This window comes from Tessaracoccus bendigoensis DSM 12906 (assembly GCF_900141915.1).
Classification (GTDB): domain Bacteria; phylum Actinomycetota; class Actinomycetes; order Propionibacteriales; family Propionibacteriaceae; genus Arachnia; species Arachnia bendigoensis.
Genome location: NZ_FQZG01000014.1, coordinates 1 through 56,289 on the forward strand (window position 1 = coordinate 1; position 56,289 = coordinate 56,289).

Annotated in this window: 52 protein-coding genes, 4 tRNA genes and 1 pseudogene (1 of these 57 only partly in view); 14 read left to right on the forward strand and 43 right to left on the reverse strand. The window is 66.8% G+C overall.

What is annotated here, in order from left to right:
- Positions 1-198: 198 nt before the first annotated feature.
- The 6 genes from BUC15_RS04910 to BUC15_RS04935 all read right to left on the reverse strand — a co-directional run bounded on the left by BUC15_RS04910 (position 199) and on the right by BUC15_RS04935 (position 3,730).
- The gene (locus tag BUC15_RS04910) at positions 199-834 is read right to left on the reverse strand and encodes a pyroglutamyl-peptidase I (protein ID WP_073186428.1); all 636 of its coding nucleotides are present in this window, start codon (positions 832-834) and stop codon (positions 199-201) included.
- Between the two features lie 99 nt (positions 835-933).
- Complete coding sequence (gene rplA / locus BUC15_RS04915) at positions 934-1,632, reverse strand: 50S ribosomal protein L1 (RefSeq protein WP_073186429.1); 699 nt, start codon at positions 1,630-1,632, stop codon at positions 934-936.
- 91 nt (positions 1,633-1,723) lie between these two features.
- A complete protein-coding gene (gene rplK / locus BUC15_RS04920; protein WP_073186430.1) occupies positions 1,724-2,152 on the reverse strand; it encodes a 50S ribosomal protein L11 in 429 nt (142 codons plus the stop codon).
- Positions 2,153-2,214: 62 nt separating this feature from the next.
- Positions 2,215-3,012: a transcription termination/antitermination protein NusG gene (nusG, locus tag BUC15_RS04925; protein ID WP_073186431.1), complete on the reverse strand. Its 798-nt coding sequence runs from the start codon at positions 3,010-3,012 to the stop codon at positions 2,215-2,217.
- On the reverse strand, positions 3,012-3,569 hold the full coding sequence (gene secE / locus BUC15_RS20705; protein WP_245787893.1) for a preprotein translocase subunit SecE: 558 nt from the start codon (positions 3,567-3,569) through the stop codon (positions 3,012-3,014). Before secE ends, nusG begins: the two co-directional genes overlap by 1 nt.
- An 88-nt stretch (positions 3,570-3,657) precedes the next feature.
- Positions 3,658-3,730, reverse strand: a tRNA-Trp gene (locus BUC15_RS04935).
- 153 nt (positions 3,731-3,883) lie between these two features.
- On the opposite strand from BUC15_RS04935, the gene BUC15_RS04940 reads away from it, so the two are divergent.
- Positions 3,884-4,486: a protein-L-isoaspartate O-methyltransferase family protein gene (locus tag BUC15_RS04940; RefSeq protein WP_175558245.1), complete on the forward strand. Its 603-nt coding sequence runs from the start codon at positions 3,884-3,886 to the stop codon at positions 4,484-4,486.
- 10 nt (positions 4,487-4,496) lie between these two features.
- Positions 4,497-5,660 carry a M20 metallopeptidase family protein gene (locus tag BUC15_RS04945; RefSeq protein ID WP_073186433.1) on the forward strand — a complete coding sequence of 388 codons (1,164 nt, stop codon included), beginning with the start codon at positions 4,497-4,499 and terminating at the stop codon, positions 5,658-5,660.
- Here the strand turns inward: BUC15_RS04945 and BUC15_RS04950 are convergent.
- The 7 genes and pseudogenes from BUC15_RS04950 to BUC15_RS04980 all read right to left on the reverse strand — a co-directional run bounded on the left by BUC15_RS04950 (position 5,657) and on the right by BUC15_RS04980 (position 9,219).
- Entirely contained in the window at positions 5,657-6,733 is a 1,077-nt protein-coding gene (locus BUC15_RS04950) for a peptidoglycan-binding protein (RefSeq protein ID WP_073186434.1), read from the reverse strand. The genes BUC15_RS04945 and BUC15_RS04950 overlap by 4 nt on opposite strands.
- Positions 6,734-6,809: 76 nt before the next feature.
- Complete coding sequence (locus BUC15_RS04955) at positions 6,810-7,907, reverse strand: UDP-N-acetylmuramate dehydrogenase (RefSeq protein ID WP_425443332.1); 1,098 nt, start codon at positions 7,905-7,907, stop codon at positions 6,810-6,812.
- 141 nt (positions 7,908-8,048) lie between these two features.
- Positions 8,049-8,378 (reverse strand): annotated as a pseudogene (locus BUC15_RS19820) (MaoC/PaaZ C-terminal domain-containing protein); the annotation flags it as partial.
- On the reverse strand, positions 8,317-8,742 hold the full coding sequence (locus tag BUC15_RS04965) for an FAS1-like dehydratase domain-containing protein (protein ID WP_073186435.1): 426 nt from the start codon (positions 8,740-8,742) through the stop codon (positions 8,317-8,319). The gene BUC15_RS04965 and the pseudogene BUC15_RS19820, both read right to left, overlap by 62 nt.
- 77 nt (positions 8,743-8,819) lie before the next feature.
- Positions 8,820-8,990: a 50S ribosomal protein L33 gene (rpmG, locus tag BUC15_RS04970; RefSeq protein ID WP_073186436.1), complete on the reverse strand. Its 171-nt coding sequence runs from the start codon at positions 8,988-8,990 to the stop codon at positions 8,820-8,822.
- Between the two features lie 41 nt (positions 8,991-9,031).
- Positions 9,032-9,107 (reverse strand) — tRNA-Met (locus BUC15_RS04975).
- A gap of 39 nt (positions 9,108-9,146) precedes the next feature.
- A tRNA-Thr gene (locus tag BUC15_RS04980) sits at positions 9,147-9,219 on the reverse strand.
- Between the two features lie 220 nt (positions 9,220-9,439).
- On the opposite strand from BUC15_RS04980, the gene BUC15_RS04985 reads away from it, so the two are divergent.
- Positions 9,440-10,309 (forward strand): DUF559 domain-containing protein, encoded by an 870-nt coding sequence (locus tag BUC15_RS04985; protein ID WP_073186437.1) that lies wholly within the window; start codon positions 9,440-9,442, stop codon positions 10,307-10,309.
- A 3-nt stretch (positions 10,310-10,312) separates the two neighbouring features.
- Here the strand turns inward: BUC15_RS04985 and deoD are convergent, their stop codons facing one another.
- Both deoD and BUC15_RS04995 read right to left on the reverse strand, forming a co-directional pair.
- Entirely contained in the window at positions 10,313-11,023 is a 711-nt protein-coding gene (gene deoD / locus BUC15_RS04990) for a purine-nucleoside phosphorylase (protein ID WP_073186438.1), read from the reverse strand.
- A 66-nt stretch (positions 11,024-11,089) separates the two neighbouring features.
- Positions 11,090-11,170, reverse strand: a tRNA-Tyr gene (locus tag BUC15_RS04995).
- Positions 11,171-11,399: 229 nt separating this feature from the next.
- Between BUC15_RS04995 and BUC15_RS05000 the strand changes: the two genes are divergently transcribed.
- From BUC15_RS05000 to BUC15_RS05010, 3 genes are read left to right on the forward strand one after another with little or no spacing between them, the layout of a single operon-like run.
- Positions 11,400-11,891 carry a YajQ family cyclic di-GMP-binding protein gene (locus tag BUC15_RS05000; protein ID WP_073186439.1) on the forward strand — a complete coding sequence of 164 codons (492 nt, stop codon included), beginning with the start codon at positions 11,400-11,402 and terminating at the stop codon, positions 11,889-11,891.
- A 28-nt stretch (positions 11,892-11,919) separates the two neighbouring features.
- Positions 11,920-12,429 carry a GNAT family N-acetyltransferase gene (locus tag BUC15_RS05005; protein ID WP_073186440.1) on the forward strand — a complete coding sequence of 170 codons (510 nt, stop codon included), beginning with the start codon at positions 11,920-11,922 and terminating at the stop codon, positions 12,427-12,429.
- Positions 12,426-13,325 (forward strand): exodeoxyribonuclease III, encoded by a 900-nt coding sequence (locus BUC15_RS05010; RefSeq protein ID WP_073186441.1) that lies wholly within the window; start codon positions 12,426-12,428, stop codon positions 13,323-13,325. Before BUC15_RS05005 ends, BUC15_RS05010 begins: the two co-directional genes overlap by 4 nt.
- 1 nt (position 13,326) lies before the next feature.
- Here BUC15_RS05010 and mptB read toward each other — a convergent pair whose 3' ends face one another.
- Genes mptB through BUC15_RS05030 form a run of 4 tightly spaced genes read right to left on the reverse strand, consistent with a single transcriptional unit; the run spans position 13,327 to position 16,030 of the window.
- Positions 13,327-14,817 (reverse strand): polyprenol phosphomannose-dependent alpha 1,6 mannosyltransferase MptB, encoded by a 1,491-nt coding sequence (gene mptB, locus BUC15_RS05015; RefSeq protein WP_073186442.1) that lies wholly within the window; start codon positions 14,815-14,817, stop codon positions 13,327-13,329.
- Positions 14,810-15,127, reverse strand: a complete 318-nt coding sequence (locus BUC15_RS05020) for a 4Fe-4S binding protein (protein WP_073186443.1) — start codon at positions 15,125-15,127, stop codon at positions 14,810-14,812. The genes mptB and BUC15_RS05020 overlap by 8 nt, the downstream gene beginning before the upstream one ends.
- Positions 15,124-15,633 carry an NADH-quinone oxidoreductase subunit C gene (locus tag BUC15_RS05025; RefSeq protein WP_073186444.1) on the reverse strand — a complete coding sequence of 170 codons (510 nt, stop codon included), beginning with the start codon at positions 15,631-15,633 and terminating at the stop codon, positions 15,124-15,126. The genes BUC15_RS05020 and BUC15_RS05025 overlap by 4 nt, the downstream gene beginning before the upstream one ends.
- Entirely contained in the window at positions 15,620-16,030 is a 411-nt protein-coding gene (locus tag BUC15_RS05030; protein WP_073186445.1) for an NADH-quinone oxidoreductase subunit B, read from the reverse strand. Before BUC15_RS05030 ends, BUC15_RS05025 begins: the two co-directional genes overlap by 14 nt.
- Positions 16,031-16,103: 73 nt before the next feature.
- Here BUC15_RS05030 and BUC15_RS05035 point away from each other — a divergent pair, with 73 nt between their 5' ends.
- The 5 genes from BUC15_RS05035 to BUC15_RS05055 all read left to right on the forward strand — a co-directional run bounded on the left by BUC15_RS05035 (position 16,104) and on the right by BUC15_RS05055 (position 25,541).
- Entirely contained in the window at positions 16,104-19,256 is a 3,153-nt protein-coding gene (locus tag BUC15_RS05035) for a DEAD/DEAH box helicase (RefSeq protein ID WP_175558246.1), read from the forward strand.
- 96 nt (positions 19,257-19,352) lie between these two features.
- The gene (locus tag BUC15_RS05040; RefSeq protein ID WP_073186446.1) at positions 19,353-21,230 is read left to right on the forward strand and encodes a 2-oxoacid:acceptor oxidoreductase subunit alpha; all 1,878 of its coding nucleotides are present in this window, start codon (positions 19,353-19,355) and stop codon (positions 21,228-21,230) included.
- Positions 21,227-22,270 (forward strand): 2-oxoacid:ferredoxin oxidoreductase subunit beta, encoded by a 1,044-nt coding sequence (locus BUC15_RS05045; RefSeq protein ID WP_073186447.1) that lies wholly within the window; start codon positions 21,227-21,229, stop codon positions 22,268-22,270. The genes BUC15_RS05040 and BUC15_RS05045 overlap by 4 nt, the downstream gene beginning before the upstream one ends.
- Positions 22,267-23,514 carry a hypothetical protein gene (locus tag BUC15_RS05050; protein ID WP_139280092.1) on the forward strand — a complete coding sequence of 416 codons (1,248 nt, stop codon included), beginning with the start codon at positions 22,267-22,269 and terminating at the stop codon, positions 23,512-23,514. Before BUC15_RS05045 ends, BUC15_RS05050 begins: the two co-directional genes overlap by 4 nt.
- Positions 23,515-23,594: 80 nt before the next feature.
- Entirely contained in the window at positions 23,595-25,541 is a 1,947-nt protein-coding gene (locus BUC15_RS05055; RefSeq protein ID WP_073186449.1) for a M13 family metallopeptidase, read from the forward strand.
- 7 nt (positions 25,542-25,548) lie between these two features.
- Here BUC15_RS05055 and BUC15_RS05060 read toward each other — a convergent pair whose 3' ends face one another.
- Both BUC15_RS05060 and BUC15_RS05065 read right to left on the reverse strand, forming a co-directional pair.
- Positions 25,549-27,105: an SLC13 family permease gene (locus BUC15_RS05060; RefSeq protein ID WP_073186450.1), complete on the reverse strand. Its 1,557-nt coding sequence runs from the start codon at positions 27,103-27,105 to the stop codon at positions 25,549-25,551.
- 37 nt (positions 27,106-27,142) lie between these two features.
- On the reverse strand, positions 27,143-27,625 hold the full coding sequence (locus tag BUC15_RS05065) for a DUF1269 domain-containing protein (protein ID WP_073186451.1): 483 nt from the start codon (positions 27,623-27,625) through the stop codon (positions 27,143-27,145).
- Between the two features lie 171 nt (positions 27,626-27,796).
- Between BUC15_RS05065 and BUC15_RS05070 the strand changes: the two genes are divergently transcribed.
- A complete protein-coding gene (locus tag BUC15_RS05070; protein ID WP_073186452.1) occupies positions 27,797-28,225 on the forward strand; it encodes a hypothetical protein in 429 nt (142 codons plus the stop codon).
- Entirely contained in the window at positions 28,215-30,932 is a 2,718-nt protein-coding gene (locus BUC15_RS05075) for a winged helix-turn-helix domain-containing protein (protein WP_139280093.1), read from the forward strand. Before BUC15_RS05070 ends, BUC15_RS05075 begins: the two co-directional genes overlap by 11 nt.
- A gap of 12 nt (positions 30,933-30,944) precedes the next feature.
- Here the strand turns inward: BUC15_RS05075 and BUC15_RS05080 are convergent, their stop codons facing one another.
- The 17 genes from BUC15_RS05080 to BUC15_RS05160 all read right to left on the reverse strand — a co-directional run bounded on the left by BUC15_RS05080 (position 30,945) and on the right by BUC15_RS05160 (position 49,518).
- Positions 30,945-31,709: an META domain-containing protein gene (locus BUC15_RS05080; RefSeq protein ID WP_073186454.1), complete on the reverse strand. Its 765-nt coding sequence runs from the start codon at positions 31,707-31,709 to the stop codon at positions 30,945-30,947.
- Between the two features lie 74 nt (positions 31,710-31,783).
- A complete protein-coding gene (locus tag BUC15_RS05085) occupies positions 31,784-32,749 on the reverse strand; it encodes a polyprenyl synthetase family protein (RefSeq protein WP_073186455.1) in 966 nt (321 codons plus the stop codon).
- A 19-nt stretch (positions 32,750-32,768) separates the two neighbouring features.
- On the reverse strand, positions 32,769-34,352 hold the full coding sequence (nuoN, locus tag BUC15_RS05090; protein ID WP_073186456.1) for an NADH-quinone oxidoreductase subunit NuoN: 1,584 nt from the start codon (positions 34,350-34,352) through the stop codon (positions 32,769-32,771).
- The gene (locus BUC15_RS05095; protein ID WP_073186457.1) at positions 34,352-35,863 is read right to left on the reverse strand and encodes an NADH-quinone oxidoreductase subunit M; all 1,512 of its coding nucleotides are present in this window, start codon (positions 35,861-35,863) and stop codon (positions 34,352-34,354) included. Before BUC15_RS05095 ends, nuoN begins: the two co-directional genes overlap by 1 nt.
- Before the next feature lie 13 nt (positions 35,864-35,876).
- Positions 35,877-37,733 (reverse strand): NADH-quinone oxidoreductase subunit L, encoded by a 1,857-nt coding sequence (nuoL, locus tag BUC15_RS05100; RefSeq protein ID WP_073186492.1) that lies wholly within the window; start codon positions 37,731-37,733, stop codon positions 35,877-35,879.
- A 58-nt stretch (positions 37,734-37,791) separates the two neighbouring features.
- Positions 37,792-38,091 (reverse strand): NADH-quinone oxidoreductase subunit NuoK, encoded by a 300-nt coding sequence (gene nuoK, locus BUC15_RS05105; RefSeq protein WP_073186458.1) that lies wholly within the window; start codon positions 38,089-38,091, stop codon positions 37,792-37,794.
- Positions 38,088-38,909, reverse strand: coding sequence for an NADH-quinone oxidoreductase subunit J (locus BUC15_RS05110; protein ID WP_073186459.1), 822 nt, complete (start codon positions 38,907-38,909; stop codon positions 38,088-38,090). The genes nuoK and BUC15_RS05110 overlap by 4 nt, the downstream gene beginning before the upstream one ends.
- Positions 38,906-39,460, reverse strand: a complete 555-nt coding sequence (gene nuoI, locus BUC15_RS05115) for an NADH-quinone oxidoreductase subunit NuoI (RefSeq protein ID WP_073186460.1) — start codon at positions 39,458-39,460, stop codon at positions 38,906-38,908. Before nuoI ends, BUC15_RS05110 begins: the two co-directional genes overlap by 4 nt.
- Positions 39,460-40,794 (reverse strand): NADH-quinone oxidoreductase subunit NuoH, encoded by a 1,335-nt coding sequence (gene nuoH / locus BUC15_RS05120; protein ID WP_073186461.1) that lies wholly within the window; start codon positions 40,792-40,794, stop codon positions 39,460-39,462. The genes nuoI and nuoH overlap by 1 nt, the downstream gene beginning before the upstream one ends.
- 3 nt (positions 40,795-40,797) lie before the next feature.
- On the reverse strand, positions 40,798-43,197 hold the full coding sequence (locus tag BUC15_RS05125) for an NADH-quinone oxidoreductase subunit G (protein ID WP_073186462.1): 2,400 nt from the start codon (positions 43,195-43,197) through the stop codon (positions 40,798-40,800).
- A complete protein-coding gene (gene nuoF, locus BUC15_RS05130; RefSeq protein ID WP_073186463.1) occupies positions 43,194-44,507 on the reverse strand; it encodes an NADH-quinone oxidoreductase subunit NuoF in 1,314 nt (437 codons plus the stop codon). The genes BUC15_RS05125 and nuoF overlap by 4 nt, the downstream gene beginning before the upstream one ends.
- Complete coding sequence (nuoE, locus tag BUC15_RS05135; RefSeq protein ID WP_073186464.1) at positions 44,504-45,247, reverse strand: NADH-quinone oxidoreductase subunit NuoE; 744 nt, start codon at positions 45,245-45,247, stop codon at positions 44,504-44,506. The genes nuoF and nuoE overlap by 4 nt, the downstream gene beginning before the upstream one ends.
- The gene (locus tag BUC15_RS05140; protein WP_084189369.1) at positions 45,244-46,593 is read right to left on the reverse strand and encodes an NADH-quinone oxidoreductase subunit D; all 1,350 of its coding nucleotides are present in this window, start codon (positions 46,591-46,593) and stop codon (positions 45,244-45,246) included. The genes nuoE and BUC15_RS05140 overlap by 4 nt, the downstream gene beginning before the upstream one ends.
- Positions 46,593-47,288, reverse strand: a complete 696-nt coding sequence (locus BUC15_RS05145) for an NADH-quinone oxidoreductase subunit C (RefSeq protein ID WP_073186465.1) — start codon at positions 47,286-47,288, stop codon at positions 46,593-46,595. The genes BUC15_RS05140 and BUC15_RS05145 overlap by 1 nt, the downstream gene beginning before the upstream one ends.
- On the reverse strand, positions 47,285-47,839 hold the full coding sequence (locus tag BUC15_RS05150) for an NADH-quinone oxidoreductase subunit B (RefSeq protein WP_073186466.1): 555 nt from the start codon (positions 47,837-47,839) through the stop codon (positions 47,285-47,287). Before BUC15_RS05150 ends, BUC15_RS05145 begins: the two co-directional genes overlap by 4 nt.
- Positions 47,840-47,855: 16 nt before the next feature.
- Positions 47,856-48,215 (reverse strand): NADH-quinone oxidoreductase subunit A, encoded by a 360-nt coding sequence (locus BUC15_RS05155; RefSeq protein WP_073186467.1) that lies wholly within the window; start codon positions 48,213-48,215, stop codon positions 47,856-47,858.
- 19 nt (positions 48,216-48,234) lie between these two features.
- The gene (locus BUC15_RS05160; RefSeq protein ID WP_073186468.1) at positions 48,235-49,518 is read right to left on the reverse strand and encodes a geranylgeranyl reductase family protein; all 1,284 of its coding nucleotides are present in this window, start codon (positions 49,516-49,518) and stop codon (positions 48,235-48,237) included.
- Between the two features lie 247 nt (positions 49,519-49,765).
- Here BUC15_RS05160 and BUC15_RS05165 point away from each other — a divergent pair, with 247 nt between their 5' ends.
- The gene (locus tag BUC15_RS05165) at positions 49,766-51,019 is read left to right on the forward strand and encodes an isochorismate synthase (RefSeq protein WP_084189374.1); all 1,254 of its coding nucleotides are present in this window, start codon (positions 49,766-49,768) and stop codon (positions 51,017-51,019) included.
- Positions 51,020-51,288: 269 nt separating this feature from the next.
- Here the strand turns inward: BUC15_RS05165 and BUC15_RS05170 are convergent, their stop codons facing one another.
- The 5 genes from BUC15_RS05170 to BUC15_RS05190 form a co-directional block, all read right to left on the reverse strand.
- Positions 51,289-53,157 (reverse strand): carbohydrate-binding domain-containing protein, encoded by a 1,869-nt coding sequence (locus BUC15_RS05170; protein ID WP_073186470.1) that lies wholly within the window; start codon positions 53,155-53,157, stop codon positions 51,289-51,291.
- The gene (locus BUC15_RS05175; protein WP_073186471.1) at positions 53,142-53,930 is read right to left on the reverse strand and encodes a polyphosphate polymerase domain-containing protein; all 789 of its coding nucleotides are present in this window, start codon (positions 53,928-53,930) and stop codon (positions 53,142-53,144) included. Before BUC15_RS05175 ends, BUC15_RS05170 begins: the two co-directional genes overlap by 16 nt.
- Positions 53,927-54,523: a DUF4956 domain-containing protein gene (locus BUC15_RS05180; RefSeq protein WP_073186472.1), complete on the reverse strand. Its 597-nt coding sequence runs from the start codon at positions 54,521-54,523 to the stop codon at positions 53,927-53,929. The genes BUC15_RS05175 and BUC15_RS05180 overlap by 4 nt, the downstream gene beginning before the upstream one ends.
- 95 nt (positions 54,524-54,618) lie before the next feature.
- Positions 54,619-56,250, reverse strand: coding sequence for a DUF6297 family protein (locus tag BUC15_RS05185; protein WP_245787894.1), 1,632 nt, complete (start codon positions 56,248-56,250; stop codon positions 54,619-54,621).
- A protein-coding gene (locus tag BUC15_RS05190; RefSeq protein ID WP_139280094.1) for an ABC transporter ATP-binding protein crosses the window boundary here: on the reverse strand, positions 56,250-56,289 show its end. 605 nt of this gene lie beyond the right edge of the window; only the last 40 of its 645 coding nucleotides appear in the window; the start codon falls outside the window, past its right edge; the stop codon is at positions 56,250-56,252. Before BUC15_RS05190 ends, BUC15_RS05185 begins: the two co-directional genes overlap by 1 nt.

Below are 56,289 nucleotides of genomic sequence, written 5' to 3' on the forward strand. Positions count from 1 at the left end.
TCTCCAGGCAGCACGCCAACCCCAACCACCACCCAGACACTAGGCAGTGGCCGATACTCGACCCCAGACACACCAGAATCGACCACTGGCCGATTTTCCAGGCAGCACGCCGACCCCAACCACCACCCAGACACTAGGCAATGGCCGATACTCGACCCCAGACACACCAGAATCGACCACTGGCCGATTTTCCCAGTGTCAGCGGTGCTCGAGTCCAACAGCCACGCACCTCACCACGGCGTCTAGGGCCAGGGCTAGGTCCTCGAACGTCATCTCCAGACTCCGACGCCCGGCCGCAGCGTCGGTCTCGGCTCCCACCGTTGCCTCCCCAACATCGCGCACGGCAGGCACATGGATGAACCCGGCCGGGCCGTCGAAGAGCGTCAACACAGAGCGGAAGACGGTGTTGCACACGAACCTGCCCGCGTCCTCCGACCCCTCGGCCGGAACCCCGAGGGAGCGTACGGCGGCGACAATTCCAGCGACGTCGAGCCGCGTCTCCAAGACGTCCGGGCCGCCGTCGATGGGGCCGTCGAGCATCGCCCCGTCATTGTCGGCGATCCGGGCGACACGCTCGTTCACCGCATGCCTCTCCGGCGTGACGGCGACCCGGCCGCCCGCCTCACCGATGCACACCACGGCATCGGGCCTGTGCCCGCGGATGGCGTCGGCGAGCGCCAGAGGGGCGCGTTCGAACGACACGGGCAGAATCTCTTTGACCAGTTCGACGGTCGGGTCGGCCCAACTAGCAGCCAGGCGGGCAACCGCTTCCCCGCTCGCGTTGACGGCGTCGCCCCCGAAAGGCTCGAACGCGGTCACCAGCACTCGCGTCATGCCAACCACCACCCGTCCTTGACGTCCAATGGCCCGGCCGAGAAAAACAGTGGGCGGGCACCCGAAGGTACCCGCCCACCATAGACCTTGCTCAGTCGATCACTCAGCAGGCTTGGAGACGCCGGTGTCGACCAGGACGCTGGGGCTCATGGTCCCGGAGACCGCGATCTTGCGGAGGTAGCGACCCTTCGAGGACGACGGCTTGAGACGCAGGATCTCGTCGAGGACGGCGTAGTAGTTGTCGATCAACTGCTGCTGACCAAACGACGCCTTGCCGATGATGAACTGCAGGTTGGCGTGGCGGTCGATGCGGAACTCGATCTTGCCGCCCTTGATCTCGGAGACGGCCTTGGCCGTGTCCATCGTGACGGTGCCGGTCTTCGGGTTCGGCATCAGGCCGCGGGGGCCGAGGACGCGGCCGAGGCGACCGACCTTGCCCATCATGTCCGGGGTGGCGACGACGGCGTCGAAGTCGAGGTAGCCGCCGGCAACCTTCTCGATCAGTTCGTCGGTGCCGATCTCGTCGGCTCCCGCCTCACGCGCGGCCTCGGCCTTGTCGCCGGAGGCGAAGACGAGGACCCTTGCCGTCTTGCCGGTGCCGTGCGGAAGGTTGACCGTGCCGCGGACCATCTGGTCGGCCTTACGCGGGTCGACACCGAGGCGGACCGCGACGTCGATGGTCTCGTCGAACTTCGCCGAGGTCATTTCCTTGATGAGGCGCAATGCCTCTTCGGGGGTGTACTGCTGGTCCGCGTCGCGCTTCTCGGCGTTCGAGCGGAAGACCTTGCTGTGCTTCATGCTGGTTCCTTGTGTTCGGCCGGGCTCTCGGGCCCGGTCACCAGTTGTGGTGTGGGGAGCACTCCCCTGCCACGTGAGATTCTTCAGGTGGTCAGTCGACCGTGACGCCCATCGAGCGCGCGGTGCCCTCGATGATCTTCATTGCGGCCTCGACGTCGTTTGCGTTGAGGTCGGGCAGCTTGGTGGTGGCGATCTCGCGGACCTGATCCTTGCTGATCTTGCCGACCTTGGTGGTCAGCGGGTTGGCCGCACCGGAGCTGATCCCGGCGGCCTTCTTGATCAGTTCGGCGGCAGGAGGGGTCTTCGTGATGAAGGTGAACGTGCGGTCCTCGTAGATGGTGATCTCGACGGGGATGACGTTGCCGCGCTGGGATTCGGTCTGGGCGTTGTACGCCTTCACGAACTCCATGATGTTGACACCGTGCGGACCGAGGGCGGTACCGACCGGGGGTGCAGGCGTGGCAGCGCCGGCCTGCAGAGCGACCTTGACGAGGGCCGCTACCTTCTTCTTGGGAGGCATGGGTTTGGGTCCTTTACCTGTATGGGTGGATGCGTCGGCGGAAACCGACGCAACGCACAATCTTAGACGACCTTTTCGACCTGCTTGAACTCGAGGTCGACGGGCGTCTCACGGCCGAGGATCTCGACGAGCGCACGGAGCCGCTGATTGTTGGCGTTGATTTCGGTGATCGTGGCGTGCACGCCTGTGAAGGGGCCGTCTGTCACCATGACGGAGTCGCCGACGGCGAAGTCGACGACCTCTACCTTCCTCTTCCGCACCACGGCACCAGCCTGGGCGGCGTTCACCTTTGCGATGACGGAAGGGGTGAGCATGTGCACGACTTCGTCGATCGACAGCGGGACCGGCTGCTGGCCGTGTCCGACGATGCCGGTCACCGACGGCGTCTGGCGCACAAGGCTCCACGAATCGTCGGTCAGTTCCATGCGGATCAGCACGTAGCCGGGAGTCACACTGCGCGTGACGGTCTTTCGCGCGTTGTTTCGGACCTCCACGACCTCTTCGGTCGGGACGATCGTCTCGAAGATGTAATCCTCCATGTTGAGGCTCTGCGCGCGGGAGTCCACGTTCTGCTTGACACGGTTCTCCATGCCCGAATAGGTGTGGATGACGTACCAGTCGCCCCACTTGCCCTCGAGTTCCTCACGGAGCGCGTCGAGCGCCTTGGCTACGGCGTCGTCGTTGTCGAGGTCTTCTTCCTCGTCAGGCTCGTCCTCGACCAGCGGCGAAAGTTCGACGGCGTCGCCGTCGCCCTCTTCCTCGCCGAGGGCGCCCAGATCAATCTCGATGTCGTCCGACGGAGCCTCGGATTCGATGGCTCCGAGGTCGATCTCGAAATCCGTGTTGTCGGATTCAGTCATCAGTAACTCCCGAGCAGCTTGAGCAGACCCCAGCCGAAACCGAAGTCCAGCAGGCCGACGATGGCGATCATGATGAGCACGAAGATCAGCACTGCGCTGAACATGGAGGCGGTCTCCGGCCACGTCGGCCACACGACCCGCTTCAACTCCGCGGCGGACTGTGCGGCGAATTGCGCTGGATTGTGCGCCTTGTAGTGGTCCTCGTGGTCCTGGGTAGCCTCGCTACGCCTGCGCGTGCGGGTCTCCTTCTTGCGGACGGGGGCCTTGGACGTCTTCCGGACGATCGCAGCGGCGGCGGCTTCCCGCTCCTCGGCGGTGAACCCCTCTTCGAGTTCGGCGATGGTCTCATCGTCGGTGTCGGGGCCGATGGCAGGTGGGATCACCTCAAGTGCGTCCTCATCGCCAGCGACGGCAGATGAGGCAGCCTCCAGCGCCTCGGGATCTTCGATGTCGGCGGCGCTGAGCGTGTCCTCATCCGACTCGACGGCCGACTCGGCAGCGTCCGTCCCACCCTGCACGAGATCCTCGTGCTCGGCGTCGCGCGACTTGTCGCTCACGCTGCTTCCCTTCGCTTGACAAACAAAATGCCTCGCCGGCAGGCCGACAGGCGTGGCGAGGTAACCGACGAAAGCGCCGACCACCTAGCAGGGCAGGAGGGACTCGAACCCCCAACCTGCGGTTTTGGAGACCGCTGCTCTGCCAGTTGAGCTACTACCCTTTTACCGACCATGCCCCCTTGTCCAGCGCCCATTTGAGCACGCTTCGACCTTGGCGACGTTTGCCGGTGCTCCCCAACTATAGGCGGTTTCCCGGCATGAGTCGAACCAGCGCTCAGGCACCGCGCAGCGCGTCGTCGGGTCACACTGGGTGCATGCAGGTTTCCGATCGTGTAAGGGCGGCCATGGCCGCCACGCCGAGAGCCGCGCATCTTCCCGACTCCCAGCGCCACCTCGCGTCTCTCGACATGGCATTGCCGCTGTTCAGGGGCGCGACGAACTCCCAGCCTTCGACGGTTGCCCGGATGCTGGACAGCTTGGACGTTCCGATCGGCGGCAGGGTCCTCGACGTCGGTGCCGGTTCCGGCTGGACGACCGCGCTTCTGGCCTGGCTCGTAGGGCCCACCGGTTCGGTGCTCGGCCTCGAGATCGATGGGGAGGTCGCCGCCTGGGGTGCCGAGCGGCTCGGCCACACCGGCCGCGTCTGGGCCCGGTTGGAGGTCGCCGATCCGACGGTGCTGGGTTGCCCCGGCGAGGCGCCCTTCGACCGGATTCTGGTCTCTGCGATGGCCTCACACCTCCCGGAGCAACTCACCGCCCAATTATCGGACGAGGGGGTGCTGGTGATCCCGGTCGACGGGCAGCTGTGGACGGTGCGTCGATCGGGCTCTGGCCTGGACGTCACCCGGTCGGGTGCCTACGTGTTCGTCCCGCTGATCGAACCGGGCGACCCTACCGGCGCCGTCCGGGAACAGTAGGCTCTCGGACATGACCACCGAGCTGCTACGAGGGCTGCTCTCCGGGATCACGGATGTCCTCCCCGACGCCGCCGCACTGCGCCGCGTGCTTCATGCCGAACCACGGCTCAGCGGCCAGGAGGGCGACACCCGTGATGCCATGACCTCGTCGCTCGGTTGGCTGGACTGGACCCCGGTTGCGGCCACCGGCGCCTGGGGACGGCTCGGGCCGGAGGGCCCGGCGGTCGGCCTTCGAGCCGAGCTGGATGCGTTGCCGGTCGCTGAGTCGACCGGGGTACCCTTCGAGTCCCGCATCCCGGGCGTGATGCACGCCTGTGGACATGACGTGCACCTGGCCGCATTGTGGTCCGTCCTGACGGCGGCGCGGAGGCTCACGCTCCCCGCTGCGATGGTGCCGATCCTGCAGCCACGCGAGGAGATCACGCCACCGGGTGCCGCCGATGTCGTGGCCTCGGGGCTCCTCGACCACCAATCCATCGAGGCCATGATCGGCGTGCACGTCCAGCCGGCGATCGACGCCGGAGTCGTGTCGACGGGCGCCGGCGCCGTCAACGCCGCCTACGACTCGTTCGAGATCGTCGTGTCGGGCACCCCTGCGCATGGCGCCTATCCGCACCTGGGCGTCGATCCGATCACCACGCTCGCCGCGATCATCGGGGAGGTTTCATCCCTGCCTTCCCGTCTCATCAACCCCACGCACGCGACGGTGGTCTCATTCGGCCAGATCCAGGGCGGCACGGCCCCGAACGTGATTCCCGACTCCGCCGTCTGCCGGGGCTCCATCCGCGCCTTCCACGAGTCCGACAGGTCACTGTTGCAGGAGGCCATCGCCAGGACCGCGGAGGGCGTGGCAACGGGCCGCGGTGCCGCTGCGAGCGTGCAGATCATCACCGGGGGGCCGGCGCTGATCAACGACCCCGGTCTGGCACGGCGGACCGATCATCACCTGACTTCGGTGGGGCTGACCGTGGCAGAGACACCTTTCCGATCATGCGGGTCGGACGACTTCTCCGAGTACGGCGCCTCGGCGGCCTCCCTGATGTGCTTCGTGGGTACCGGCCGGGTCAACGGTGTCGGCCTGCACCACGGGGCCTATCTGCCCGGGCGCGACGCCTTGGAGTTGGCCGCACGCGCCTTTGCCTGCGGTTACGCGGCCGCCGTCGACGCACTCTAGCCGATGAGCCTGGCCCACGTGAGACTGTCGACCCGGCCGGTCTCCTTGATCCGGTTGGCCTTCTGGAAGGCGCCTACAGCCTTGGTGGTGGCCTCGCCGAAAGAGCCCACGACGTCGACGTCGTGTCCCGCCTCGTTCAACTCGCCCTGCAGCGCCGTCACCGCCGGCCCGCTGGAGCCCGCCTTGAGCGAGGGGAGGAGCTTCTCCCAGGTCTGGTCGTCCATGGTGCCGGTCGAGGTGATGCCCTGCTTCTTCTGGAAGCTCGACACGGCGGCAGCCGTCAGCTTCCCGTAGCTGCCGTCCGCCTCAAGGCCCGCCGCGTCGGCGGCGTTGAGCAGGAGTTGCAGGGTCTTCACGCCTTGGCCGCTGCTGCCAGACTGGTAAGCGGGGAAGTCGCCGCCGACCGCAAACCCGGTGCCTGCGTCGGAACCACCGCTCGTTCCCCCGTCTCCCATGCCTGACGGAAACCCGGAGCCGGCCCCGCTGAGGTTGTACCGATACAGGTCGTAGGACCTCATGATCGAGATCACCTGCGTGGCGTAGCTCGGATCCGTCGCATAGCCTCCCGAACGGACCTCGGTCACGAACTGGTCCGGATGGGCCTTGTATTCGAACGCCTTCGCGTAGCGCGACGCCGAGGTGAGCAGCCGACCGTAGTCCAGGATCGAGTCACCCCAACTGGCGTAGGTGCGGAACTCGTCGACGATGAAGTACTGGGCGCCGTCCGGTTTGTACTCGGCGGTCCTGACAGGGACGCAGCCGGTCTGGTAGGGAGACTTCGTCGAGGTGCACTTGATGTTGAACAAGGTGTTGACCTTGTATACCGTCTCGGTCGGCAGGCCCTTGTCGACGGTGTAATCACCTGCCATCTTCGAGCGCCCCCACCCGGTCTCCAGCGCCGCCATCCCGATCGCCACGGAACTGGGGATGCCGGTTTTGCGCTCATTCTCCTGCGCCGGTTTGACCAGCTTTTCGATGAACTCCGACTGCACGGAGGCGGTGGCTTGATTGGGCACGATGGCGGCGATGCCGAGCACGAGCGCGGCAGCGACCGCGACCTTGATCCAACGCATTTGGACGTCCTCCCGGGGTCGGTGGGGGTGGGCCGAGGTTAGCGGGGTTCGGGGCTTGACTGTAAGTTTCTCAAGCTCAGCTTGAGGCTTCGGGAAGCTCAAGGCCGATCAGGTTCACCTCCGGCACCAGCGTCACCCCGAACCGCTCTGCGACACCTGCGCGGACCTGACCTGCCACCTCGACCAGATCGGCGGCGGAGGCCCCACCCCGGTTTGTCAACGCCAGCACATGCTTGCCCGAAAGGGCCGCCCGCGCATTCCCGTAGCCCCTGGAGAAGCCGGCGTGCTGGATGAGCCAGGCGGCGCTGGTCTTGACCCGGCCGCCACCGGCGGGGAACCGTGGCGCGTCGTCGGGAAGCGCACCCGCGGCGTCGGCGTCGAGGATGGGGTTGGTGAAGAATGATCCCGCGCTCCACGTGTCGTGATCGGACGGGTCGAGCACCATGCCTTTGCCCCGGCGGATCTCGAGGACCTTTTCGCGGACGAGCCGCGAATCGACCCTTGCGCCGACCTCGACACCGAGTCGGCCGGCGAGCTCGGAATAGGCGATGGGTCGACTGAGGTTCCCCAGGGTGAACTGGTATGAGACCTCAAGCACGACGTAGCGTCCCGGCTCCCGCTTGAAGCGCGACGTGCGGTACCCGAAGCCGCAGTCGACAACCGGGAACGTCTTCTGGGCCCGGTCACGCCGGTCCCAGGTGCGCACCGAGGAGATGGTCTGTGCCACCTCCGCCCCGTAGGCCCCGACGTTCTGGATCGGCGTAGCACCGACGCTGCCTGGGATACCCGAGAGCGTCTCGATCCCACACCATTCCTGCGCGACGGCGTGAGCGACGAAGTCGTCCCAGTCGACGCCCGCAGCCACCCGCACCGCGGCTCCGCCGCAGGCCGACACGTCCGCCTCGATCCCGGTGTTCGCTACCCGCACCACCGTCCCGGGGAACCCGGCGTCGGCTACAAGCAGGTTGGAGCCGCCGCCGAGGATGAGGACGGGGACGCCACGTTCGTCGCAGTCGGTCACGATCGAGATCAGTTCCGCCTCCGAACCGGCCACCACGAAACGGTCAGCCGCGCCGCCGACGCGGAGCGTGGTGTGGTCGCGCAGCAGCGGAGACGGGTCGATCGGCCTTCCGGTGGACGCCACCTCGAAGCGGTCGGCGCTACAGCTGGACAATGCTAACCTCCGCGCGGGGCTAACCTCCGCGCGGGCGGCCCCCAGGACGGCGTCGTCGCCGCAGGTCGCGGTGAGCGCGATCTTCGCGATCCCGTCTGCCACCTCGGTGACCTTGCCCGAGTAGACGACCTCGGTGCCGTCGTCGGTGTCGGGAACGACGACGGGGCGGGTGAAGCGGACGAAGTAGCTGAGCACGCGGCCGGGGTCGCCAACGGCGTCCGTGACGAGCTTCAGGCCGGCGCCCATCGTCCACATGCCGTGGGCGACGACGCCCGGCAGCCCGATCGCGCGGGCATGCCGATCCGAGAAGTGAATCTCGTTGAAATCCGTCGACGCACCCGAATACCGCACGACGGTCGACCGGGTGACCTTGACCCTGAGTTCCGGTAGGACCTGTCCGACTGTGAACTCAGGCATCGGCCTCTCCTGTCGTGTGCATGAGCGTGGACCGGGCCTCGCAGACGGTCTCATCGTCGACGGTGAGGTCCACGAGGATGGTGACCATGTCGAGGTTGCCCCGGTTGCGGACCTTCTCGATGCTCAGCGTCGCCACCACCGCGTCGCCTGGGCGCAGCGGCCCGCGGAACACGAACCCCTGATCGCCGTGCATGGTCCGGTTCAGGGCCAGACCGAGTTCCTCGTCCCCGAACAACGCGTCCCAGGCCTGGGCCGCGATCACGGCGGCGAAGGTCGGCGGCGCGATCGGCGTCGAACCGAAGTAGGCCGGATTGTCGTCGCAGATCGCGCGCGCAAACTCCGCGATCTTTGCGTGGCTGACGACGTAGGGCGGCGCGGGTGGGTACCGGCGACCAACGTGCTCGGGCGTGATGGGCATGGCGCTCAGCCTATCGCGGGAATGCGAAACGGCCGCCCCCCTTTGGGGACGGCCGTCTCTCGGGCTCTCGTCCGGGATCAGCGGGTCTCGCGGTGCACCTGGTGCACACGGCAACGCGGGCAGAACTTCTTGAGTTCGAGACGATCGGGATCGTTGCGGCGGTTCTTCTTGGTGATGTAGTTGCGCTCCTTGCACTCAGTGCAGGCGAGCGTGATCTTCGGACGGACGTCCTGAGACTTCTTAGCCATTTCGCATTTCCTTCGAGCTTGTGAGTGCTACGCGTCTGTTGTGGTGACGAGGGCGGGACTTGAACCCGCGACACAGCGATTATGAGCCGCTTGCTCTACCGACTGAGCTACCCCGTCAGGTAGTCCGTCCCGAGGGTGGTGCCACGGGACGAACAGAGCCCCCATGCGGAATCGAACCGCAGACCTTCTCCTTACCATGGAGACGCTCTGCCTACTGAGCTATAGGGGCCAGCCGACGACCAACCATATACGACTTCCCGCCGGCACCACAAATCGGGGTTCCCGGGTGCTCGGTGAAGGTCTGGCGTTGAGCACTATCCGGGGTTCGTCAGGCAGAACGACGCCCAGTTGCGGCGTGTCGCGGATCGAGTCCTGGATAGTGCTCAAGACTTATCCACAGCCCGCGCGATTCCCCTCCCCACCCGACCCTCACGAGGCAGGCTCGGACCATGAACCCGGAACTTGTCGCTCTCCTGACCGACGGTGTCGCCTCCGCCCGCGAACACCCCCACCTTGCCCGCGCCCTCAACTCTTGCGCCTTCCGAGGCGAACTGATCCGGCTGCTCCCCGGCATCTACGCGGCCCCCGACCACGACGACCGCGCGACCCGACTGCAGGCCGTCTGCGCCTACCGGCAGCCGCTCGTCATCACCCGACGTGACGCCGCAGCCCTCACCTGGTGGCCCGAGATCGAGTGCGGCGAAGACATCGACGTCGCCAGCCCAGCTGAGATCAAGACCGGGAAAGGATTCAGATTCGAGCAGCGCCTCATCCGCCCCGACCTCACGACACGCCGCTTCGGCCTCAACGTCACCTCACCGGAGCTGACGGTGCTCGACCTCATCGTCGACCTTGGCGCGAGCGCGATCGATGAGTCCCTCCGCCGCCGGGCGGTCACGCTACCCCGTCTGCGTCGCGCGCTGCTGCTCACCCCCGGACGGCGAGGGAACCGTCTGCGACGCGAGCTCCTGGAGGACTCGCGCGATGCCCCCTGGTCGACCCTTGAGCGCGAGGCGCACCGCCTGCTGCGTGCCGCCGGCCTCACGGGCTGGTCCACCAACTACAGGGTCGACCTGGGCACCGACACGTTCTTCCTCGACATCGCCATCCCAGCTGTGCGTCTCGGCATCGAACTCGACGGGGCCAGCTACCACGACACTGACGACGCATTCCACCTCGACCGGCGGAGGGACCGCGCCTTGAGCCGCGCCGGCTGGCAGATCATCAGGTTCACCGCCAAGAGCCTCGACGAACTGGTCGAGACCATCGAGTCGCTGATCCATCAGCGACGACGGCTCCTCGGGAAGCGCAGCGCCTGAGGGTCAGGCCCTCAGGCCCGCGATTCCAGTCTCGAGCGCCTCCGCGAAAAGCGTCTCGCGCTCGTCGGCAGTCAGGTCGCCCGAGCCGTCGAACAGGTGGTCGGACACCGTCAGCACCGCCAGCGCCTCCCGCCCGGCCCGCAACGCGCAGGCATACAGACCGGCAGCTTCCATCTCGACACCTAGCGTGCCGAGCTTGTCCAGCGCCGGGATTATGTCGGTTCGGGTGCTGTAGAAGAAGTCGCTGGTGAAGACCGGCCCGATGTGGACGCTCCTACCTGACGACCTGGCATGGTCGACCGCCCCGCGGAGCATGTCGAATGAGGGCGCGAGCGAGAGTGTGACCCCGGGAAGATCGATGGTCGACACCTTCGAGCTGGTGTGCGCCGACGACGCCACGACAACGTCACGGACGGCGACCTTAGGGGAGATGCCACCGCACGTGCCGACGCGGCAGATCCTGTCGACCCCGTACTGCTCGTACAACTCGGTCGCGTAGATGGACAGGCTCGGGACGCCCATCCCGGAGGCCATCGCCGTCACCGGGATGCCGTCGATCGTCCCGGTCCAGGCGCCGATGCCGCGCACGTCCGAGACGAGGCGGGCACCGTCCATCCGGGTGCGTGCGATCCGTTCGGCCCTCTTCGGGTCCCCTGGCATGAGTACCAGGGAAGCGATGTCGCCGGGCTCACATGCGATGTGCGGAGTGGCCATCGTCGGCCTCCTTCGGTGGTGCCGGAATACGAACAAGGCCCCGAACCAATCCGATTCGGGGCCTTGTGGCAGGTGTTGGATTCGAACCAACGTAGCTTGCGCGACGGTTTTACAGACCGTTCCCTTTGGCCGCTCGGGCAACCTGCCGTGCCGGTAACCCGGCGCCGCACGAGCATAGCAGGGTGTCGACGGGCTCGGCAAAGCAGCGACGGTGGTGTCGACACGCCGGGCTCTGTAGGCATTCGATCGCTGGCACAATGGCTTGAAGATGAGCACTATTCCGGGGTCGATCACGGTATTAGCGATCAAACCGTGCCGTTCGGCGATCCAACCCGGAATAGTGCTCAACGCCCCACCCAGCCCACGGAGGACAGCCATGGCATCGGACAGCTCATTCGACATCGTCAGCAAGGTCGATCGGCAGGAGGTCGACAACGCCCTGAACCAGGCCGCGAAGGAGGTGTCGCAGCGGTTCGACTTCAAGAACACCGACGCAAAGATCGCCTGGTCGGGCGAGTCCATCGAGATGCAGGCCGTCTCCGAGGAGCGCGTCAAGGCGGTCCTCGACGTGTTCCAATCGAAGCTCGCTCGTCGCGGGGTCAGCCTCAAGGCACTCGACGCCGACGAGCCCCGGGCCTCTGGCAAACTCTGGAAGATCACCGCCACTACCAAGGAGGGGATCAAACAGGAGGACGCCAAGAAGATCTCGAAGCTGATCCGCGACGAGGGACCGAAGGGCGTCAAGGCGCAGATCCAAGGCGACGAACTGCGCGTCTCCTCGAAGAGCCGGGACGACCTTCAGGAGGTCCAGAAACTCATCAAGGACCAGGACTACGACTTCGCCGTACAGTACGTGAACTACCGCTGACCAACCGAACCGACCCCAGGAGGCTGCTGTGCTCGCGCTCAGACCATTGCGCCAAGGCGACGCACCGGACGTGCTCGCCGCGTTCCAGTCCGACCCCGGCATGTCTCGGCAAGGCACCGTCACGACCATGGCGGAGGCAGAGGGGTATGTCGCAGGCCTCCTGGGCGACGGGTACTCCTTCGCCATCACCGACGACGACCGGCTCGTCGGGCTGGTCGGGGTCACGCTCGACCCCACCAACAAGGTTGGCTGGTTCTGGTACTGGATGAACCAGTCGCATCGCGGCCGGGGCTGGGCGTCGAAGGCCGCGACCGCGGTCGCGAACTGGGCTCTGGCGACCGGCGACTGCGAGCGTCTCGAACTCGGTCACAGGGCCGACAACCCGCTCTCGGGCAACGTGGCGGGCGCGGCCGGTTTCGTCCGAGAGGGTCGCGAGCGAGGAAAGTTCCTGATCGACGGCGCCCGCGTCGACGTGCTCACCTACGGCCGCCTCACCACCGACCCATGGCCCCAGGCCGTGCTGGACATCGCCCGATGAGGCGGATCGGCACCCACAACGTAAACGGCATCCGGGCAGCGCTGAGACGCGGTTTCCGCCCCTTCTGGGACTCGGCCGAGGCAGATGTGATCGCGCTGCAGGAGGTGCGCTGCCGGGTCGCCGACCTCCCACTCGATGCGTTCGACGGCTACCACGTCACGCTCGACACCGGCCAGCTCGCCGGGCGCAACGGGGTGGCGATCCTCACCCGCACGCCCCCGACCCGCATCCGTTCCCTGACCACCACCGTGACGTCGATCGCACAGGGCGATGAGCCCCGATCGATCGACTCGGAGCGCGTCGTCGGACGAGACCTCGCCGCGTTCGCTGATGAGGGCCGCTACCTGGAGGTCGACCTGGCCGACGCCCCCGTCCGGGTCGCCTCGCTCTACCTGCCGAAGGGAGCGGCCTGGCCCCACGAATTGGGCACCGAGGAGAAGTACCGGCGCAAGATGCGTTTCATGCGGGGCCTCGCCCGCACCCTGGTCGCCTCGCGCCGCGACGCCGCGGCCGACGGCCGGGAGTTACTGGTGATGGGAGATTTCAACATCGCACACACCAGGCAGGACCTGCGCAACTGGCGCAGCAACCAGAAATCCGAAGGGTTCCTCCCCGAGGAGCGCGAATGGTTCGGTTCGGTGACCGGCCCACGAACCATGGTCGACGTCGTGCGTTCCCTGAACCCGGACGCCGACGGCCCCTACAGCTGGTGGTCGTGGCGGGGGCAGGCCTTCACCAACGATGCGGGGTGGCGGATCGACTACCACCTCGCCACGCCTAGGCTCGCGAAGGCTGCCACCTCGGCGTTCGTCGGGCGCGAGTCGACCTACGACGAGCGCATCAGTGACCACTCCCCCGTCGTAGTCGACTACGACACCTCGACGCTGGCGGCCTGATTCAGGCCCCCGCCTCCGTCTCCACGTCTGGCCCTTCCATCGGCTGGCTGAGCTCGTGCGAGTGAACCGTCCAGTAGGTGGCTGCGAACAGGATCAGCACCAGCATCCAGAGTCCGTTGCGGATGCCGAAGTTCATGGCGTTGAAGCCCAGCAGCACCACGGTCGCCACGATCGCGGCCCGCAGCGCCCGCGAACTCGGCCTCGTCATCGGCAGCAGCACCGCCCCCCAGAGCAGATACCAGGAATGGATGGCGGGGGCGCACAGCGCGAACCAGATGAACGAATAGCTGATGAAGTGAAGCGGTCGTCGGCCCAGATGTCTCCAGGCGAACCAGGCGATCCCGAGGACCCCGACCACGGAGCCGATGCCTCGGAACACCGTGATCGCCGTCCGGCCGCCGCCGGGGTCCAGACCGAGCAGATTGATCGGGAACTGCACGATGTGGCCAAGCACCGTAAATGGTGAGACCGTGTCCACCATCCCGGGCACGTTGATGGCGTTGACCCAGCCGAACCCGAGCCCGGAGGCGAAGGAGAAGCTCGCGAACACCGCGACCGAGAGGGCAAGCGAGGTCAGCGCCCTGATTGCAGCCCACGCCACGCTCTTCGGGCGCCAGGAGGTCCAGGGCACGACCAGGAACGGTAGTGCGACCGCGGTCAGGAACGCAGGCTGCTTCACCGCGGCTGCGACACCGACGACCAGGGCGCCCAGCCACCAGCGCCGGTAGCGCATCGTCAGCCAGATCCCCAGCAGCATCAGGCCAGTCATCAGTGAGTCGTTGTGGGCGCCGCCGATGAAGTCGATCACCAGGATCGGGTTGAGCACGGAGAACCAGCTCGCAGCCGCCCGGTCGACCCCGACCAACCTCGCGATCCTCGGCACCATGGTCCCGATCAGCGCGACCCCGACCAGTGCCGGTACCCGCATCAGGACCGCGGATAGGAACGGATCCAGCCCTGCAAGGAGGACGATGCCGTGGCTCATCCACAACGCCAACGGTCCGTATGGCGCGGTCGTGTCGCGCCACACCCAGGCGACCTGGTCGGCGTAGTAGCCGGGCAGGATCCCGGGTCCGACGGCGTACGGATTGAGGTTGTTGTGGATCAGCCAGCCATGCGCCGCATACGAGTAGGCGTCGTGTGAGAAGATCGGCGGCCCGAACAGAAGCGGGAACGAGATGATGCCCAGCACCGCCCAATGCCTCAACTGCGGCCGACCTTGGGCCCGCCGTTTCGCCGGACGCAGCCTGAACCACGATTCGAGCAGCAGCATCAACCCGAGCAGCGTCGCCACCGTGCCGACCCACTTGGTCGTGGGCCCATCGATGCCGAGCCCACGCAGCACATCCCACATCGGCGAGGCCTGCGGCAGGTATGCGGGGCTGAGCGACCCGATCAGGATGCCGAGACTGCCCGCGAAACCTGCCCACACCGCGCGCGACGATGCCGCCCGCTGCAGGTCACCGATCGCCCGGACGATCCGGTCAGGCACCGTCGCGCCTGACCAACCGTCCCCTGTCATACAACAGGTCGACCAGCCGGTCGGCCGACGGCACGTGTGCCCCGTCCCACACCAGTGCATCGGTCGGGCACTGCTCGATGCAGACCCCGCAGTACATGCACAGCGCCCAGTCGATCGTGAACGTGTCCAGCACGTTGTGGGTCCGTGGACGCGAGCCGGGGGCCGGCACGGTCTGCTCCTGGTGCGAGGTGAGCGTGATGCACCACGTGGGGCACTCCCGTGCGCAGATCATGCACGAAGTGCAGGCCTCCTCGATCAAGGCGATCGAACCGTGGATCATCTCGGCCTCCGCACGCGGGCACCGGTCGCCGACAGCGCGATGTCCGCGGCCGCCGCCCCAGGGTCGGCGAGCACGGCAGGGTCGGGCACCCCGGGTGGCACCAGCTTTCGCCTGCCTGGTGAGGACCCCGACTCGCCAGGTTCCAGCGCCCCAGGCCAACCTGTCAGCTGGCGCTGTTCGAGCAGCACATCCTTACGCATCGGGGCACCCCCGCCATGGTGGATCAGTGGACGGTTGTCGCCGCCCTCGAAGCGGACACCGAAGAAGTCGTGGGCCTGCCGTTGCAGGAAGGAGGCACCGGGGAACAACGGGGCCAGATCGGGTAGCCGCGGGTCGTCTCTGTCGGTGCGCGCCTCGACCACCACATCCTGCCCGGTGTCGGGGTCGAGGAGCCGGACGGCGACCCGGATCTCGTCGGAGATCCCGACCTCGTCGACCGCCGTCAACCCGAGCAGGAAGCGGTAACCATCCGCTTTCGCGGCCGCAACATCCTCATACAGGCTCATGCTCGGCTCCTGCCCGCTCGGTTGCGAGGAAATCGTCCAGCGCTGACGGTGGCGGTGGGCAACCCGCGATGAAGTGGTCGACCGGCACAACCGCGCCTGCGCCTCTCACTACCGCATACGAATCCCAGTACGGCCCCCCGGCACAGGCGCAGGCCCCGAACGCGACGACCCGGGAGCGCTCCGGGACGGCGCCGAGCACCGCAGAGATGGAGGGCAGCATCGGCCCCGTGATGGTTCCAGACAAGGTGACGACCACGCCGGCCCCCTCGGGGATGTCTTCCAGCGGCACCCCGGTGCGCTCTCCCGTGGCGGCCTGCGTCTCGAGCGCGCAGCAGGCAAGCGGCACGTCGACGACGTAGAGGGACCCGTCGCCGAACCAGTCCCGAGCTGCAACCATGCGGGCAGTCTACGCGGCCTCATGGCTTCCCCATTCGCTCCTGGCCAGAGCCTCGCCTAGACTCTCGTACCCGATGATGAACTTCCCTGCCTGGACCCACGAGGCCGACGATGCGACGCTCAACCGCCGCTTCGGAGCCAGCACCGTCGCCCGGGGCAGGCAGTACGCCAATCTGGGCAGGGTCGGGGCAATCCAGGTTTCGGGGCACCTGGCCACGGCCCCCGTCCGGGGCAGCGGCTACCGCAGTTACGTCACTTCGGTGAGCGCCGCCTCAGGGATCGGATCGCTGCGCGGCACGTGCAGTTGCCCGGTGCGCCAAGACTGCAAGCACTGCGTCGCCCTCATCCTGACCATGCGCTCACCCGAGAACCACCACACGGCACCCACCTGGCAGCAGGTGCTGGCGCCGTTCAACGGCACCGGCACCGGCTCGGGTCACAGCCTCGGGCTACAGGTCGACGACGAGGAGTCGTCCCCGACCCTCAGGGCAGTGCGGCGTGGCACGCGCGGGAACTGGGTGCGGGGCGGCGCCTCCTGGGACGACCTGGCCCGATCTTCCTCCGATTTCGCCCCGGACCAGCGCGATGCGCTGCTCGCCCTGCTCGCCACGCGCCCGCACCAACCTGGCCGAAGCCGCACCGACGCCCTCCCCCTCGGTGAACTACCACCTAGCGCCTGGCTGGCCCTGCGTCGGGCGGTCGGGGCCGGTGTCGTCCTGCTCCCAGGCACGTCACTCACCGGTCGGGACTTGCCCGATCCGGTCCTGGTCGGTGAGAGCTACGTCCCCATCGTCAGGGTGGCGTCAGGGCAGGACGGCGCGCTCCGGATCGATCCGATGGTGGAGACAGCGGAGTTCGGGGAACTCTGTCTCCCAGCGAAGGCCTACCTGGGTCGACCGGCTCACGGAGTGGCGTTCACCAGGGACGGAACCCTCTACCTCGCTCCCCTCTCACGCCCCCTCGACACCGCCGAGCAGCCGCTGTTCCAGCAGGGCGGCGTGGAGGTGCCGTCCAGCGACGTCGCCGAGTTCGCGCTGCGCTTCCTACCCCGTCTCCGCACCCGGCTGAGGGTGGACGTCGATGCAGGTCTCGACCTGCCCGAGCCGAGCCCACCGCACCTGCTCTGCCGGGTCGAGTTCCGCAGCACCTCCGCGTCGGTGCACTGGGGATACCGTTACCGCCTGGGAGGAAAGACCATCGATGTCGGCCTCGCGGCGAACGAGGGGCAGCCTGCCAGGGATCACCTCGCCGAGCAGGCGTTGCACTCCATTGCCCCGGACGGGCCGTGGAAGTCCGCAGGCGAACTGTTGCCCGCCTTCCTCACCGGCCGCAGCCTCATCGAGTTCGTGTCTGTCGCGTTGCCTGCGCTGCACTCCGACGAGCGGGTCGACGTCGAAACCAACACCGAGGCCCCCAGCTACCGGAAAGCCGAGGACGCCCCGGAGGTCCGACTCAGCGTCGGCGAGTCCCCGATGGCCGGTGACTGGTTCGATCTGCACATCGACATCACGATCGACGGCGAGGCGGTACCGCTCGGCGACCTGATGCGGGCCCTCGCCTCAGGCGATGACCACCTGCTGCTGGAGTCGGGAACCTGGTTCGATCTCGACACCCCTCAACTCGCCGAGCTCAGGCAATTGATCGCCGAGGCGCGGCTGCTCGCCGACCCCGACGGAGAGGAAGACGCCCTCGGACTCCGCCCGGAACACGCAGGCCTCTGGGACGATCTGGCCAGGCTGGGCATCGTGACCAGCCAGGCCGACTCCTGGCGAGAGTCGGTCGACGCCCTCCTCGACCCGGCAACGCTCCCGGACGAACCGGTCCCTGCGGGCCTGGCTGCGAAGCTGCGGCCCTACCAGGAGACCGGATTTCGCTGGCTGAGGTTCCTGTGGCGCGCGCGGCTCGGCGGCATCCTGGCCGACGAAATGGGCCTCGGCAAAACCGTGCAGGCGTTGGCCGCGGCACAGGCCGCCTTCGAGGCCGGCGAGTTGAACGAGCCGATGCTGGTGGTCGCCCCCACCTCCGTGATCGGGACCTGGGCCAGCGAGGCTGCCCGCTTCGCTCCAGGCCTGAAGGTCGTCGCCGTCTCCGCGACTGAGGCCAAGCGTGGCGAACCGCTGGACGCGACCGTCGGGGACGCGCAGATCGTCATCACCTCCTACACGCTGCTGAGGCTCGAGGCGGACGCCTACCACGACCTGACGTGGTCGGCGGTGCTCCTCGACGAGGCCCAGTTCGTGAAGAACCACACCGCAAAGGCGCACCACGCGGTCCGGGTGCTGAACGCACGGGTGAAGGTGGCGCTGACAGGTACCCCGCTGGAGAACAACGTCATGGATCTCTGGTCCCTGTTGTCGATCACGGCGCCTGGGCTGTTCCCCGATCCACGGGCCTTCACCGCCGACTACCGGCGCCCGATCGAGTCCGGCGATGAGGAGACCCTTTCGAGGCTGCGTCGTCGCATCCGGCCGCTGATCCTGCGTCGGACCAAGGCCGCGGTGGCCGCCGAGTTGCCCGAGAAGCAGGAACAGCTCGTGCCGGTCGAGTTGTCGCCCGGGCACCGCCGCATGTACGACCGGTACCTGACCCGGGAACGGCAGAAGGTGCTGGGGCTGCTGGGCGACCTGCAGCGCAACCGGATCACGATCCTGAGTTCGCTGACGATGCTGCGTCAGCTGAGCCTTGCCCCCAACCTGGTCGATGCGCAGGCCGCCCACGGGTCGGCCAAGATCGACGCGCTCATCGAGATGCTCGGGGAGGTGGTGGCCGAAGGACACCGGGCCCTCGTCTTCTCGCAGTTCACCGGATTCCTAGCCCTCGTGCGGGAACGATTCGCGAAGGAGGAGATAGCCTACGAGTACCTCGACGGCCGCACACGCGACCGGGCGGCCCGGATCGAGGCCTTCCGGGAGGGCGACGCGCCCGTCTTCCTGATCAGCTTGAAGGCGGGCGGGTTCGGGCTGACGCTCACCGAAGCCGACTACGTCTTCATCCTCGACCCCTGGTGGAACCCGGCCACCGAAAACCAGGCCATCGACCGGGCGCACCGGATCGGCCAGGACAAGCCGGTCAACGTCTACCGGCTCGTTTCCTCCGACACGGTCGAAGACAAGGTGGTTGCGCTGCAGCAACGCAAGCGCGACCTGTTCGACTCCGTCGTAGGAACCGGTTCTGACGCGGGCGCACCGCTCAGCGCTGACGACATCATGGGCCTGCTCGGCCCGTGACCCCCACCCGTTCACTCATGGAGGAACGGGCAGATCCAAGGTGCCCAGCCCCGGGTCATAGAATGGGCCGGACGCCCACGAGAATCCAAGGAAACCATCCAAGTGCCTGAAACGCTGCCACTTAGGCGAGTCGTCATCCGATTCGCCGGCGACTCCGGCGATGGAATGCAGCTGACCGGCGACCGCTTCACAGCGGAGACCGCGCTCTTCGGCAACGACATCGCGACCCTACCCAACTTCCCCGCCGAGATCCGGGCCCCACAGGGCACTCTGCCAGGGGTGTCGAGCTTCCAGCTCCACTTCGCCAGCTTCGGGATCGTGACCCCCGGAGACGTTCCGGACGTGCTGGTCGCGATGAATCCAGCCGCGTTGAAAGCGAACCTCCGGGATCTGCCGCGCGGCGGGGTGATCGTGGTCGACACCGCCGACTTCACCAAGCGCAATCTCGCCAAGATCGGTTGGGCGTCGAACCCGCTCGAAGACGGCAGCCTGACCAACTACTCGGTGCACGCGATCGACCTGACCGGCCTCGCCACCGCGGCGGTCTCCGAGTTCGGGCTCAGCCGCAAGGACGCGTCACGCACCAAGAACATGTTTGCGCTCGGGCTGCTGAGCTGGCTCTACTCGCGCCCGACGGACGCCACCTTCCGGTTCCTGGGAGAGAAGTTCGCCAAACTCCCTGTGATCCGTGACGCGAACATCGCCGCCTTCAAGGCCGGCTACGCCTACGGTGAGACGACCGAGGTGTTCGAGGTCCAGTACCAGGTACCGCCCGCCCCGATGCCCAAGGGCCGTTACCGGCAGATCACCGGTAACCTGGCCACCGCCTACGGTCTGATCGTCGGGGCGCAGAAGGCGGGGATGCGGCTGTTCCTCGGGACCTACCCGATCACACCCGCCTCCGACATCCTGCACGAGCTTTCGAAACGCAAGGACGTCGGCGTCATGACGTTCCAGGCCGAAGATGAGATCGCCGCTGTGGGCGCGGCGATCGGTGCTTCCTTCGCGGGCTCGCTCGGCGTGACGTCGACCTCCGGCCCCGGTGTGGCGCTGAAATCCGAGGCGATCGGGCTCGGGGTCATGACCGAACTACCGCTGGTCGTCGTCAACGTCCAGCGCTCCGGCCCATCAACGGGCATGCCGACCAAGACCGAACAGGCCGACCTCCTGCAGGCGCTCTTCGGCCGCAACGGTGAATCCCCGGTGCCGGTGCTTGCCGCCAAGTCGTCGACCGACTGCTTCGACACGGCGGTGGAGGCGTGCCGGATCGCGGTGAAGTACCGCACCCCAGTGATCATGCTCTCCGACGGCTACCTCGCCAACGGGGCCGAGCCGTGGAAGATCCCGAACCTGGACGACATCGAGCAGATCGAACCCGGTTTCGCCACCGAGATCAACGGCGAGATCAACGGCAAGCCCCATTTCATGCCCTACGATCGCGACCCCGAGACGCTGGCGCGCTCGTGGGCGATCCCCGGAACCCCGGGTCTCGAGCACCGCATCGGCGGCATCGAGAAGGCGGCGCTGACCGGAAATGTGTCCTACGACCCGGACAACCACGAGCTGATGACCCGCACCCGGCAGGCGAAGATCGACGGCATCGTCCGCGACATCCCCGATCTGGAGGTCGACGATCCCAGTGGCGAGGCGAGGGTCCTGGTGCTCGGCTGGGGGTCGACGTACGGCCCGATCGACGCCTCTGCCCGCCTGGTCCGCAAGACCGGCAGAAACGTGGCGACCGCACACCTGCGTCACCTGAACCCGATGCCGGCCAACCTCGGTCAGGTGCTGACCGCCTACGACCGCGTCCTGGTGCCCGAGATGAACCTCGGACAACTGGCGACGGTGTTGCAGGCCCGCTACCTGGTGCCCGTTTCCAGCTATTCACGGGTCCGTGGCCTGCCGATCTCGATCACCGAACTTGAGTCAGACCTGATCTCCACGATCGACGCCCTCCAGGAGGAGAACCGATGACCGCCCCGACCGGCCTCGCCGGAGTCCCGCTGAGCATTGAGCCACTCACCAAGAAGGACTACACCAGCGACCAGGAGGTGCGTTGGTGCCCCGGCTGCGGTGACTACTCGATCCTGGCAACCTTCCAGTCGATGGTCGCCACGCTCGGGATCAAGCGTGAGAACACCGTCATCGTCTCCGGTATCGGCTGCTCCTCCCGCTTCCCGTACTACGTGGACGCCTACGGCATGCACTCCATCCACGGGCGCGCCCCCGCGATCGCCACGGGAGTAGCCATGACCCGGCCCGACCTGAACGTCTGGGTCGTCACCGGTGACGGGGACGCGCTGTCCATCGGCGGGAATCACCTGATGCACGCGCTCAGGCGCAACGTGAACATGACCATCATGCTGTTCAACAACCGCATCTACGGGTTGACGAAGGGTCAGTACTCACCCACATCCGAAGTGGGCAAGATCACGAAGTCGACACCGTTCGGTTCCCTGGACACCCCGTTCAACCCGATCTCTTTGGCGATCGGCGCCGAAGCGTCGTTCGTGGCGCGCAGCATCGACTCCGACCGCAAGCACCTGACCGAGGTCCTGACCGCCGCCACAAGGCACCGCGGCACCTCACTGGTAGAGATCTACCAGAACTGCCCGATCTTCAACGACGACGCCTTCGAGACCCTGAAGGGCCCGGAAGGTGCCCTCATCTCGCTGCGCGATGGGGAGCCGGTTCTGTTCGCCGGTGGTGAGTACTGCGTCATCCGCACGGATTCGGGCGAATTGAAGGTGTCGGTGACGGCCGACGTGGATCCCGCCTCGATCGTGGTCCACGATGAGACACGCGCGGACCCTTCGCAGGCTTTCGCCCTGTCGCGGTTGACCGAGCCGGGCATCCTGCAGCAGGCCCCCATCGGCATCTTCCGCAACGTCACACGACCGGCCTACGACGACCTCGTCCGGGACCAGATCACAGATGTCCGTGCGGATGACCCCACCTCGGCGCTAGCCTCTGTCATCGCCGGGGGCGACACGTGGGAGGCAGACGAGAAATGACCGGAGGGCAGCGGGACTGGCCACCAGCCATGCCCGGCGCCCAAGGTTCCGATCCCCGGGTCGCGGGGGACGACGACCCGCGATCCACGGCGACCCCTGTCCGCCCTCCCCCGCACGATGTGGTCCCGGAGGCGCCGAGATTCGACGCCGCCGGGATGCGTTCGGTGTTGACGCGGGCCAGCGACCAGAGCCGCTTCACGGCGCCAGAGATCGAGGAGGAGCGGGCCGCCAGGCCGGTTCCGTTCCGGGCGCTGACATTTGCGTTCATTGCGATCGCACTGACCGGCATCCTGATCGGCTTCGGCTACGTCACCTTCCTGCGCCCACGGCAGATCGACCCGAATGTGATCGCGAAACCAACCTCGACCGCATCGAACCAGGTGAGGGCAGAGACGCCTCAGCAGATCGTCTCCCAGTACTTCGCCGCCCTCGAAGAGGGTGACATCGAGCGGGCGTTGGCGATGGGGCCGCGGGGTGGCAACGGCTCCGAGCGGCTACTCACCCGGGCCGATTTCACGGCCACCCGTGAGCGCTCGAACCTCAATGGTGTCGAGATCCTGACGCGGGAGACGGACGCAACCCGGGTCCATGTTCGCTACCGGCTCGGCGAGCGGTCGTTCGACACGATGATCAGCCTCAACCTTCTCGACACCGGCGAGTACCAGCTGGAACGCACCACCGTGCCGATCCAGTTCGACGTGCCCGGCGGGGAGGACCTTCCGCTGATCGTCAACGGGGTGAGCCTCGACCAGGGCAAGCCCTACGAGGCGGTTCCCGGGGTCTACGAACTGACGACCGGGCTCCCGTTCATCGGCTATCCGGACACCTCCACCATCACGGTCATCAGCCTGGATGACGAGCAGAAGGCCAGCCCGGTCCCTCAGCTGACCGCTGCGGGTCTCGACGCGTTCCTCGGCGCCGCCGGCCACTCCTTGGATGCCTGCCTCGCGGCGCCCCTCAAGGCACCGCCGAACTGCCCGGTCGGCATGGACCGGGACGCGGCCATCGACGAGTCGAGCATCAGGCGGGTCCTGGACAACGACCCGTGGGCGGCGGCGCGACCGAGCCTGACCGCGAGCCACCAGACGATCGTGGAGGTCACCGTCACAATCCGGTACAAGCTGTCCTACGCGTGGCTGGCTGGCGGTGTGCAGACCCCAGGCCTCGAAGAGAAGGTCGCGACGGTCAGCGCCAACCTCCTCGTGGCCCGGGCGGATCAGGTGACGGTGACCTGGGAGCGTTGACACTTCGTGGGCGAGGTCGACCCGCATTACCCGGGGAGACCGGCGTCGGGGCCCGATGCCGTGCCACTACGCTGGCAACCATGACTGAAGCCATCGAGTTCGCCAACCAGGACGCCGCCGTCCGCCCGCAGGACGACCTTTTCCGTCACGTGAACGGCAACTGGCTCGCCACCGCACAGATCGACCCCGACAGGTCATCGGCCGGAGGCTTCGTCGACCTCACCGACACCGCGGAACGGGACGTGCATTCCCTCATCGAGGCCATCGTGGCGAAGGGTGATGGCTCCGACGACGACCGGATCGCCCGGCTCTACGCATCCTTCATGGATGAGCAGACGGTGGAGGAGCTCGGTGCGACACCGCTCATTCCCATCTTCGACGCGATCGCCGCGATCGACTCCCCTTCTGCGCTTGCCCGTCACCTCGGCTGGTCCCTGCGGCACGGGCTCAGCCCGCTGGTGGCGCTGTACGAGGAATCCGACCCCGGCAACCCGGAGCGCTACGCGGTGTTCACGGCGCAGGCGGGCCTCGGGCTACCCGACGAGGCCTACTACCGACTCGACGAGCACGCGGCCATCCGCGAGGCCTATCTCACGCACCTGCAACGCGTCTTCTCGATCGCTGGCTTCGCTGATGCAGACGAGCAGGCCTCGTCAGTCCTGGAGTTGGAGACGGCGATCGCCGCGCACCACTGGGACCGCGTGCGGTTGCGCGACCTCAGGGCGATGTACAACCCGATGACCCTCGAAGCGCTGGTGGCACTCTCACCCGGCTTCGACTGGGACTCCTACCGCGAAGGCGCAGGTATCGACGCCGCCCTGTTGGCCGAGGTGATCGTCTCGCAACCCTCCTTCCTGGAGGGCATAGCCCCGCTGGTCGCGTCACACCCGCTGGAGGCGTGGCGTTCCTGGGCCCGCTGGAAGGCCATCTCCGGGCTGTCCGGCTATCTTTCGAGCGACTTCGTCGACGCCCGATTCGACTTCTACGAAAAGACCCTCTCCGGGAACGAGGAACAGCGGCCCCGCTGGAAGCGCGGCGTCGCCCTGGTCGAGGGGGTGCTCGGCGAGGCCGTGGGTCGCAGTTACGTCGCGCTGCACTTCAAGCCCGAGCAGAAGGCCGCGATGGACGAGCTTGTCGCCAACCTGCTGCGCGCCTACCAGTCCTCTATCGAGCGGCTCGACTGGATGACCGACGAGACCCGGCAGGAGGCACTGCACAAGCTTTCGAAGTTCACCCCGAAGATCGGCTACCCGGCCAAGTGGCGCGACTACTCGTCGCTTGAACTCGGGGACGGCCTGATCGCCAACGTGCTTGCGGCCAACTCGTTCGAGCTCGACTGGACGCTCAGCCGGATCGGGCGACCGGTCGACCGGGACGAGTGGCAGATGTACCCACAGACCGTCAATGCTTATTACCATCCGCTGCGAAACGAGATCGTCTTTCCAGCGGCCATCCTGCAGCCCCCGTTCTTCAACGCCGACGCGGACGACGCCGTCAACTACGGCGCGATCGGCGCGGTCATCGGCCACGAGATCGGACATGGGTTCGACGATAAGGGCTCGACCTGCGACGGTGATGGGCGGCTGCGGGACTGGTGGCAGGCGGCCGACCGCGAGGCCTTCGAGTCGCTGGCCGACAGGCTGGTGGGCCAGTACGACGGTCTGGTCCCCGAGGGGGTCGACGGTGGCAGCGTCAACGGGAAGCTGACGGTTGGGGAGAACATCGGCGACCTCGGTGGCCTCGGCATCGCCTACCGGGCCTGGCTGCTCGCAGGAGGGGACCCCGAGGGGGAGCCGGTGGACGGGCTGACGCCTGCGCAACGGTTCTTCACAGGCTGGGCCCAGGCGTGGCGCGGCAAGCGTCGCCCTGAGGCGATGAAGGTGCTTCTGGCGACCGACCCACACTCCCCGAACGAGTTCAGGTGCAATCAGATCGTGCGCAACTTGGACGCCTTCTACGAAGCGTTCGGCATCGATGAGGAGGACGCGCTGTGGCTCGATCCCACCGAGCGGGTCACCATCTGGTGAGCCAGGTTCAGAACGGCCAGAAGACCGGCACCAGGAAGATGCCTGCCGCACCGTAGATCAGCAGGAGCGGGAGGCCGAGCTTCCAGTAGTCGCCGAAGCGGTACCCGGCGGCCTCCATCACCATGAGGTTCGCGGGGGTGGCGACGGGGGTGAGCAGCGCCCCCGCGGCGAAGACCGCGATGGCGATGAGCACCGGGGCCGGTGAGATACCCAGTTCGACTGCGGCCGCCAGACCGATCGGGATCACGATCAACGCGGTCGCCATGTTGCTGATCAGCTGACCGAGGACCGCGGTGATCAGGAAGAGGCCCGCCAGCAGGGCAGACGGCCCGAGGTCGCCCAACAGGCTGACGAGGCCGTCGGCGAGCATCTCCGCCGCGCCGCTCTTGACCATGGCGGCCGATAGCGACATCATGCCGGCCACGAGGATGACCGTGGTCCAGGAGATGCCCTTGTATGCCTCCTCGACCGTCAGGACGCGCAGCAGCACCAGCGCAAGGGCGGCACCTATTCCGACGACGGCAGAGGGCAACAGGCCGGTCGCCAGCAGCACCACCATTGCCGCAAGGATTGCGATGGCCCGCTTCGCCCCGGTACCGAGCGGCACCGCTTGGCGGCGCACTGCACCGGGGTCGTCGACGGCGATCAGGCCCTCGTCCGTTGCCGCCCGGTCGAGCGCCTCCCAGGAACCCGCCAACAGGATCGTGTCGCCGACCATCAGCTTGATCGAGTCCCGCACGTCTTGCCCCTTGCGGTGGACGGCGGTGACGACGAGTTCCCCGCTATCGGTCACCAGGCCGCGATGGACCAGGTCGCCGAGGTGGGGCGAGCGGGGCGGCACCATGAACTCGGCGGCGCCCGCGCCGCGGTGCAGCAGGTCCTGGGCTCCGACGCCGTAGTGTTCGGACAACAGTTTGCCGTGCGCCCCGAAGTCGCGCAGCTTCGTCGCCGGGGTGCGCTTCGGCACCAGCCGCGACCCGAACAGCACCGCGAACCCGATGGTTGCCAGCACAAGTGGGACACCGATCGCGCCGATGGCGAACAGTCCCAACCGGCCCCCACCTGCCTCTTCGAGGTATTCGGCGACGACCACCGTCACGGGTGATCCTGTCAGCATCAGCAGTGAACCGGCGTGGGCTGCGAATGCGGCGGGCATGAGGAGTTCGGACGGTGAGCGCTTCCCCCGGATCGCGATCACCACGATCACGGGGGTCAGCGCGGCGATCGATCCGTTCGGGCTGATCAGGGTGGTCAGCAGGGCCACGACCAGCATGATGATGGTCAGGAGCCGGGTGCGGCTGTCGCCACCGTGTTGCATCACGAGGGACCCGACCCAGGAGGTGACCCCCGTGGCGTCGAGGGCCTCGCTGATGACGAACAGGGCCGCGATGAACAGGACCGTCGGGTCGCCGAACCCGGCCATGGCCTCACCGAGGTCCAGCACCCCGCCGGCCCACAGGCTGAGCGGCACCAGGAGAGCCACCACCGCCACCGGAAGTCGGTCGATGATGAACAGGACCACCGTGGCCGCAAGGATCAACAAGGTGATGGTCGTGTCTGACACGGCGACTTTCCTTCCGGAAGCTGTGGGGTTTCGGCGCTTACTCGGCGAGTTCCTCGGCCAGCGCCTTCTCATCCTCATCTGAGAGCGACGTCTTCAGCACGGTGCCGCCGAGAGGGGCGAGCGCGGCCGAGAACTTGTCCTCGGTGAGCTTGGTGGTCATCACCACGAGGGCGGCCTTGCCAGGCACCAGCAACCCGTCGACGCGGGAGCGGAGGTCCCGGTTCACGCCGGCCTTTCCTGCGACCCCCGCCAGGGCACCCCAAGCGCCACCGATGAGCAGGCCGAGGCCTGGGACGAGGAACAGCAGACCGATGATCGCGCCCCACAGGGCACCGCCCGCGGCCGAGGCGCCGACGATGCTGCTGGGTGTGTCGATGTGCTTCTTGCCGTCCTCGTCGACGCGGACGACCGCGATTCCTGACAGCTTCACCACGAAGTCCCGCTGCAGGCCGAGCACCGTCTCCTGCGCCTTCTCGGCCGTGGCATGGTCGTCGTATCCGATGATGATGAGTTCACTCACGTTGGTTCTCCCGTTTTCGAGGCTCGCCCACGCACCATGCGTGGGTCTAACCGGTTATGGTGGCTGTCCGTGCCCGGTACGGGCATCACCCGTCATGGGTAGTTCCTACGGGACACGTGAGCAGGCACAATGGAAGCGGTCGCCCCGGCGGCGCGGCTGGGAAGGACAGCAATGGCCGGCATCGAAGTGCGCATCCTCACCGAGGGCGAACTGGACCCACAGGTGCAGGTCGATCTCGGTTCGCTGCGCCGGAAGCCCGTCCCCGGCGGCACGGCCATCACGGGCACCTGCCGCGACACTGCCGAACTTTGGGGGATGCTGGGCAGGCTCCGCCGCGCCGGGATCCGGCTCAGGTCTCTTCAGCGCCTCGCCTGCCCCCTGACGGAGCCCTCCGACGCGCACCTCGAGGTCAAGATCGAGGTCGAGGGATATGCCGCCGACGCCGTCGCCGGGTTGTCGGAGGAGATCGAGGTTTTCGAATCACCGCCGTCGACGACGCTCATCATGCAGGTCCCGGGGGAAGCGGGCCTTGTGGAGGTGCTTGAGCACCTCGAATCCCTGGCGCTGGATCTGCGCGAGATCCGGGTAGATGCCTGCTGAGGGAGCAGCCTCGGACCCACCTACGCACCCGCGCTACGATGAGCGCAACGCCGCGAGAGGGGGACGGCAGGTGGATGGGTACCGGGCGCCGCGTTCGTTCAATGAGATGCGCTTCCGTGCCCCCAACGTCGCGGAGAGGTTCGTTCCGCGTCCGCGGGTGACGGCGCTGCTGCAGCAGGCCGCCGGTCGTCCGACCATCCTCGTGACGGGCCCCGCAGGCACCGGAAAGACGTTGGCCGTCGCCGACTGGGACCGTGCCACGCGACGCGCTCGCACCGCCTGGCTGTGCCTCGACCGCTCCGATGCCACCACCGAGCGGTTCTGGGTTTCGCTGGTGTCGGCGCTCACCGTGGCCGCTCCCGATGCCATGGCATCGGTCGCGCCACCAGCCGAGCCGGAGGTTGATTTCCTGCAACGGGTGGTCGCCTTGAACGGTGGCCGGTTGCGGATCATCATCGACGACCTGCACAGGATCGACGGGGGAAGCGCCCTCGACTGGCTGGAGGACCTGGTCAACTGGCCACCGGTGGGCCTCCAACTGGTCCTGCTGACGCGCCACGAACCACCATTTCCCCTGCAGAGGTTGCAGCTGGCCGAGAAGATCAGCGATGTCCGCTCATCCCACCTGGCATTCGACGAGCAGGAGGCGGACCAGCTCCTTCGAAGCGGAGGGGTCAGCCTTGGCCGCGACGCGCTCTCCGAGTTGACCCGGTCCACCGGGGGGTGGGCCGCTGCCCTCCGCCTGGCCTGCCTGACGCTGGAGATCTCCGGCGACCCTGATCAGGTGATCGACACGTTCGGAGGCCTGGGCTTCAACATTTCGCAGTACCTGTGGGACGAGGTGCTGGAGCTTCTTCCCCCTGACTTCGGCGAGTTCCTGCTCCGCACCAGCGTCTCTGAACGGCTCTGCGCCCCCCTGGCCAGCGCCATCAGCGGAAAACCGGATGCGGACCTGATGCTTGAGGCACTCGCGCAGGCGCAACTCCTGGCCCACGAGGTCACCGATTCCGGGTGGTTCCACACCCATCCGCTGCTCACGCGGGTCCTGCGGGCACGGCTGCACACCACCAGCCCCGACACCGCCTCCCAGGCCCATCGAGGTGCCGCGCAATGGTTCGAGGCGAACGGGAGCCCCATTCAGGCGCTGGAGCACGCGATCGCCTCGGCGGATGCTGATCTGATCGGGGCGGTCGCGCTCCGAACCGGGGTGAAGACCGTCCTCAGCTCCGATCGGGATCATTTCGCGGACCTCCTGGCTACGCTGCCCGTCGCGGCGACAGGATCGCCTGAGCTCATCGTCGCCCAAGCCTTGTCCGCCTCTTTCGGGAGAGCCACTGTGCAGCCCACCGCGGCCATCGAGTTGGCCGAGGCCGCCGTCGCGAAGTTGCCGGAGCCGCGGCAGGCGGTGAGCGGGGGTGTGCTGGAACTGCTTCGGGCGCGACGGTCGTTCAGCGATTGTGACGGTCCCGCGCTGTTGGGCCATGCCGTTGCGGCCCGGGAGCGCCTTGGCACGGTCGGAGACACCGACTTCCCGACCTGGGAACTGCTGCAGACGGCCGCCCTGATTTCGCAGGGGCTCGGGGAACTCTGGGCGGGGCCGCCGCGTGCGGCTGCCGAGGTGCTCGACGTCGCGTTGAGACGCCCGGGGTACTCCACCACTTCCAAGTCCCACGCGTTGAGCGCGTCCGGCGCGATGGCCGTGGCGCTCTCACACGAAGGCAGGATCGCCCTTGCCGCATCGGCCGCGGACAAGGCCCTTGGCGTCCCTGAGGCGCCGGGAGCGGCTGTCCGCCATCACCTGCAGTGGGCGTGGCTGGCGCGCTCCGAAGCTGAGCTCGAATCTGCATCATTGGAACAGAGCAGGCGGTCCCAGGGAAGGTGCCGAAGCGTGGCGGGCGACCGTCTGCACCCATTCGTCGACATCGCGCTGGGCATCTCCACCGGGCGTCGGCTGCTGCGCACCGGGGAGTTGGACGGCGCCGAACGAGCCCTCGGTCAGGCCACGGACGCCCTCGCCGCACATCCCGGCCTTCCGGCCCTGCGTCCGTCATTGGTGGCCGCCCAGGTGGATCTCTGGTTGGCCCGCGATGAAGCGGGCCGTTGCGTCCCATTCCTCAGCCCCCACGGAGAAGACACGCTCATCGGGGAGGCCCCACCGGTCGTCAACGCGCGCGCCAGGGTGCAACTCGCGGTCGGTTGCGGCGAGCAGGTCCGAGCCACCGTCGCGCCCCTCCTGAATGGCCACGGGGTGCCGACGGTCGAAGCCTGGCTGGCTGTGGCCGCCGCCGAAGATCACCAACGCCACGACACGAGGGCCGCGGAAGCTACGGCGAAAGCCCTCGCAGTAGCCGCGCAGGACGGTGTGCGGCTGCCCTTCCTCCGCCCCGGAAACCAGTTGGCTTCCTCCCTTCGGCGTCATCTCGAGGTGCGGGGAACGAATCGCGAACTGGCCGAGTGGTCGCTGTCCACCGGTCGCTCGGCACGGGTCCCGGGGCCCAGACCGGCTGCGTTGACGGATCGTGAGTGCGCGGTCCTGCTGTACCTCCAGACCATGGCGTCGAACGCGGAGATCGCGTGTTCCCTCAACGTTTCCGAGAACACGGTCAAACAGCACCTGAAGTCGATTTACCGGAAGTTGTCGGTCAACACCAGGCGCGACGCCGTCCGAACAGCCCGGGCATCCGGGCTGTTGGACGGCCTCGACTGAGGGTCGGAATCCTCAGGCCTTGGTCAAGGTAACCGTGGTAGCACCGTCAGCTGCCGTGAGCTGCAACGTGTCGCCCTCCACCAGGTAGTTGCTGGTGCTCTCGAGCGCGGCGATGAAGGCCGCTTCCTGCACCATCGCGGCCTCTTCACAGGCCATCTGGGTGCTGCCGACGGAGTCGAACCCGATGGTGCCGTCGTCGCCCGCGGTGAACTTGCCGATGAGTCGGTTGCAGCCACCGGTTCCGGAGATGCTCCCATCCGCGGCAAACGCGAGCTCGGCGTCGGCTTCGGGGCTGACGATCCCATCACCGACGAGGTAGCCGGTCACCTTCCACGAAGTGTCGGCCAGGTCCTGCGACTGCGCCTTGAAGGTCGCCAGCGGCTCCGTCCCCGTTAGGGTCAGCGAACCATCCCCAACCTCGAAGCCGGTCGCCTCGGGCAACGCCTTCAGCAACGCCGCCTCGACAGCCATCACGTCGTCCTGGCAGGCCATCATGTTCGAAGCGATGTCCTCAGCGATGCTGAGCGATCCGGGCTCCGCGTCGTAGGTGCCGCTGAACCGGTTGCACCCGCCGGACCCGCTGACCGTCCCGTCCTCGCCGAAGCGGACCGAGACGGGTGCACCTTCGACGGGTTCAGCGCCCCCGACCTCGGTGAGCAGCCAGGTCACCCCAACGAGATCCGCGGGGTCGGACTGCGCGGAGGGCGTGGCGCTCCCGGCGCAGCCACCTAGCAGCAGGACGGCCGACAGCGCGGCCAGTGGTTTTGAAATGCGCATCACTTCTACCTTCCAATCTGCGACACATCATCGTGCCTTTCCATGATGGACGCATCCCCCGCGAGGGGTAACAGTCAGATGGTGCGCTCCACCAGGTCGGTACACACCTTCAGCAGCGCTTCCTTGGCGTCCCCTGCCGGCAGGGGTGCCAGATGGGCACGGGCCAGTTCGGCGCGGCGCTTGACCTCCTCCAACGCCCGCCCCATGACAGGATGGGCCCGAAGCGCGGAAAGCGCGCTCGCAAGCGACTCGTCCGAACTCAGGTCTCCCCCGATCAGGGCGAGCAGGTCGGCATCGGCTGGGTCTGCGTCGGCACGAAGCATCAGCACCGGCAACGTGGGGACCCCTTCACGCAGGTCGGTCCCCGGGGTCTTGCCAGTGCTTTCGGAGGTGATGTCGATCAGGTCATCCGAGAGTTGGAACACTAGCCCGACCTCCTCACCAAAGGCGGTCAGGGCGTCCAACACCTCCGGCGACGCCCCAGAAACCATGCCACCAAATCGGGCGGAGGCCGCGATCAGCGACCCGGTCTTGTCCGCTATCACATCGAGGTAATGCCGCAGCGGATCGTCGTGTTCACCGGGGCCCTTGGTTTCTGCGATCTGCCCCTGAACCAGGCGTGCGAAGGTCTCGGCCTGCAGATGTACGTATTCGACGCCGAGTTCCGCCACGGTCGTGGAGGCTCGGGCGAACAGGAAGTCGCCGACCAGGATCGCCACCGAGTTACCCCACAGCCGGTTGGCTGACGGCGCGCCACGCCGGAGGTCTGCGACGTCCATGACGTCGTCGTGGTACAGGCTGGCGACGTGGGTGAGCTCCATCACCATCGCGGCCCGCATCAGATCGTCGCGCTCGACGTGGCCGCCGAACCGCGAGGCCAGGAACACGAGCAGCGGCCGGAACCGCTTTCCGCCCGCCGAGATGATGTGGCGGGCGGCCTCTGTCACGAAGGGTGAGTTCGCGACGGCGACGTCGACCAGGCGCTCCTCGAACGTTTCGAGGAGCCCGGTCAACTGATCCTCAAGCGGGGACTCCGCCACTGCGCACTCTCCTGATCGGTCAGCGGATGAACTGGGCCGCGTCGGCGAACAGGCTCAGCAGGCTGCCCGGCACGAGGCCGAGGACAAGAGTAGCGACCGCGGTGACCAGGAGCACAACCCACGTCCACAGCGAGGGCGACTCGACGTCTCCGACGGTGTCCTCGTCCGCGTCTTGGAACCACATGGCCACGACGACCTTCAGGTAGAAGAACGCGGCAACGGCCGAGGTCAGAAGGGCCACCAGGACGAGCCAGCCGTAGCCGCCCACCCAGGCCGCGGAGAACACCGTCAGCTTCCCGATGAAACCGGCCGTCGGCGGGATGCCGGCGAAGCTGAGCATGAACAGCGTCATGAGGACCGCCAGCAGCGGGTTCCGCTTCCCCAACCCCTTCCACGCGTCGAGCGCGTTCGCCTCGCCGCCGGAGCGACGCACCATGGTGACGATCGCGAAGGCGCCGAGGGTCGCTAGGCCGTAGGTCAGGAGGTAGAAGGCGATTGAGCTGACCGACGAGACGGCCACGCCCTCGCCGCCACCCACCGCTCCGACGACGCCAACCAGGATGAAGCCGGCGTGCGCGATCGACGAGTACGCCAGCAGCCGCTTCATATCGGTCTGCGCGAGGGCGACGGTCGAGCCGAGCACCATGGTCGCTACGGCGACTACCGAGAACAGCAACTGCCAGTCCCACTGCGCCCCACCGAGACCGACATAGAACACCCGGAGCAGCCCTGCGACCGCGGCGGTCTTGGTGGCCACAGCCATGAACGCCGTGACCGGCGTGGGGGCTCCCATGTAGACGTCGGGGGTCCAGGCGTGGAACGGTACCGCGCCGATCTTGAACAGCAACCCGACCGAGGTGAGGAGCAACCCGGCGAGGAGCAGGCCCTGGCTCGCGGTGCCTGCGGTGATCGCGGCGTCGATGTCTGCCAACTGCAGGCCACCGGAGTAGCCGTACAGCAGCGCGATGCCGTAGAGCATGATCGCAGACGCCAGCGAACCGAGCAGGAAGTACTTCAGCGCTGCCTCCTGGCTGAGGAGTCGGCGACGACGTGCCATGCCGGTGAGCAGGTAGAGCGGCAGCGAAAAGATCTCCACGGCCACGAACAGCACGAGCAGGTTGTTCGCGGATGCGAACAGCATCATGCCGAACAGCGAGAACAACAGCAGCGGGAAGATCTCGGTGTGTTCCCGGCGCAGCCGGTCCGCCTCCCGCTCCAGCGGCGACCCGGGCACGGTCGAGGCGGCCGATGCGAACGCCGAGCGGCCGTCGAAGCCACGCTCGGCGAACAGAGCCACCGCGCCGAGGCCGACCACCAGCAGCAGCGACCAGAACACGTTGGTCGGGCCGTCGACGGCGACCAGGCCCTCGGCGACGATGCTTGGGGGCATGGTTGCCCAGTTCGTGACCGTCAGCGTCAGAGCAGCGACGATCGCGAGCACCGAAAGGGCGGTCTGGGCCAGGTAGCGATACGACCTCGGCACGACGGCCTCGAGCACGATCGCGAGGCACCCGACGCCGAGCAGGACCAGCAGCGGCGACAGCGCCATCCACTCGAGCTCGACCGCCGGAATATCAGGGAGGGTCTCCAACAGGTTGATCATCAGTTGCCTTCCTCGACCTGCGGGGCGGGATCGGTCACGCCGACGCTCACCATCGTGCCGCGCGCCGATTCATCGGCCACGGAGAGCAGCGGCTTGGGGAAGAAGCCGAACAGCAACAGGAGAGCGATCAACGGGGCGACGACCGCCTTCTCGCGGAGCGAGAGGTCTGTCGTGACGTGGGTTTCGACCTGGTCGGTGACGGGACCGGTCATTGTGCGGAGATACATCCGGAGCACGTAGACGGCCGCCAGCACGGTCCCGAGCGTGATCACCGCCGTGTGGATCGGGTAGCGCTGCCACGAACCGGCCATCACCAGGAACTCGGAAACGAAGCTGCCCATGCCGGGAAGCGCGAGCGCCGAGAGTCCGGAGAACAGCAGGACACCGGCAAGCACCGGCGCGACCTTCTGGACGCCGCCGAACGCGTCGATGTCGGCCGACCCGCGGCGTCGAATCATGAATCCGACCACCAGGAACATTGCTGCGGTGGACAGTCCGTGGTTCAGCATGTAGAAGATCGAACCGCTCAGCGACTGCGTCGTCAGGGCGAAGATTCCAAACACCATGAAACCGAAGTGGCTGATCGAGGTGTAGGACACGAGCCGCAGCAGGTCCTTGGATTGGATGGCGAGCAGGGCACCGTAGATGACCGAGACGATCGCCCAGATCAGGATCACGGGGGTCGCCCATCGCGAAGCCTCCGGGAACACCCACAGGCACACCTTGATCATGCCGAAGGTGCCGATCTTGTCGAGGATGCCCACCAGGAGAGTGGACGTTCCGGGGGTGGCCTGCTCAGCCGAGTCCGGCAGCCAGGTGTGGAGCCCAGCCATCGGGGCCTTCACCGCGAAGGCGAAGAAGAACCCGGCGAAGAGCCAACGCCCGAGCGAATTGTCCAGGTCGAGTTCCATCAGGTCACCGAGCAGGAAGCTCGGCTCCCCCGCAGACGCCGACACCGCATACAGGCCCGCGACGGCGACCAGCATGACGAGCCCGCCGACCAACGAATAGATCAGGAACTTCACAGCCGCCTGCCGACGGGCCGGGCCGCCGTAGCCGGCGATCAGGAAGTATGTCGGGATCAGCGTGGCCTCGAACGCGAGGTAGAACAACAGCAGGTCATCGGCCATGAAGACCAGAAGAGCGAAGCCCTGCAGGAGCAGCGCGAGCGCGAAGAAGACGTTGCTCCCCCACCGCGCGGTCGCATCCTCCCCGACGTGCCACTCGGCGAGCAGCACCACGGGTACGAGGATCACGGTCATCAGGACCAGGGTGGCGCTGATTCCGTCGAGCCCGAGCGCGTAGTACGCGCCGAGCGCGGGGATCCAGCTGACCCGCTCAGTGACGTCAGCGCCCTGGATGCTGAGCACGAAGGCGAGCACTCCGATGACGGCGGTGGTCAAGGCGAGGCCGTAACCGACGAGTCGTCCGACCTGGGGTTTGAGGAAGAAGACCACCACGGCACCGATGATCGGCACCAAGGCGAGGATGGTCAGAAGTGGCAATGGCATATCTCAGTTCTCCTTAGCCCAGCTGCCCGAGCCACATGACGACCCCGAGCACCAGCAGGCCGGCCGCGAGGACCAGGCCGTAGGTGCGCGAGTAGCCGTTCTCAGCCTTGCGTAGCCACTGGCCGAGCCCGGAGGCGACCGTGGCGGAACCCCGCGCGGCACCGTCGACCACGGCGTGGTCGAAGGTGGCGAGGCCCTCTGCGGTGGCCAGAGTCGGCCGGATGACCGCGTACTCGTTGACCGCATCGCCGAACAGGTCGTTTCGACCCGCGTAGACCAGTGGGTTACGGGTGGGGGGTTGCACAGTTGCGGTCTCCCCGCGGTACAGGATCCAGCCGAGGGCGACACCCACCGCGACCACGGCCAGGGTGATCCACCCGATGGTCGTGAAGTGCAAGAGCGATGCTTCGTGCGCGACCTGGCCGGTCGTCGGCTCAAGCCACTCCTGGATCCAGTTGTTCATCACTAGGCCGCCGATGATCGAGGCGATGGCCAGTAGGATCAACGGGACCGTCATCACGGCAGGCGACTCGTGCGGGTGCACGCCCTTCTGCCAGCGCTGGCTCCCGAAGAAGGTCATCATCATCAGGCGAGTCATGTAGAACGCGGTGATTCCTGCGCCTACCAAGGCCAGCACGCCGATCAGGGTGCTGTGCTCGAACGCGGCCTCGATGATGTGGTCCTTCGAGAAGAAGCCGGCCGTGAACGGGAACCCGATGATCGCCAGGTAGCCCATCGCGAAGGTCAGGAAGGTCACCTTCATCGCCTTCGCGAGGCCACCGTAGTGGCGCATGTCCACGTCGTCGTTCATGCCGTGCATGACCGAACCGGCGCCAAGGAACATGTTGGCCTTGAAGAAGCCGTGGGTGAGCAGGTGGAAGATCGCGAACGACGCGCCGATCGGGCCGAGGCCCGCCGCGAGCATCATGTAACCGATCTGCGACATGGTCGAACCGGCGAGGACCTTCTTGATGTCGTCCTTGGAGGTACCGATCCAGGCGCCGAACAAGAGCGTGATCGTGCCGATGACCACGACCGCGGTCTGGGCGATCGGTGCCACGGCGTAGATGGCGTTCGAGCGGACGACGAGGTAGACGCCGGCCGTGACCATCGTGGCGGCGTGGATGAGGGCGGACACGGGGGTCGGGCCCTCCATCGCGTCCAGCAACCAGGACTGCAGGGGGAACTGCGCCGACTTGCCGCAGGCGCCGATGAGCAGGAAGACGCCGATCAGGGTCGCCCACAGCGGGGTCAGCTCCCCGGCACCCGCATTGACGTCCTCGAACCGGACCGAGCCGAACTGCGCGAACATCGTGAAGATCGCCATCGACAGACCGAGGTCGCCGACGCGGTTGACGATGAACGCCTTGTTGCCGGCCTTTGAAGCGGAGGGCTTGTGTGCCCAGAAGCTGATCAGGAGGTAGGAGGCGAGGCCCACGCCCTCCCAGCCGAGGAACAGCACGAGGTAGTTGTCGGCCAGCACCAGGATCAGCATGGCCGCGATGAACAGGTTCAGGTACGCGAAGAACCGGCGCCGCCTGTCATCGTGGGCCATGTAGCCGATCGAGTAGATGTGGATCAGGGTACCGACGCCGGTGATCAGCAGCACGAAGAGGATCGAGAGTTGGTCGGCCTGGAAGCCGAACTCGACCTTCCACGAGCCGGTGGCGATCCATTCGTAGACGCCGGTGTTGATCGAGCGTGCTTCGGCCGGGGAGCCGAGCAGTTGGACGAACAGCACGACGCCGAGCACGAAGGAGACTGCGACGGCGGCGGTGGCCAGCAGGTGCCCCCAGGCGTCGGTTGCCTTGCCCGCCAAGAGCAGGATGGCGGAACAGGCCAGCGGAATCGCGATCAGCAACCAGACCATCAGGCCGGGGCTCGCGAATGCGGAAACGGTTTCGAGGAGTTGCACGCTTCTAAACCCCTTAGAACTTCATCAGGTTGGCGTCGTCGACCGAAGCCGAGCGGCGGGCACGATAGACGGCGACGATTACCGCCAGGCCGACCACCACTTCTGCGGCAGCCACGACCATCACGAAGAACGCCGCGAGTTCGCCCTCCAGGTTGCCGTGGAACCGGGCGAACCCGACGAATGCCAGGTTGGTGGAGTTGAGCATCAGCTCGATGCTCATAAAGGCGATGATCGCGTTGCGGCGCAGCAGGAATCCTGCGAGCCCGATCACGAACAGGATCGCCGAAAGGACCAGGAAGCCCTCGGGGTTCATTCGTCGTCTCCTTCGATCTCGGCATCGCGCGCCTCGAGGACCGCGTAGGCCGCGTTGGTGGCGGAGCGAAGCTCCTCGACGTTGACCAGCGCGCCGCGCATGGTCAGTGTCCGGCTTACGGACTTCTCAGCGACCGACCCGTCGGGCAGGAGCGCTGGCGTCGAGATGGCATTGCTGCGGGCGAAGACTCCCGAGTTGGGAAGCGGCGTCGGTGACACGCCGTCCTCGGCGTAGGACCGCACCCGGTCTTCGAGCTGCTCGCTCTGACTCACCTTCTTCTTCAACCGTTCGCCGTGCGCTAGGAGCATCGCGCCGACGGCTGCGGTGATCAGCAGGGCGGCGGTCGCCTCGAACAGGAACACATACTTCGTGAACAGCAACGCCGCGAGCGACTGGATGTTGCCGCCGTAGGCGTCGTTGGCTTCCGCGAGCCCTGCGGGCTCACGACCGAGGGTGAACTGGCCGACGGCCGAGATCAGCAGGATGCCGAGCCCGATCGCCACCAGGGTCGATGCGATCCGGTGACCTTTGAGCGTCTCAACGACAGAGTCCGACGAGTCGACCCCGACGAGCATCACCACGAAGAGGAACATCATCAGGATCGCGCCCGTGTAGACCACGATCTGGATCACGAACAGGAAGGGTGCGTCCTGCGCGGCGTACAGCACGGCGATCGCGATCATCACGCCTGCGACGCTGATCGCGGCGTGCACGGGTTTGCGGGCCAGTAGCAGGCCGAGCGCGCACAGCACGGCGATCGGGCCGCACACCCAGAAGGCGACCGAGCTTGCGGTCACCAGCGGGATCATGGGGATCATTTGGCCGCTCCTGAGTTCGAGGCGGTGCGGGTGTCTGGGGTGCCCGTGTCAGGCAGCCCGAGGAAATACGTCTGCTCGTCGTCGCCGAGCCTGCGCGGGTGTGGTGGTTGCTCCATGCCAGGCAGCAGCGGTGCAAGCAGATCCTGCTTCTCGTAGATCATCTTCGTGCGGGTGGTATTGGAGATCTTGAACTCGTTTGTCATCGTGAGCGCCCTGGTCGGGCAAGCCTCGATGCACATACCGCAGAAGATGCAGCGCAGGTAGTTGATCTGGTAGACGTGGCCGAAGCGCTCACCGGGCGAATAGCGGTTCTCTTCGGTGTTGTCTGCGCCCTCCACGTAGATCGCATCCGCCGGGCAGGCCCATGCGCACAGCTCACAGCCGACGCACTTCTCAAGGCCGTCCGGCCAGCGATTCAGCTGGTGGCGGCCGTGGAAGCGCGGCATCGTGACCTTCTCCTTACCCTTCTGGGGATACCCCTGGGTGAAGGTCTTGCGGAAGATCGTGTTGAAGGTGATACCGAACCCGGCCCACTGTTCCTTGAAGCCCATCAGGATTCCTTCCCTTCCACGACCGTCTCGACGGCCGGTTCATCCGCACTGGCCCCGGCCACGACCCCCACGAGCTCAGGCAGCACCTGCCCGGGCATCGGGGGCACCGGGTAGCCTCCCGCGAAGGCGTCGAAGACCTCGTCGGCCGCGGGCTGTTCGACCGTCGGCTCGGTCGACTGCGGCCGGTTCGCGCCGAAGATCCAGTAGAGGACCAACATCACCAGGAGACCCAGCCCGATGGTGGCGTTGCGCCAGGGGCTGTTGGCCACGAGTGCCACGATCACGATCCAGATCAGCCCAAGCTCGATCAGGACCTTCCAGCCCAGGTTCATGAACTGGTCATAGCGGAACCGGGGCAGCGTGCCGCGCAGCCACACGAAGCCGGAGAATAGCAACTGCACCTTCAGGACGAACCAGAGTGGCCCGAACCACGGGTTGTTGAAGAACTCGATCATGTTCAGCGGCCACGGGGTGAGGTAGCCGCCCAGGAAAAGGGTCGTGCAGACCGCAGAAACCGTCGCCATGTTGATGTATTCGGCAAGGAAGTAGAGCGCGTAGCGGAACCCGCTGTACTCGGTGAGGTACCCGGAGACGAGCTCGGATTCGCACTCCGGCAGGTCGAACGGTGCACGGTTCGTCTCGCCGACCATGGAGATCGCGTAGATCACGAACGATGGGAACAACAGCAGGGCATACCAGCCGGGCAGCCCGAAGTTGATCTGCTGGTTGATGATCGGGATGACGAAACTGACGGTCTCGCGCTGGGATTCGACGATCTGGTGCGTCGACATCGTGCCCGCCATCAGGAAGACACCGACCATGGCGAGACCCATCGCGATCTCGTAGGAGATCATCTGCGCGGTCGAGCGGATCGACCCGAGGAACGAGTAGGTGGAGTTGCCCGCCCAACCGGCCAGCACGATGCCGTAGATGCCGATGGAAGCGGTCGCCAGGATGAACACCGCCGCGACCGGCAGGTCGGTGACCTGGAGCCGGGTCTCGACCCCGAACATCGTGACGTCACCGCCGAATGGAATCACCGTCCAGCAGGTGAACGCGGCCACCGCCGTCAACAGCGGTGCCAGCGAGAAGATGAACTTGTCGGCATGCTTCGGACGGAAATCCTCCTTGGCCAGCAGTTTCGCTCCGTCTGCCAGCGCCTGTCCGAGGCCGAACGGGCCGTTCATGATCGGGCCTAGACGGTGCTGCATCTTGCCGACGAGGCGGCGCTCGTACCAGACATTGAAGATGGTCCAGACCAGGAGGATGACGAACAGCGCCACCACCTTGATCAGGGTGAGCCACCAGGGGTCGTGGAAGAACCAGTTGGGCATCTCTTACTCTCCTTCGTCCGCGAAGACGGCCGAGACCGTGACCGGGGTGCCGGGTGCCGCCCACAGGCGGTCGGTCCGGCTTGGATTCATCGGGACCCAGACGACGTCGTCGACCATGCCATCTGTCGCCTCAAGGGGCAGCAGCACCTCGCGCGTTCCGTCGCTCACTCGCACGATGTCGCCGAGCGCGAGACGCTCGGCCGTCACCGGTGAGAGCCGGGCGAGCGCCGGGCGGGCCGTGGCCCGGAGCGCCAACTCGAAGTCGTTGCCCTGTGAGGCGTCGAGAAGCTCACGCCAGGACGCAAGCGCGATGCCTTCGCTCTTGACGTGTGTGCCGCCCCTCGTGGCAGCGGGGCGGGTGCCGTCCCACTGGCCGAGTTCGTTGAGATCGGCGAACGCCTGCTTCGCGGCCCGGAACCCGAGGTCGGCGCCGAAGGCGTCGGCGAGGGCGGCCAGGATGCGCAGGTCGGTCATCGGCGTGACCGGCTGCCGGTTTACGTTGTTGACCCGTCCGGCGCGGTGCTCCCAGTTCAGGAAGTTACCTGCCTGCTCCTCCAGGAGCGACGCGGGCAGCACCACGTCAGCGCGTTCGGTGACGGCGCTCATCCGCTGCTCGATGCTGAGCACGAAGTCCGCGTTGTCGAGCCCCGCGAGGGCCGTCGTCGGGTCGGCCAGGTCGTAGGGGTCGACTCCCGCGATCAGGACCGCCTTGAGGCTGCCGTTGGCCAGCGCCGCGAACTGCTCATCCCCGCTGAGACCGGGAGTTCCCGGAAGGGTCGGGACGCCCCAATGGGCCGCGACATCGACGCGTGCGCGTACATCGGTGGTCGGGCGCCCACCGGGTAGCAGGCCGGGGAGGCAACCGGCTTCGAGCGCACCGACCTCGCCCGCGCGGCGGGGAATCCACGCCAACCTGGCGCCGGTCTGAGCGGCTCGCGCCGTCGCGGTGCTGAGCACGCCCGGCAGGGTGGCGACCCGCTCCCCCAGCAGGACCACCGTGCCGGAATCAAGTCCGTCGAGGCCGGCGAGTGCTGCGGCCTCGCCGCCCGGGGCGACCGGGACGAGCGTCGCGTTGAGCTTGGCGGTTCCGCGCGAGGCGAACGGTGCAAGCGTCGTGACCTGCAGGCGGTTCTTCCGTACCGCCTTGCGGAGCCGCAGGAAGACGATCGGGGATTCGTCTTCCGGCTCGAAGCCGACCAGCACCACATGCGAGGCCGAATCGAAGTCGGCGTAGTTGACGGATTCTGCGACCGTGCGACCGGCTACGTTAGCGGCCAAGAACCTGGCTTCCTCGTGCGAGGCGGGGCGGGAGCGGAAATCGATGTTGTTGGTGCCGAGCACCACGCGGGCGAACTTCGAGTAGCCGTAGGCATTCTCAACCGTCAGCCGACCACCGGTCTGTACCCCGACGGCCCCGGCGGCCGCCCGGAGCCCGTGGACCACCACGTCGATGGCTTCCGGCCAGGACGCGGGTTGCAGGACGCCGTCACGACGCACCAGCGGACGGGTGACCCGATCGTCGCCCCGCCCGTACATGAACCCGAATCGGCCCTTGTCGCAGCTCCATTCCTCGTTGACTTCCGGGAGGTTACCCGCGAGGCGTCGCTTGACCTGGTGGTGTCTCTGGTCGGTGCGCAACTGACACCCGGCAGCACAGTGTTCGCAGGTGGTGGTCGTCGACACGAGATCGAACGGCCGGGACTGGAAGCGGTATGCGGCCGAGGTCAGCGCGCCGACGGGGCAGATCTGGACGACGTTGCCGGAGAAGTAGGAATCGTACGGGTCCTGCTCGTAGGTGCCGATCTGCTGTAGCGCTCCTCGCTCAACGAGCGCGATGAAGGGGTCACCTGAGATCTGCTCCGAGAACCGGGTACAGCGGGCACACAGCACACAGCGCTCACGGTCGAGCAGGATCTGCGCCGAGATGTTGACGGGCTTGGGGAACGTGCGCTTGCGACCGAGGTAGCGACTCTCACCGTAGCCGTGGCTGAGCGACTGGTTCTGCAGCGGGCATTCGCCGCCCTTGTCGCAGATGGGGCAGTCGAGCGGGTGATTGATCAGCAGCAGCTCGAGCATGCCTTCCTGTGCCTTCTTGGCGACGGGGCTGCTGACCTGGGTGTTGACCTTCATGCCCTCTGCGACCGGCATCGTGCAGGAGGCCTGCGGCTTCGGGAAGCCGCGCCCGTTGCCTGCATCGGGGATCTCGACCATGCACTGGCGGCAGGCGCCGACTGGGTCGAGCAGCGGATGGTCGCAGAACCTGGGGATGGCGGTACCGATCATCTCGGCGGCGCGGATGATCAGGGTCCCCTTCGGGACACTGACCTGCGTGCCGTCGATGGTCAGCGTGACCATGTCGGGTTTCGGGGTCACCTCAGCGGAGGTCTTGGCGTCGACGGTCATCGTGCGTCTCCTTCCACGGTGAACAGGGCGCTCTTCTCATAGGGGAACAGCTCCCAGGCAGGCGTGTGGTAGCCCAACTCGAACTCGGGACGGAAATGCCTGACGGCGCTGGTCAGGCAGGCGACGGCGCCGTCGGCCAGCGCGCAGAACGAACGCCCACCGATGTTGTCGCAGATGTCGAGCATCTTGTCGACGTCGCCTTCCTGCGCGGTGCCGGCCTCGAACTTCATCAACATCTGCACGAGCCACCATGAGCCCTCACGGCATGGGGTGCACTTGCCGCAACTCTCATGCTTGTAGAACTCGACGAACCGGAGCGTGGTGCGCACGATTGAGGTCGTCTCGTCGAAGACCTGGAGCGCCTTGGTGCCCAACATGCTGCCAGCCCCGGCCATCCCCTCGTAGTCGAGCGGCAGGTCGAGGGCGTCAGCCGTGAGGATCGGGGTGGATGAGCCGCCGGGGGTGAAGAACTTCAGCTCGTGGCCGTCACGGATACCGCCGGCGAGGTCGATCAGTTGCCTGAGCGTAATGCCCATGGGCGCCTCGAACTGGCCAGCGCGCTTCACGTGCCCCGAGAGGGAGTACAGCGTGAAGCCCTTGGACTTCTCGGTGCCCATCGACTGGAACCAGGCGGCACCGTTCGCCACGATCGACGGCACGGAGGCGATCGACTCGACGTTGTTGATCACGGTAGGCGACGCGTAGAGGCCGGCGACGGCCGGGAACGGCGGGCGGAGGCGGGGTTGGCCGCGGCGTCCCTCAAGGGAGTCGAGCAGCGCCGTCTCCTCACCGCAGATGTAGGCACCGGCGCCGGCGTGGACGATGATGTCGAGGTCGTAGCCGGTGCCGAGGATGTTCCTGCCGAGGTAGCCTGCGGCGTAAGCCTCCCGCACCGCCTGCTGCAGGCGACGGATCACGTGCAGCACCTCGCCCCGGCAATAGATGAACGCCGTGTGTGAGTTGATCGCGAACGACGAGATGATGATGCCCTCGACGAGCGTGTGGGGGCTGGCCATCAGGAGCGGCATGTCCTTGCAGGTGCCAGGCTCCGATTCGTCTGCATTCACGACGAGGTACTTGGGGTTCGGGTTGTCCTGCGGGACGAATGACCACTTCATGCCCGTCGGGAACCCAGCGCCGCCACGCCCACGCAGGTTGGCGTCCTTGACCAGCGAGATGACGTCGGTGGGCGCCATCGCGAGCGCCTTCCGCATGGCCCGGTATCCGCCGGTCGCCTCGTAGCGAGCCAGCTTCCAGGAATTGTCCGCGCCCCAGTTGGCGCTGAGGACGGGGGTGAGGAGATCGGTCATTTGGTTTCTCCCTGCTTCGGCGCGGCCGGCGGGGCGTCCGGGGACGGCGCCGTCCAGTCATTCTCGGCGGCGATCTCGCGGCCGAGGAGCGAGGCATGGCCCGCGGAGGGCCCCTCGTCGGCGCGACCGTCGGGGAAACCGGCCAACACCCGCTCGGCCTCACGCCAACTCGTGATGGTAGCCCCGCGTGGCGAGACGACCTCACGGTCTTCCCGCAGGTCACCCAGCAGGTGCTCGAGCTTCTGCGGCGTCATGTTGTCGAAGAACTCCCAGTTGACCATCGTGACGGGCGCGAAGTCACATGCGGCGTTGCACTCGAGACGCTCCAGCGAGATCTGGCCGTCGGGGGTCGTCTGGTTCTCGTCGATGCCGAGGAACTCCTTGGCCCGTTCGAGCAGGATGTCGCCACCCATCACCGCACAGAGCGCGGTGGTGCAGATGCCGACGTGCTGCTTTCCCGCGGGGCGACGCTTGTACATGGTGTAGAACGTGGCCACCCCCGAGACCTGCGCGGTGGTGATCCCCAGGATCTCCGCACAGACCTCGATGCCGCGGGGGCTGATCCGCCCGTCGATCGACTGGACGAGGTGCAACATCGGCAGCAGGGCCGAGCGGGGCTGGGGGTAGCGTTCGGCGAGGCTGCGGAGCTCCTCGAGCCCCAACTCGTCGATGTCGGTCGACTGGTCGGTGTAGTCGACCGAACCGGAGTCGGGGAAGTGGCTGGCAAAGTGGCCGCTCATCGGTCCACACCTCCAAGGACTGGGTCGAGGCTGGCGACGGCGACGACGACGTCGGACATCATGCCGCCCTCACACATCGCCGGTACAGACTGCAGATGGTTGAAGCCCGGATCACGGAAATGCACACGGTAAGGGCGGTTGCCGCCATCGGAGACGACGTGGCAGGCGAGCTCACCCTTGGGAGACTCGATGGCCTGGTACACCTGGCCGACCGGCACCTTGAAACCCTCGGTAACGATCTTGAAGTGGTGAATCAGCGCCTCCATGGACTGCCCCATGATGTGGCGGATGTGCTCGTTGGAGTTGCCCTGGCCGTCGGGGCCGACGGTGAGCTGCGCAGGCCAGGCGATCTTCGGATCGGCCACCATGACCGGCTCGCCCTGGCTCCTGGCGAGGCGTTCGTAACACTGCTCGACGATTCTGAGGGACTCCCAGCACTCCTGGAGTCGGATCCTGAACCGGCCGTAGGCGTCATCCGAAGCCCAGGTAACGACATCGAAATCGTAGGTCTCGTAGCCGCAGTAGGGCTGCGTTTTCCGTAGATCCCAGCCGTAGCCGGTGGAGCGCAGCGGCGGACCGGTCACACCGAGCATCATGCAGGCGGACAGGTCCATCTTTGCGATGTCAGCCATCCTGCCGATGAAGATCGGGTTCTCGTTGCAGAACCCGGCATACTCGGGCAGGTGCTTCTTCAACCAGTCGATCACGGTGCGGAGGTGCTCGAGCCCATTCTCTGGCAGATCGTTTGCCACACCGCCCGGCCGGATGTAGGCGTTGTTCATGCGTAGCCCGGACACGGCCTCGAAGAAGTCGAGGATCATCTCGCGTTCACGGAACGCGATCGTCATCATCGTGAGCGCCCCGATCTCCATGCCACCGGTGCCCATCGCGACCAGGTGCGAGGCGAGCCGGTTGAGCTCCATCATCAGCACCCGGATCACCGTGGCCCGCTCAGGGATGTCATCGGTGATGCCGAGCAGCTTCTCCACCGCGAGGCAGTAGACGGCCTCGTTGAAGATGGGTGCGACGTAGTCCATGCGCGTGACATAGGTAACGCCCTGGGTCCAGGTCTTGAACTCCATGTTCTTCTCGATACCGGTGTGCAGGAAGCCGATCCCGGGGCGGATCGACTTGACCGTCTCACCGTCCATCTCGAGGATCAGGCGGAGGACACCGTGCGTGGACGGGTGCTGCGGGCCCATGTTGACGACGATGGTCTCATCGCCACGCTCTGCCTGTTCACCGGCGATGTCCGCCCAGTCGCCACCCTGCGCCAGGTAGACGCGGTCGACCTTCTCATCCCCGGTGCCGGCGAAGATGTCTTCGGTAGCTGCGTGCGTGCTCATCAGAAGTAGGACCTCCGGTTGTCGGGAGCGGGCACCTTCGCACCCTTGTATTCGACGTCGACACCGCCGAGGGGGTAGTCCTTGCGTTGCGGGTGTCCCTGCCAGTCGTCCGGCATCAGGATCCGGGTGAGTGACGGATGCCCGTCGAAGACGATGCCGAACATGTCCCACGTCTCGCGTTCGTGCCAGTCGACCATCGGGTAGATCGCGGCCAGCGACGGAATGTGCGGATCATCCTCGGGACACGTCACCTCGAGTCGGACGCGCCGGTTGTGCGTGTAGCTGAGCAGATGGGCGACGCTGTGCAGTTCACTCCCGCTCTCCTCGGGGTAGTGAACCCCGTTGACGGAGACGCACACCTCGAACCGCAGGTGCGCGTCGTCCCTGAAGACCTTGGCCACCTCGAGCAACTGATCACGCGGCACGTAGATCGTCAACTCGCCACGGTCGAACAGGAATCGCGCGTCGGCAAGGGATGGGATCAGTTCGATCGCCCTGCTGTGGATGGCGTCGAACGGCTGGCCGAACGGCGGTTCCGTCTGGCCCGGCATCGACAGGTGACGGACCAGGCCGTTGTAGCCGGAGGTGTCGCTGGAACCGGCCGTCCACATCCCCTTGCGGGTCTCGAACACCGATCGGGAAACGGCCTCGTCGCCGGTGGCCGGCAGGTTCTGCTCCGGGGTCTGCTCGCTCATCGCATGAGGCCCTTCATCTCGATCTTGGCGGGGGCGGCGAGCGCAGCCTGCTCGGCCTCTTCGATCGCGGCGGCCTCGTTCGGGCCGATCGGGCGGTTCTGCACCATCTTGCGGAGCTTGAACATCGCCTCGATCAGCATGTCCGGCCTGGGCGGACAACCGGGAACGTACATGTCGACCGGCAGGAAGTGGTCACAACCCTGGACGATGGCGTAGTTGTTGAACATGCCTCCAGATGACGCGCAGGCGCCCATGGACAGGACCCACTTGGGATTCGGCATCTGATCGTAAACCTGGCGGATCACCGGGGCCATCTTCTGCGAGACACGCCCGGAGACGATCATCAGGTCGGCCTGGCGAGGGGAGGCGCGGAACACCTCCTGACCCCATCGACCAGAGTCGTAGCGGGGCGTGCCAAAGGCCATCATCTCGATGGCGCAGCAGGCCAGACCCATCGTCGCCGGCCAGAAGGACGCCTGCCGCAACCAGCCGAACACTCCCTCGAGAGTGGTCAGGAGGATGCCACTGGGAAGCTTGTCTTCGATACCCATCTGATTTACCTTCCGATCATTCCCAGTCGAGGCCGCGGCGGCGCAGGACGTAGAAGTAGGGGATGAAGAACAACACGACGAACACGATCATCGCGATGACGGCGAAGGTGCTCAACTGGTTGTAGGCCACCGCCCACGGCAGCAGAAACACGACCTCGATGTCGAAAACGATGAACATCATCGCGGTGATGTAGTACTTGACGGGGAAACGGCCACCGCCTACCGGTTGCGGGGTCGGCTGGATGCCGCACTCGTAGCTGTCGTACTTCGCCCGGTTGTAGCGTGCCGGGCCGACCACGAGACTCAAACCCATGGAGGCCAGCACAAACACACTGGCAAGGACCACCATGCCGATGATGGGAATATAGGGATTCATCCTTTATCGTTCCTTCCAGTCAGGCCGACGGTGCGGCCTTACACAGTGCGTTGATGATGCGATCCATCGCATCACCACCGTGCGAGTCGGTCAGGTTGGCCAGCAGTTTCAGCACGAACCTCATGAGCGTCCTGCGAGGAAGCCCGTAGCGGGTGCAGAGGTGCATGATCCGCGGGTCGCCGATCAGCTTCACAAAGATCGTGCCGAGGCGATAGTAGCCTCCCAAGCTCGCCTTGAGTTGTTCGGGGTAGGCACGCATCGCCTTTTCGGCCGACGCGGTGCCGAAACCACGCGAGGCAGCCTCAGCGATCGCCGCCGCGGCGTACTCGGCCGATTCCATCGCGTAGGCGATGCCCTCACCGTTGAACGGGTTGACCATGCCACCGGCGTCACCGACGAGGACAAGGCCTCGACCGTAGTGCGGCTGCCGGTTGAAGGCCATGGGAAGGGCGGCTCCCTGGATCCGGCCGACCATGTTCTGGTCGCGGAATCCCCACTCCTCCGGCGTGTGGTCGACCCAGCGCTTCAGGAGCGCCCGGTAGTCGGTCTGGCCGAAGCCTTTCGAGGTATTCAGGACCCCGAGGCCGACGTTGCTGGTCCCGTCCCCCATCCCGAACACCCAGCCGTAGCCGGGCATCAGGTTGGACTTGCCACGTTCGCCGTCCCAGAGTTCGAGCCAGGACTCGAGGTAGTCGTCGTTGGTGCGGGGGCTCTTGTAGTACGTGCGCACGGCCACCCCCATGGGTCGGTCGGCCCGCTTGTTGAGGCCCATCGAGACGGACAGCCGTGAGGAGTTGCCGTCGGCGGCCACGACGATCGGCGCCTTGAACGTTCTTCCGTCCTTGGTAGTGACACCCGTGATCCGGCCGGAGCGGTCGTCGAGGACCGCACCGTCGACGTTGGCCCCTTCGATCAGGTTCGCCCCGGCTGCGACGGCGTGGCGCGCTAGCATGTCGTCGAAATCCGCCCGGGGACGGACGAGGCCGTATGGCGGGAAATCGGTCAGGTCGGGCCACGGCAACTCGAACGGCTCGACGCGCCCCCCGTAGACCCGCAGGCCATGGTTGTGCAGCCAGCCGTTGGCTTCGGAGGTGTCCACGCCGATCCTCGTGAGCGCCCTGGTCGCACGGGGGGTCAGCCCGTCGCCACACACCTTCTCACGGGGGAAGTGCGATTTTTCAAGGAGCGTCACGGTCAGGCCATGGCGTGCAAGGTAGGTGGCGGTCGAGGAGCCCCCAGGACCGGCGCCAACTACAACGACGTCAGACTCGACGGCCTCACCCTCGGGTTTGGCGAACGACATACACGCTCCTGGGTCTTGACGCATGGGTTATCCCGGTCAGTCTAAGGGCGGTCGCGATATTCAGCCAACCAGAATCACCGGAGTCCTAAACCCGAGCCGACAAGGGTTTCCGGCTCAATTTTCGACACCTGAGCATTGCGTTAAACATCGGGTGCCCCACCGGCTGCGGAACCGCCATCCGAAGGCGCCACATTCGAATTCCGGGCCGGGTGGCCGCGTCCGCCCGGCCACGGCTATGCTCGCGAAGGTGATCCTGGACTTCGGCAGCGCACGAATGCGCGCCACGACCGTGGCCATCGACGACCCCGGCCCGTTGGAGCGTTTCCTTCCCGAGTCCGGTCCGTCCACCGCATTCATCCGCCGCGGCGAGGGCTTCGTCGGGCTCGGTGAAGCGGCCCGATTCGAGACGGACACCCTCGAAGCCGCCGACGTGTGGTGGGAGGAGATCTCCCAGCAGATCGACCACGATTCTGAGATGCCGGGCGAGTTCGGGGTCGGTCCGCTCGCCGTCGGGTTGTTCACCTTTGATCCTGACCGCTCGGAGGAGCGGTCGGTGCTGACCGTGCCTCAGACGGTGATCGGGCGTCGCGGCGGACGGTGCTGGATGACGCGGCTCGGCGTCTCCCACAACGACATGGCACTGCCTCCGCCCCGCGGGCCGGTGCAGGCCCCCGTCGGCTCGACGCGGATCGGCGGCTCGATGTCCGAGGACGTGTGGACCGGCATCGTGGGAGAGGTGGTCTCCCTGATCCGCAGCGACGAGGTCGCCAAGGTCGTGCTGGCGCGTGACCTGCGTGTCCGCGCCGACGAACCGATCGACCTGCGCTTTCTCCTCGACCGCCTCATCGAGAACTATCCGATGACCTGGGCCTATCTGGTCGACGGCATGGTCGGCGCCACGCCCGAACTGCTGTTGCGTCGGCAGGACGGCCTCGTCACTTCGCGCGTGCTCGCTGGGACGGTGTGGCAAGGGAGCGAGGGCCACGAGGGACGTCAGCTCGCCGCCGAACTGGCCCGCTCCGAGAAGGACATCTCCGAACATGAGTTCGCGGTCACCTCGGTGGCAGAGGCCCTGGCCCCGTACTGCCACGCGATGAACGTGCCGGACGCGCCCTCAGTGCTGCGGCTGCCGAACGTGATGCACCTGGCCACCGACATCACCGGGGTGGTGGGGCCGGAGTCCGGCGCGCTGGGGCTGGCGGCTGCACTACACCCCAGCGCCGCCGTGTGCGGGACGCCGACCCACCTGGCTCTGGACATCATCAGCGAGCTGGAGTCGCTCGACCGCGGCCGCTACGCAGGGCCGGTCGGCTGGGTCGGGATGAACGGCGACGGCGAGTGGGCGATCGCGCTGCGTGGTGGCCAGGTCCGGGCCGACAGCCCAAACGACATTCAACTGTTCGCCGGGGCGGGGATCGTAGCCGATTCGGACCCCCAGATCGAACTCGCCGAAACCGACGCCAAGTTGGTCCCGATGCTGCAGGCGCTCGGGCTGGGTTAAGCGTTGAGCACTATTCCGAGGTCGATTCGGAATTGACGCGTTTGCACGTTCATATTGCCAACGAACCCGGGATAGTGCTCGTGTTAGGGGGGCGGGGTGGTCCCGCGGAGCACGCTGACGCCGTCGGGGCGACGCGGGCGTCGTCGGGACGCCGTCGGGACGCGCTTGAGCACTATCCCGGGTTCGATCCGCGACACGCCGCAACTGGGCGTCAATTCCGCAAACGAACCCTGAATAGTGCTCAACGCCTGACCCGACCCAGGCTAGGCTCAGGCCTGAGGCTCGCTCGGGGGCGCGCTCGGGGCAACGCCTTGGCCGCCAGTGTCCCCGTTGCCACCCATCTCACCCGGGTTGCCGCCCATCCCACCCGGGTTGCCGCCCATCTCACCCGGGCCACCGCCCGAGCCTCCGCGACCGCCAGCCATGCCACCAGGGCCACCGCCCATCCCACCGACGGTGCTCGCCCCCTCGGTCGCCGTGGCCGCGTCCGCACCGTCGACCCTTACGGTGAAGGTGCCCCCGTCGCTCACCTCAGGGCCGGAGTAGAACACCATCGATGCCTGCCTGGTGGTGGTTGCCCCGGCTACCTCGTTGCCGTCCGAATCGAGCACCGAGACCGCCTGGCCCGCACCGATGTCGGCCAGCGTCGCGACCCAGTTCTGGGTCGACTCCTCCCCTGGCGTCTGCGCCATCCCGCTCGACCCGATCCCGAGTAGCGTTCCGCCGGTGACGGTGAACGCGCCGGCGCTGTCGAAGATGCCATTGCCGTCCATCGACGGGCCGAGGACCGTGATCTCACCGCCGGAGATGGTCAGGGTGCCGTTCGAATCGATACCGTCACCCTGTGCGTCGACCAAGACCGTGCCGCCCGAGATCGTCAAGGTCTCCCCCGTCCCGGTGCCGGTCCCCTCCCCCGGCCCGCCCGGCGCCTGCCCCTCGGAGCCCGTACCACCCGAGGCGTTGAGACCGTCGTCGCTGGCCACCACCGAGATCGCTCCCCCGCTGATCGCGATGTCGTTGCCCTCGATCCCCTCCACTGAGGAGGTGATGTCGAGGGTGCCGTCGAAGATCGCCACCAGTTGGTCGGCATGCACTCCGTCATCGCCCGCGGCCAACGTCCATGCCCCGCCTTGGATCCCGATCGACGTGTCGCTGTGGACGGCGTCGTCGGCCGAGTCGACCTCTCCGGTGCCGCCAGCCAGTACCAATGCGACCCCGGCCTTGAGGCCCTTGGCACTCGCCTCTTCGGAGGCTGCGGAGGCACCGCTCCCCGCGGTGATGCGCAGGGTCCCGTCCTCAACGACCAGGTCGGTGGTGGCGTCGATGCCGTCATCGGCTGCGGTCAACGTCAGATCCCCACCCGCGATGTGCACGAAACCCTTGGTCTCGTCGTCGTCCTTGTCGGACTTGAGCGCGTCGCCGCCTGCGGTGACGGTGATCGTGCCGCCCTCGACGCTCAGCGAGTCCTTGCCGACCAGGCCGTCGTCGACCGCCTCGACGGTGATGGTCCCTGAAAGGACCACCAGGTCGTCCTTGCTCGTGATCCCGTCATTGCCGTTGCCGCTTACCCGGAGCGACCCGGTGCCGGTGATCGTCAGGTCGGCCGCCGAATAGATGGCCGCGTTGGCGTCGGCGTCTTCTGCGTAGCTGGAGGTGTCGGACACGGTGTTCGTGGAACCGTCAGCCAGCGATAGTGCAACGTCATCTGCGCTTGTCACGCTGATCGCCGGGCCTTCGGCATTGGCGATGTCGACCCCGTCGAGGATCAGAACGACGAGCGCGTCGTCTGGGGCATCTACGATGACCGCACCGTTCAGGCTGCCCGACAGCCGGTAGACCCCACCACCCGTGATCGTCACGGTGGCATCCTCGACGGTGACCGCATCGGACCCGCTGCTTGCGGTGTCGCCCTGCAACGTGACGTCGACGGCATCGGCGGCCGACCATTCATCGTCGCGCACCACAGTGACATCGTTGTTGGCCGCCAGGACGGCCTCGGCTGTCAGGTCTGTGGTGGTGGCGATCCCGCCCTCTGCGGACGCGGCCGGGGTTTCGGTGCCCGATCCGGTCGCGGCGGAACAGGCGCTCAGGCCGAACAGGGCGAGTGTGGTCAGGGAGGCGATCAGACGGCGACGCATGTGGATTCCTTCGGATACGGGGCAAACCGGTCGCGTAGGACGCGCGCCCATCGGTTGTGTGGGAGGTCGGGGCGGAGGGCCGCCAGGCCGGTGGCGTACTTGCTGATGGAGACGGGCCGCGTCCCGGAGCGCCACAACATGCGGTCGAACGACGTGGCCGGGCCGGCGGATTTGGTCTCGACGATGACGAGGTCGGCCGCGTCGAGTCGGTCGCCGCCGGGCAGTTCCCAGCTGAGGTCGGTGTCGATGGTCACCCTGCCCACCCCGTCCGGCGCAAGCAGGGTGGTCCTGCGGTACCGTGTGGAGAGCGTGGCAAGCAGGTCGTCCGCGAGGCGCGGGTCCTGCCCCACCCCGAGCAAAGCCCCGGCTGCATAGCTCCTGGCCCCCCGGTTCAGTCGCTCCCGGTCGGACCAGTCGCAGGCGATCCGGTCCTTGACGGTGAGGTCACCGCCGCTGCGGGTCTTGGCTTCGAGGAACGCCAGCCTGGAATCAAGATAGCCACGCGACCTGATCTTGAGCCGACGTCGTCGCTGCTGAGCGCACATCCGGTAGGTGAGCAGGTCCGGTGTGTCGAAGTAGACCGACGCGTACCGGAGCTGTCGCCTGGCATCGATCTCAAGGACCTCGGTGCCTGGTTCCATCTGGTTGAGCAGTTCCCCCACGGCTGCCTGCCCGAGGACGTACTTGCGGTCCACCCTCGTCATCAGCTCGGCACGGGCCACCAACTCCTCGAGTTCGATCGCGACGAACCGGTCCAGATCGAGCTCGATCACGCCGCGACCTTCAAGGCGCTGGCGGCGCCGACCTGGCGCGGCGCACGGGCCTTGAGAAACCGGACCTCAACGAGGGTGGTCTCGTTGACGAAGTTGACCTCCTGAACCACAATCGTCGTGATTTCGACGCCGAGCCGCTGCTCAAGTTCACCCCGCAGCTGCGTCTCATCGGAGATGGCCCGGTCCAACCGCACCACCTGTGAAGCGGCCCTGGAAAGCAGCGCGGGATGGTCGGCGACAAACATCACCGCCACGATCAGCGCGATCAGCCCGCCTGGCACCAGCAGGCTGGAGTGGGGCAGCCCGGCGATGAGGCCGATGGCCAGCACCGAGAAGTAGTAGGCGACTTCCCTCTGCGAGATCTCCGAGGACCTCAGTCGGATGATCGACAGCACGCCGAACAGTCCCAGCCCAAGCCCGAGCGCCACCTCGGCGGTACCGAGGACGGATGCGACGGCAAGCACACCGACGTTGACGCCCAGGAACGCGACGACCAGGTCTCTCCTGTGGTGTCGTCGGAAGTAGATGGCGAAGGTCAAGACGGCGACGGCGACGAGGTCGATGCCGATCATGGTGAGCGTGATGCTGTTCATTGGTCAGTCTCCGGGTTGGTTGCTGTGGAAACCAGCCAACCGGGAGACCCTGCGCATTCGCTGTGCCTCGAGTGGGCGCAGTCTGTGATCTGCCGTCAGCGCTTCCGCTGCACCTGGATCTTCTGCTTTCCCTGGGCGGTGCCGTTGCGGCGCGCCTTCTCCTCGTCCAGGAGTCGCTTCTGCTCCTCCTGCTGCTCCATCATCGATTCCTTGTCGAGGCCCGAGCGCAGGATCGCGAACGCGATGGCGGCGATCACCAGCGAAATCCAGGGCGACCAGCCGAACACGATGGGCAATGTCACCAACGCCACCATGTCGAAGCCGCGCAGGAGCGAGAACATGAGGCCGGGCGGCATCGCGCCGACACCGGTCGCGACGATCGGACCAGAGTAGTCGGCAGGCTTGGCTGAGATCCACCGGACCGCCGCCAGGAAGCCTGCCACCCCTGTCACGAGAGCCGACGACGCGGCGTCGGTCAAGGAGGCGCTCACGCCTCCCGCAAGTCCCAGGAAGGCGGGCAGGGCCGCGGCCGACCACAGCAGCGCCAGCACTGCGGGCACCACCATCGTGGCCTGCTTGATCTGGCCGGGATCGAACGGGAAGCAGCGCTGCAGGCCTTTGGTGCGGGTCAGCACCCGCAGCGAGTTCATGAACGGGATCAGCGCCGTCATCAGGACCAGCGCGGAGATCGGGGGGTTCAGCGCGGCAAGTCCGAGCGCCTGGATGGCGTAGGGCACCACAACCGTGGCGGCCAACGTCAAGAGCGGCAGTGGCTGGCGCCAGAGCCGCTGCACGTCACGCATGATCAACGCCTTCGTGCCTGAGCTGACCCCACGGGTCGGCCGCACGTGGCCGCGTTGCTTCGACTTGCTCTCCACCAGGATGTCGCGGATCAGGGCGAACTCGAGAGCGAAGGCGGCGCCCTGCAGGCCCGACAGCAGTGAACCGCCCGAGGTGACGCGCTGGCGTCGCACGCCACGTAGGCGACGGTAGGCGATGAGCCCGGCGACGATGATCAGGAGCAGGCCACCGCCTGCAACGATGAACGCCAGCTCGACGGCGAGGGTGGCGAGTGCGCCGAGCGCGAACCAACCCGCGGCGCCGCCGACCAGTGCGACCAGGGTGCCGATCGCGACGGCACCGATGACCCACTGGATCGCGGTGACGATCCACGTGCGGTCCAACCCCTGTTCGGCAGCGGCGAAGGCCACCAGCCCGGCGGCCCCGAGCCCACCTGCGAGTGCCCAGATCCCGATATTCGCCAGCGGTGAGCCGGTCAGGGCCGCGATCAGCGCTCCGAGTAGCGCCCCACCGACCAACGCCAGCGAAATCGCCGCGACGAGTCGCCCGGCCAGTAGTTTGCGGCGGTCCGTCGGCCCGTCCATGAGCCAGAACCCTTCGGCCGCCGATGCCACGATGGGCCCGAACATGCGCGACAGGATCAGGGTCGCGGCGAGCACCGCGGCCACCGCGGCCCACGGCAGCAAGCCGCGGGCGGCGATGCAACCCTCACTGGTGCAGGCTGCGACGACGTCCTGGGCCTGGATGATCGAGGAGACGATCATGGCACCGATCAGGACGATGCTGAACACCATGACGTAGCCATCGGAGAGGACCTGCCAGATGCTGCGGTCGGCACGGCCCTTGCGCCAATCCTTCATCAGCAGCTTGAGCTGCTTCTCGTCGACGACCCCCAGCTCGCCGAAGCGCTGGTCGGACACGCTCATCAGGCCCCCAGTCGGATCTGCTTCGCGCCGATCGCCTCA

Excerpts from the sequence above, each read along its gene's own strand:
- rplA (WP_073186429.1), bottom strand. The coding sequence starts at position 1,632 with ATGAAGCACAGCAAGGTCTTCCGCTCGAACGCCGAGAAGCGCGACGCG.
- BUC15_RS05050 (WP_139280092.1), top strand. The coding sequence starts at position 22,267 with ATGACCGGAGGGCAGCGGGACTGGCCACCAGCCATGCCCGGCGCCCAA.
- BUC15_RS05145 (WP_073186465.1), bottom strand. The coding sequence starts at position 47,288 with ATGAGCGAGCAGACCCCGGAGCAGAACCTGCCGGCCACCGGCGACGAG.
- BUC15_RS05110 (WP_073186459.1), bottom strand. The coding sequence starts at position 38,909 with ATGATCCCCATGATCCCGCTGGTGACCGCAAGCTCGGTCGCCTTCTGG.
- nuoL (WP_073186492.1), bottom strand. The coding sequence starts at position 37,733 with ATGGTCTGGTTGCTGATCGCGATTCCGCTGGCCTGTTCCGCCATCCTG.
- BUC15_RS05125 (WP_073186462.1), bottom strand. The coding sequence starts at position 43,197 with ATGACCGTCGACGCCAAGACCTCCGCTGAGGTGACCCCGAAACCCGAC.
- BUC15_RS05045 (WP_073186447.1), top strand. The coding sequence starts at position 21,227 with ATGACCGCCCCGACCGGCCTCGCCGGAGTCCCGCTGAGCATTGAGCCA.
- BUC15_RS05155 (WP_073186467.1), bottom strand. The coding sequence starts at position 48,215 with ATGAATCCCTATATTCCCATCATCGGCATGGTGGTCCTTGCCAGTGTG.
- BUC15_RS05000 (WP_073186439.1), top strand. The coding sequence starts at position 11,400 with ATGGCATCGGACAGCTCATTCGACATCGTCAGCAAGGTCGATCGGCAG.
- nuoF (WP_073186463.1), bottom strand. The coding sequence starts at position 44,507 with ATGACCGATCTCCTCACCCCCGTCCTCAGCGCCAACTGGGGCGCGGAC.
- BUC15_RS05010 (WP_073186441.1), top strand. The coding sequence starts at position 12,426 with ATGAGGCGGATCGGCACCCACAACGTAAACGGCATCCGGGCAGCGCTG.
- nuoN (WP_073186456.1), bottom strand. The coding sequence starts at position 34,352 with ATGATCAACCTGTTGGAGACCCTCCCTGATATTCCGGCGGTCGAGCTC.
- rplK (WP_073186430.1), bottom strand. The coding sequence starts at position 2,152 with ATGCCTCCCAAGAAGAAGGTAGCGGCCCTCGTCAAGGTCGCTCTGCAG.
- BUC15_RS04940 (WP_175558245.1), top strand. The coding sequence starts at position 3,884 with ATGCAGGTTTCCGATCGTGTAAGGGCGGCCATGGCCGCCACGCCGAGA.
- BUC15_RS05170 (WP_073186470.1), bottom strand. The coding sequence starts at position 53,157 with ATGCGTCGCCGTCTGATCGCCTCCCTGACCACACTCGCCCTGTTCGGC.
- rpmG (WP_073186436.1), bottom strand. The coding sequence starts at position 8,990 with ATGGCTAAGAAGTCTCAGGACGTCCGTCCGAAGATCACGCTCGCCTGC.
- nuoE (WP_073186464.1), bottom strand. The coding sequence starts at position 45,247 with ATGAGCGGCCACTTTGCCAGCCACTTCCCCGACTCCGGTTCGGTCGAC.
- BUC15_RS05020 (WP_073186443.1), bottom strand. The coding sequence starts at position 15,127 with ATGATCCACGGTTCGATCGCCTTGATCGAGGAGGCCTGCACTTCGTGC.
- nuoK (WP_073186458.1), bottom strand. The coding sequence starts at position 38,091 with ATGAACCCCGAGGGCTTCCTGGTCCTTTCGGCGATCCTGTTCGTGATC.
- BUC15_RS04950 (WP_073186434.1), bottom strand. The coding sequence starts at position 6,733 with ATGCGTTGGATCAAGGTCGCGGTCGCTGCCGCGCTCGTGCTCGGCATC.
- nuoH (WP_073186461.1), bottom strand. The coding sequence starts at position 40,794 with ATGCCCAACTGGTTCTTCCACGACCCCTGGTGGCTCACCCTGATCAAG.
- nusG (WP_073186431.1), bottom strand. The coding sequence starts at position 3,012 with ATGACTGAATCCGACAACACGGATTTCGAGATCGACCTCGGAGCCATC.
- BUC15_RS05150 (WP_073186466.1), bottom strand. The coding sequence starts at position 47,839 with ATGGGTATCGAAGACAAGCTTCCCAGTGGCATCCTCCTGACCACTCTC.
- BUC15_RS04965 (WP_073186435.1), bottom strand. The coding sequence starts at position 8,742 with ATGCCCATCACGCCCGAGCACGTTGGTCGCCGGTACCCACCCGCGCCG.
- BUC15_RS05055 (WP_073186449.1), top strand. The coding sequence starts at position 23,595 with ATGACTGAAGCCATCGAGTTCGCCAACCAGGACGCCGCCGTCCGCCCG.
- BUC15_RS04985 (WP_073186437.1), top strand. The coding sequence starts at position 9,440 with ATGAACCCGGAACTTGTCGCTCTCCTGACCGACGGTGTCGCCTCCGCC.
- BUC15_RS05070 (WP_073186452.1), top strand. The coding sequence starts at position 27,797 with ATGGCCGGCATCGAAGTGCGCATCCTCACCGAGGGCGAACTGGACCCA.
- BUC15_RS05140 (WP_084189369.1), bottom strand. The coding sequence starts at position 46,593 with ATGAGCACGCACGCAGCTACCGAAGACATCTTCGCCGGCACCGGGGAT.
- BUC15_RS05185 (WP_245787894.1), bottom strand. The coding sequence starts at position 56,250 with ATGAGCGTGTCCGACCAGCGCTTCGGCGAGCTGGGGGTCGTCGACGAG.
- BUC15_RS04910 (WP_073186428.1), bottom strand. The coding sequence starts at position 834 with ATGACGCGAGTGCTGGTGACCGCGTTCGAGCCTTTCGGGGGCGACGCC.
- BUC15_RS05075 (WP_139280093.1), top strand. The coding sequence starts at position 28,215 with ATGCCTGCTGAGGGAGCAGCCTCGGACCCACCTACGCACCCGCGCTAC.
- BUC15_RS05025 (WP_073186444.1), bottom strand. The coding sequence starts at position 15,633 with ATGAGCCTGTATGAGGATGTTGCGGCCGCGAAAGCGGATGGTTACCGC.
- BUC15_RS05080 (WP_073186454.1), bottom strand. The coding sequence starts at position 31,709 with ATGCGCATTTCAAAACCACTGGCCGCGCTGTCGGCCGTCCTGCTGCTA.
- BUC15_RS05095 (WP_073186457.1), bottom strand. The coding sequence starts at position 35,863 with ATGCCATTGCCACTTCTGACCATCCTCGCCTTGGTGCCGATCATCGGT.
- BUC15_RS05035 (WP_175558246.1), top strand. The coding sequence starts at position 16,104 with ATGATGAACTTCCCTGCCTGGACCCACGAGGCCGACGATGCGACGCTC.
- BUC15_RS05030 (WP_073186445.1), bottom strand. The coding sequence starts at position 16,030 with ATGGTTGCAGCTCGGGACTGGTTCGGCGACGGGTCCCTCTACGTCGTC.
- BUC15_RS04945 (WP_073186433.1), top strand. The coding sequence starts at position 4,497 with ATGACCACCGAGCTGCTACGAGGGCTGCTCTCCGGGATCACGGATGTC.
- nuoI (WP_073186460.1), bottom strand. The coding sequence starts at position 39,460 with ATGGGCTTCAAGGAACAGTGGGCCGGGTTCGGTATCACCTTCAACACG.
- BUC15_RS05160 (WP_073186468.1), bottom strand. The coding sequence starts at position 49,518 with ATGTCGTTCGCCAAACCCGAGGGTGAGGCCGTCGAGTCTGACGTCGTT.
- deoD (WP_073186438.1), bottom strand. The coding sequence starts at position 11,023 with ATGGCCACTCCGCACATCGCATGTGAGCCCGGCGACATCGCTTCCCTG.
- BUC15_RS05180 (WP_073186472.1), bottom strand. The coding sequence starts at position 54,523 with ATGAACAGCATCACGCTCACCATGATCGGCATCGACCTCGTCGCCGTC.